46 protein-coding genes are annotated in these 45,489 nt (G+C 47.3%); 19 read left to right on the top strand and 27 right to left on the bottom strand.

The annotated features are described in order from the left end of the window. The first annotated feature begins 332 nt into the window (after positions 1-332). Positions 333-1,169, top strand: coding sequence for a flagellin (locus tag SFW65_10870; protein ID MDX1923616.1), 837 nt, complete (start codon positions 333-335; stop codon positions 1,167-1,169). Here SFW65_10870 and SFW65_10865 read toward each other — a convergent pair. The 17 genes from SFW65_10865 to SFW65_10785 all read right to left on the bottom strand — a co-directional run bounded on the left by SFW65_10865 (position 1,149) and on the right by SFW65_10785 (position 20,211). Next, positions 1,149-2,717: a tetratricopeptide repeat-containing glycosyltransferase family protein gene (locus tag SFW65_10865; GenBank protein MDX1923615.1), complete on the bottom strand. Its 1,569-nt coding sequence runs from the start codon at positions 2,715-2,717 to the stop codon at positions 1,149-1,151. The genes SFW65_10870 and SFW65_10865 overlap by 21 nt on opposite strands. A gap of 33 nt (positions 2,718-2,750) precedes the next feature. Beyond that, complete coding sequence (locus SFW65_10860; GenBank protein MDX1923614.1) at positions 2,751-4,271, bottom strand: methyltransferase domain-containing protein; 1,521 nt, start codon at positions 4,269-4,271, stop codon at positions 2,751-2,753. A gap of 53 nt (positions 4,272-4,324) precedes the next feature. Next, entirely contained in the window at positions 4,325-5,284 is a 960-nt protein-coding gene (locus SFW65_10855; protein MDX1923613.1) for a flagellin, read from the bottom strand. A 12-nt stretch (positions 5,285-5,296) separates the two neighbouring features. Then, on the bottom strand, positions 5,297-6,679 hold the full coding sequence (gene flgK / locus SFW65_10850; GenBank protein MDX1923612.1) for a flagellar hook-associated protein FlgK: 1,383 nt from the start codon (positions 6,677-6,679) through the stop codon (positions 5,297-5,299). Between the two features lie 33 nt (positions 6,680-6,712). Then, a complete protein-coding gene (locus SFW65_10845) occupies positions 6,713-8,071 on the bottom strand; it encodes a flagellar hook protein FlgE (protein MDX1923611.1) in 1,359 nt (452 codons plus the stop codon). 227 nt (positions 8,072-8,298) lie between these two features. Beyond that, complete coding sequence (locus SFW65_10840) at positions 8,299-9,204, bottom strand: DMT family transporter (protein MDX1923610.1); 906 nt, start codon at positions 9,202-9,204, stop codon at positions 8,299-8,301. Between the two features lie 74 nt (positions 9,205-9,278). Beyond that, positions 9,279-9,836: an acyloxyacyl hydrolase gene (locus SFW65_10835; GenBank protein MDX1923609.1), complete on the bottom strand. Its 558-nt coding sequence runs from the start codon at positions 9,834-9,836 to the stop codon at positions 9,279-9,281. 88 nt (positions 9,837-9,924) lie between these two features. Further along, positions 9,925-12,615, bottom strand: coding sequence for an aminopeptidase N (gene pepN, locus SFW65_10830; GenBank protein ID MDX1923608.1), 2,691 nt, complete (start codon positions 12,613-12,615; stop codon positions 9,925-9,927). An 8-nt stretch (positions 12,616-12,623) separates the two neighbouring features. After that, on the bottom strand, positions 12,624-13,595 hold the full coding sequence (locus SFW65_10825) for a glycosyltransferase family 9 protein (GenBank protein MDX1923607.1): 972 nt from the start codon (positions 13,593-13,595) through the stop codon (positions 12,624-12,626). Between the two features lie 74 nt (positions 13,596-13,669). Then, the gene (locus tag SFW65_10820) at positions 13,670-14,023 is read right to left on the bottom strand and encodes an iron-sulfur cluster assembly accessory protein (protein MDX1923606.1); all 354 of its coding nucleotides are present in this window, start codon (positions 14,021-14,023) and stop codon (positions 13,670-13,672) included. 27 nt (positions 14,024-14,050) lie between these two features. Further along, on the bottom strand, positions 14,051-14,407 hold the full coding sequence (locus tag SFW65_10815) for an iron-sulfur cluster assembly protein (GenBank protein ID MDX1923605.1): 357 nt from the start codon (positions 14,405-14,407) through the stop codon (positions 14,051-14,053). Further along, positions 14,404-14,907, bottom strand: a complete 504-nt coding sequence (locus SFW65_10810) for an SUF system NifU family Fe-S cluster assembly protein (protein ID MDX1923604.1) — start codon at positions 14,905-14,907, stop codon at positions 14,404-14,406. Before SFW65_10810 ends, SFW65_10815 begins: the two co-directional genes overlap by 4 nt. Continuing rightward, positions 14,904-16,145, bottom strand: coding sequence for a cysteine desulfurase (locus SFW65_10805; GenBank protein ID MDX1923603.1), 1,242 nt, complete (start codon positions 16,143-16,145; stop codon positions 14,904-14,906). The genes SFW65_10810 and SFW65_10805 overlap by 4 nt, the downstream gene beginning before the upstream one ends. Next, positions 16,145-17,452, bottom strand: coding sequence for a Fe-S cluster assembly protein SufD (gene sufD, locus SFW65_10800; GenBank protein MDX1923602.1), 1,308 nt, complete (start codon positions 17,450-17,452; stop codon positions 16,145-16,147). The genes SFW65_10805 and sufD overlap by 1 nt, the downstream gene beginning before the upstream one ends. Positions 17,453-17,460: 8 nt before the next feature. After that, positions 17,461-18,219, bottom strand: a complete 759-nt coding sequence (gene sufC, locus SFW65_10795; GenBank protein ID MDX1923601.1) for a Fe-S cluster assembly ATPase SufC — start codon at positions 18,217-18,219, stop codon at positions 17,461-17,463. Between the two features lie 8 nt (positions 18,220-18,227). Next, positions 18,228-19,727 (bottom strand): Fe-S cluster assembly protein SufB, encoded by a 1,500-nt coding sequence (gene sufB, locus SFW65_10790; protein ID MDX1923600.1) that lies wholly within the window; start codon positions 19,725-19,727, stop codon positions 18,228-18,230. 7 nt (positions 19,728-19,734) lie between these two features. Then, positions 19,735-20,211, bottom strand: a complete 477-nt coding sequence (locus SFW65_10785) for an SUF system Fe-S cluster assembly regulator (protein ID MDX1923599.1) — start codon at positions 20,209-20,211, stop codon at positions 19,735-19,737. Between the two features lie 248 nt (positions 20,212-20,459). Here SFW65_10785 and SFW65_10780 point away from each other — a divergent pair, with 248 nt between their 5' ends. The 3 genes from SFW65_10780 to SFW65_10770 all read left to right on the top strand — a co-directional run bounded on the left by SFW65_10780 (position 20,460) and on the right by SFW65_10770 (position 22,487). Then, positions 20,460-20,723, top strand: a complete 264-nt coding sequence (locus SFW65_10780) for an exodeoxyribonuclease VII small subunit (protein ID MDX1923598.1) — start codon at positions 20,460-20,462, stop codon at positions 20,721-20,723. Between the two features lie 67 nt (positions 20,724-20,790). Then, entirely contained in the window at positions 20,791-21,657 is an 867-nt protein-coding gene (locus tag SFW65_10775) for a polyprenyl synthetase family protein (GenBank protein MDX1923597.1), read from the top strand. A gap of 83 nt (positions 21,658-21,740) precedes the next feature. Beyond that, a complete protein-coding gene (locus SFW65_10770) occupies positions 21,741-22,487 on the top strand; it encodes a TlyA family RNA methyltransferase (GenBank protein ID MDX1923596.1) in 747 nt (248 codons plus the stop codon). On the opposite strand, the gene SFW65_10765 is transcribed toward SFW65_10770, so the two are convergent. Beyond that, the gene (locus SFW65_10765) at positions 22,484-23,737 is read right to left on the bottom strand and encodes a D-alanyl-D-alanine carboxypeptidase family protein (GenBank protein MDX1923595.1); all 1,254 of its coding nucleotides are present in this window, start codon (positions 23,735-23,737) and stop codon (positions 22,484-22,486) included. The two genes, SFW65_10770 and SFW65_10765, sit on opposite strands and share 4 nt — an antisense overlap. A gap of 430 nt (positions 23,738-24,167) precedes the next feature. Between SFW65_10765 and SFW65_10760 the strand changes: the two genes are divergently transcribed. The 4 genes from SFW65_10760 (at position 24,168) to SFW65_10745 (ending at position 27,847) form a co-directional block, all read left to right on the top strand. Further along, a complete protein-coding gene (locus SFW65_10760; protein MDX1923594.1) occupies positions 24,168-24,572 on the top strand; it encodes a phasin family protein in 405 nt (134 codons plus the stop codon). Between the two features lie 122 nt (positions 24,573-24,694). Next, positions 24,695-25,045 (top strand): ATP-dependent Clp protease adapter ClpS, encoded by a 351-nt coding sequence (gene clpS, locus SFW65_10755; GenBank protein MDX1923593.1) that lies wholly within the window; start codon positions 24,695-24,697, stop codon positions 25,043-25,045. Positions 25,046-25,058: 13 nt separating this feature from the next. After that, entirely contained in the window at positions 25,059-27,362 is a 2,304-nt protein-coding gene (gene clpA / locus SFW65_10750; GenBank protein MDX1923592.1) for an ATP-dependent Clp protease ATP-binding subunit ClpA, read from the top strand. A 20-nt stretch (positions 27,363-27,382) separates the two neighbouring features. After that, complete coding sequence (locus SFW65_10745) at positions 27,383-27,847, top strand: hypothetical protein (protein MDX1923591.1); 465 nt, start codon at positions 27,383-27,385, stop codon at positions 27,845-27,847. Here SFW65_10745 and SFW65_10740 read toward each other — a convergent pair whose 3' ends face one another. The 3 genes from SFW65_10740 to SFW65_10730 are packed head-to-tail and all read right to left on the bottom strand — an operon-like array spanning position 27,848 to position 31,528. Beyond that, positions 27,848-28,600: a YebC/PmpR family DNA-binding transcriptional regulator gene (locus SFW65_10740; GenBank protein MDX1923590.1), complete on the bottom strand. Its 753-nt coding sequence runs from the start codon at positions 28,598-28,600 to the stop codon at positions 27,848-27,850. Between the two features lie 12 nt (positions 28,601-28,612). Further along, positions 28,613-29,998 carry a phosphomannomutase/phosphoglucomutase gene (locus tag SFW65_10735; GenBank protein MDX1923589.1) on the bottom strand — a complete coding sequence of 462 codons (1,386 nt, stop codon included), beginning with the start codon at positions 29,996-29,998 and terminating at the stop codon, positions 28,613-28,615. An 18-nt stretch (positions 29,999-30,016) separates the two neighbouring features. Beyond that, positions 30,017-31,528, bottom strand: coding sequence for a helicase HerA-like domain-containing protein (locus tag SFW65_10730; GenBank protein ID MDX1923588.1), 1,512 nt, complete (start codon positions 31,526-31,528; stop codon positions 30,017-30,019). A 101-nt stretch (positions 31,529-31,629) separates the two neighbouring features. On the opposite strand from SFW65_10730, the gene SFW65_10725 reads away from it, so the two are divergent. The 3 genes from SFW65_10725 to trpS are packed head-to-tail and all read left to right on the top strand — an operon-like array spanning position 31,630 to position 35,141. After that, positions 31,630-32,586: a D-2-hydroxyacid dehydrogenase gene (locus SFW65_10725; protein MDX1923587.1), complete on the top strand. Its 957-nt coding sequence runs from the start codon at positions 31,630-31,632 to the stop codon at positions 32,584-32,586. A 2-nt stretch (positions 32,587-32,588) separates the two neighbouring features. Continuing rightward, complete coding sequence (murJ, locus tag SFW65_10720) at positions 32,589-34,139, top strand: murein biosynthesis integral membrane protein MurJ (GenBank protein MDX1923586.1); 1,551 nt, start codon at positions 32,589-32,591, stop codon at positions 34,137-34,139. After that, on the top strand, positions 34,140-35,141 hold the full coding sequence (trpS, locus tag SFW65_10715) for a tryptophan--tRNA ligase (GenBank protein ID MDX1923585.1): 1,002 nt from the start codon (positions 34,140-34,142) through the stop codon (positions 35,139-35,141). Here trpS and pgeF read toward each other — a convergent pair. From pgeF to lgt, 3 genes are read right to left on the bottom strand one after another with little or no spacing between them, the layout of a single operon-like run. Next, entirely contained in the window at positions 35,138-35,911 is a 774-nt protein-coding gene (gene pgeF / locus SFW65_10710; GenBank protein MDX1923584.1) for a peptidoglycan editing factor PgeF, read from the bottom strand. The genes trpS and pgeF overlap by 4 nt on opposite strands. Then, the gene (locus tag SFW65_10705; GenBank protein MDX1923583.1) at positions 35,908-36,981 is read right to left on the bottom strand and encodes an SAM-dependent methyltransferase; all 1,074 of its coding nucleotides are present in this window, start codon (positions 36,979-36,981) and stop codon (positions 35,908-35,910) included. The genes pgeF and SFW65_10705 overlap by 4 nt, the downstream gene beginning before the upstream one ends. A gap of 1 nt (position 36,982) precedes the next feature. Next, positions 36,983-37,771 (bottom strand): prolipoprotein diacylglyceryl transferase, encoded by a 789-nt coding sequence (gene lgt / locus SFW65_10700; GenBank protein MDX1923582.1) that lies wholly within the window; start codon positions 37,769-37,771, stop codon positions 36,983-36,985. An 89-nt stretch (positions 37,772-37,860) separates the two neighbouring features. Here lgt and SFW65_10695 point away from each other — a divergent pair, with 89 nt between their 5' ends. The 6 genes from SFW65_10695 (at position 37,861) to SFW65_10670 (ending at position 41,409) form a co-directional block, all read left to right on the top strand. Further along, on the top strand, positions 37,861-38,229 hold the full coding sequence (locus SFW65_10695) for a hypothetical protein (GenBank protein ID MDX1923581.1): 369 nt from the start codon (positions 37,861-37,863) through the stop codon (positions 38,227-38,229). Positions 38,230-38,466: 237 nt separating this feature from the next. Further along, positions 38,467-38,970: a YbjN domain-containing protein gene (locus SFW65_10690; GenBank protein ID MDX1923580.1), complete on the top strand. Its 504-nt coding sequence runs from the start codon at positions 38,467-38,469 to the stop codon at positions 38,968-38,970. Between the two features lie 71 nt (positions 38,971-39,041). Next, complete coding sequence (gene proC, locus SFW65_10685) at positions 39,042-39,848, top strand: pyrroline-5-carboxylate reductase (GenBank protein MDX1923579.1); 807 nt, start codon at positions 39,042-39,044, stop codon at positions 39,846-39,848. A gap of 2 nt (positions 39,849-39,850) precedes the next feature. Next, the gene (locus SFW65_10680; GenBank protein ID MDX1923578.1) at positions 39,851-40,441 is read left to right on the top strand and encodes a hypothetical protein; all 591 of its coding nucleotides are present in this window, start codon (positions 39,851-39,853) and stop codon (positions 40,439-40,441) included. A 96-nt stretch (positions 40,442-40,537) separates the two neighbouring features. Next, positions 40,538-41,002: a phasin family protein gene (locus tag SFW65_10675; GenBank protein ID MDX1923577.1), complete on the top strand. Its 465-nt coding sequence runs from the start codon at positions 40,538-40,540 to the stop codon at positions 41,000-41,002. A 65-nt stretch (positions 41,003-41,067) separates the two neighbouring features. Continuing rightward, on the top strand, positions 41,068-41,409 hold the full coding sequence (locus SFW65_10670; GenBank protein ID MDX1923576.1) for a tRNA-binding protein: 342 nt from the start codon (positions 41,068-41,070) through the stop codon (positions 41,407-41,409). Positions 41,410-41,420: 11 nt separating this feature from the next. Here the strand turns inward: SFW65_10670 and SFW65_10665 are convergent, their stop codons facing one another. Genes SFW65_10665 through SFW65_10655 form a run of 3 tightly spaced genes read right to left on the bottom strand, consistent with a single transcriptional unit; the run spans position 41,421 to position 43,865 of the window. Further along, a complete protein-coding gene (locus SFW65_10665) occupies positions 41,421-41,789 on the bottom strand; it encodes a dihydroneopterin aldolase (protein MDX1923575.1) in 369 nt (122 codons plus the stop codon). Positions 41,790-41,796: 7 nt separating this feature from the next. Further along, complete coding sequence (locus SFW65_10660) at positions 41,797-43,161, bottom strand: ATP-binding protein (GenBank protein MDX1923574.1); 1,365 nt, start codon at positions 43,159-43,161, stop codon at positions 41,797-41,799. A gap of 2 nt (positions 43,162-43,163) precedes the next feature. Further along, a complete protein-coding gene (locus tag SFW65_10655; GenBank protein MDX1923573.1) occupies positions 43,164-43,865 on the bottom strand; it encodes a response regulator in 702 nt (233 codons plus the stop codon). Positions 43,866-44,015: 150 nt separating this feature from the next. Between SFW65_10655 and SFW65_10650 the strand changes: the two genes are divergently transcribed. Both SFW65_10650 and SFW65_10645 read left to right on the top strand, forming a co-directional pair. Next, a complete protein-coding gene (locus tag SFW65_10650; GenBank protein ID MDX1923572.1) occupies positions 44,016-45,056 on the top strand; it encodes a rod shape-determining protein in 1,041 nt (346 codons plus the stop codon). Between the two features lie 248 nt (positions 45,057-45,304). Then, a partial coding sequence (locus tag SFW65_10645; protein MDX1923571.1) for a hypothetical protein occupies positions 45,305-45,489 on the top strand: 185 nt, incomplete at its 3' end.

Here is a 45,489-nt window from a genome sequence, read left to right as displayed (position 1 = left end):
GGCTCTGCAAGCACGTAACTCCTTGGGTATCACCTCGCTGGGCATCTCGGGTCAGCTCCAACAGGCAATTCTCAAATTGTTCTAATTGTTGGATACTTAATAAGATCAGGGGCGCTAGAAATAGCGCCCCTTTTTTATTGGGTTTTTTTGAGTAGAGCGATCTTATTGCAAGAATATTTTTACATTATTGAAACGAATTAACATTCAATTAATACCGTATAATAAAGCCTTTGTTAAACATACGGTGGTACTACTCGAAAATATTCAATTTTAATTCTTTCAATATTAGCGGGTGAAAACCTGCGCAAAAAGTTTTTTAAAAGGTATTTATCATGGCTATTTCAAGCGTGTCGCTGACTGCGGCAACTCGTGTAAATTTATACTCGTTGCAACAGATTTCGAGCCAAATCGCTACAACCCAAGCACGGCTTGCTACTGGCCTGAAGGTTGCATCTTCTCTTGATAATTCAAACGCGTATTTTACAAGCGTTGGTTTTTTAAACCGTGCTAATGATTTATCAAACATCAAAGATAGCCTGTCCACTTCCTTACAGACAGTAAAAGCAGCTTCCGGTGCGATTGACAGTATCACCAAAATTATTCAACAAGCCCAGGGTCTCACGACTTCTGCTTTGCAGACAGCCGATAGTGATACCCGTTCCGGTCTTGCTGTTCAGTTCAATGACTTGCTCGTACAAGTTAACTCGCTCGTAAACGATGCGACGTTCAACGGTACGAACTTGATTGGTCAAACATCCGTCAGTCTGGTTGTATACTTCAACGAAAAAAATACCTCCAAGTTGACGATTACCAATACAAATCTCTCAATCAATACCGGCGGGGGGTTAAGCGTTGCTGTTGCATCGGCAGGGTTTGTTTCCGATAGTAATATAAATACCGCTGTATCTCAATTAACCACCGCGCTAACTAAATTACGAGTAACTTCCTCCAGCTTTGGTAATAATACCTCGATTATTACAACCCGTCAGGATTTTACCAATAATTTGATTACGACACTGCAAGAAGGGTCAGATGCACTTGTTCTTGCCGATACAAATGAAGAAAGCGCGAAATTGCTTGCCCTTCAAACGCGCAACGAGCTTGCTATTACTACACTAAATATTTCAGGAGAAATTCAGAAATCCATTTTAAATCTGTTCGGAGGATAAAAACGATTTTAGTGCTCCGCGCAATTCTTTGACAACATCTGGCCAGTTGCCATAACTCTGCTGGCGGAACAACCGCATGCTGGCATACCATGGCGTATCTCGACGTTCTAGTAGCCAGCGCCAATCAGGGTCGTATTGGAATAATCCCCATACTGGTACGCCCAATGCGCCAGCAAGATGCAATACACTGGTATCTACGCAAATCAGTAAATCCAGATTCATTAATAATCCGGCAGTATCGGTGAAATCATTCAGCTGATCGCCAAGGGCTTTTACAGGAATGGTTTTGGGAAGTTCTGCAAGTTGAGCTGCTGCGGCATCACCTTTTTGCAGGGAGTAAAACTGGAATTCATTCATTGATAAAATTGGTTCAAGCAGCTTTAAGGGAATGGAACGAATATGGTCATTCAAATGATCGGGGTTTCCTGCCCATACAAGCCCAATTTTTTTCTTGTGGCTGTTACCAAGCTTTTCTTTCCATTCGGATATGCTGGCTTCCGGCGCCTTTATGTATCCTGAGGCTAATGGCACATTATCAATCCGTGTTTTAAAGACGTAAGGAAGGCTCATCAACGGGCATTGGTAATCATGTGCAGGTAGTTCATCTTCTGGTGCAATTGTTTCAAGCCATGGCCAGTTGATTGATACCAGTTTTTTTAATGCTGGCTGGATTTGCAAAATAACGCGGCCCACGCGCTCTTGCACGTGTGCGATGTAACGCATGAATTGAATGCTGTCGCCAAGACCCTGTTCGTTATAGATGATAATGGTGGCAGCATTATCGGTTTGCCCTTGCCAGCGCTTGCCGGAATTAAAACGATCGCCCTCAGGTGGCCTATTACCGGGCTTTCTATCCTCGAAGTTTTCCCAGCCAGCTTCCCATTCACCCAGAACCAAATGTGAAATGGCTTTATTGGCCTTGCCCATAAAAATATTTGGATCGATGGCTAACGCTTTATCATAAAACTCAATCGCATCCTTATATCGTGCCATCGCTTTAAGAACATTGGCCTTGTTGTTATAGCCTTCAGCGGCAGTAGGGCGCATCGTGATGAAGGCATCAAAGTAACAAATTGCTTCCTCATTACGACCCATACGGCCAAGCACAATCCCCAGATTATTATAGAATTTCGGATTTCCTGTTTCGATACGTATGGCCGTTTCAAGGCATGTGACGGATTCAGCATAGCGGCGCATATCCCGCAAGATGGATGCGCGTGTATCATAAAAATCAGCGTTTTTTTCAAGCCTTAATGCGGTATCAATCGCTTCCAATGCTTGTTCCTTCAACCCCATGCGGCGCAAGGCAGTTGCTCGGTCTTGATGCAACACAGCGAATTTGGGTTCAACGCGCAGGCCTTGTTCCGATAACCCCAAAACCATTTGTGCGTTATCAAACTGCATGGCAACCAAGCACAACAGATGAATAACCATCACGTTATTCGGGTCAGCCATTAAAATATCACGATAAATAGCAGCTGCTTCGCCTATCTTTCCGGCTTGATGCAGTGCGACGGCCTTGTCGAATTTTTCCTGCGCAGTTTCCAAGGTATGGCTTTAATTTACTGGGACTTTAAATTTTTAAGCAATTTTTTGTGTATCGATAACGCCAAGGCTGAACCAACGTACCATAGATTGCTGGAACATAATCTCGATCTGATTATACGCCTCTTCGGCTGCACGCTGCGGATTATTCAGGTTAAGCGGCTGCAAAAATGGATGTTGCGAAAGACGCATCAAATCATCACTCATGAAACCGGCAATGCCTTCCATGCCGCCTTTATCAAGGTTTTGCAGAACCAGCGTTCCGATGCCCGAAAAGAATACAGGGCGACCTGTAACAACAGAAGCAAACGCATAGTCCTGCATATCGGCGCGCATTTTGCGTAAAGACTGGTTATAGCTGCCCACCAATTTTGGATTGCTTAAATCAATACCGCCTTCAAAAGATGCCCGCATCGGCGATAAAATGCCGCATGCAACCAACAGTTGAACGGTGTTTAGTATGGTAACGGCATCAACTTCCGACAGACGCTCATTATGCACCAAATCACCCATTGTGATGGGCATAATGCTGGCCATTGAAATAACGCCATCATAAAGCGGTCCATCGAAGGAGATGGTCTTGCCTTGGAATGTAGCCGTACGCGCCACTTGTTCTGCCGGCTCTGTGACACCAAATGTAAAGCTGCTGAACAGAGGGACAAGGTTATCAATCCGTTGCAACTTTTCGCGGCCCCATAAATCAATACGTTGTGTAGTGCCAGTTGCTAAATCCTTAAGCGATTCGTAAAGCGGGTGCAGGCGCTTTGCTTCCAGCGCTTTATGTGATGCTTCTGGGGCTGATAGTTCCATATAGTTGGCAGAGAGATTGGCGCTGCCCAAATAGGTCAAATCGCGACCGGAAAATATCTGCGAAACCTGCAAGGTCTTGCTTGTTGATGTTTCGCCGTCAGATGAATTGCGCAGCCATTGGAAACCTTTGCCTTCAGCCAATGCCTTGTCGAATTCCTGTGCTTTGGCAGGGTGCTTGGCAAAATAACTTTCACATAACGCTCGCCATTCTTTTGCAAGCGTTTCTCCTTTATCCGGTTGTTCGGCAATAATATGGCGGGTTAGGCTCTTGAATAACAATTCATCCGCATTCGCAGCGTTATACGTTGCATATCGATAGGCAAAAACGCCGTTTTCCTGCAAAAGGGCTTTGGCTAGCTCACCTAATGTTGCAATCGACTCTTGCTGCGGATTGTCGGGCTCATTATACACAAGATAATTGAAGCTCTTATTGGCTATAACTCCATTATCAATTGCTTCCTTTAACTCGGCGGCACTGGCCTGGCTAAAGGTGATGTTCTCAACCCCAAGCTCTTCGGCTTTTTGTGCGGCGACATTAAGTTTGTCGAGATTTGAATCAAAACCAAAAAACACACCTTCAGGGTTGCATGCCGCCAATAATACGATGCGTTCTCCTGTACCACAGCCTAGCTCGGCATAAGTGAACCCTTCTTTAGGAAGCCTGGGCTTAACACCCCGCAATGCCATAACATAGCTAAGCGTGACGGGGTCAAATGGTAAACGCAACAATGAACTCGCCGCAAACATGGCGAACCTCTTTCTTAATTAAGGTGGTTTAGAAAAATAGGTATCAAGCGGTCCTATAGGTACTTTGTTATCGATAGCTGCGCAATTTTAGCAGTTACCGAATAACTTGCCTCTAATTTAGACTGGGTAAAAGAGATTTTTGCTGCCACCTCTGCCGAGTCGATGCCTTGAATATCAGCAGCCCGATTGGTCAGGTCATTTATCAGAGTTTTGTGGGTGGTTGTTACGTCGGAAAGACGGTTTTGGTTCGATGCGATCTGTGCCTGTATATCACGCAGTTGTGGAACTGCATTGGTCAAAAGCGTACGTGCCGTTGCCATATAAGTTGTGAAGTTGGCAGAGCTTTGGGTGGCTGCATAGGCCCAGCGCAGCCCAAGAATAAGGTTCTGCATACCAGTGTCGGTGCTCGTTACACCGTAAGTGATGTTATATCCATCATCAATATTTGTTGAATCATGGGTATAGGCCTGAACGTCGGAACCAGGCGCCGCCGTATCGGATGTTGGCAGGGTCGGTGATGTAACAGGGGCTGTGTCGGGCGCAACTGGCGGTACAGGGAGCGTTGTCAAATCAACTACGGGCGCTGTTGTAAGGCGTGTACCGGTTCCAGCGAAAATGAATCGTTCGCCAACTTTCTGGTTTAAATAATACCCGACATCACTGAGATAGCTTGATAGCTGCTGGCCGAGCGCTGCATTGGTGGCAGAGTTGAAATCGTTTGTGTTTACACTTGCAAGGGCGTCACTTGCGATGCTGCTGAGCTTGGTCAGCGATGTTTCATACAGCTTTAAGCGTGGCGATATGACATTGATAACATTTAAATAGGAATTGCTTTTGTCAACGCTGGTGTTGACATCTAGCAGTGTACTAGTTTCCGTCAGGGTGAAGTCAGTAAAATCGATGGATTTTTTTCCGGTAGATAACTGGTTCGATAGGTCGCTCAATGTTGCTTGTGCGTCGCGTATTTGCAATATGCTTTGCGCTATTAAACCGGATGTGCTGATACTAACCATAAAATCCTCAAACTATCCGAATAATGAGTTGATGATATCAAACATTTGCTTGACCGTGCTGATAACGCGGGCGCTGGCAGCATAGTTATTCTGTAATTGGGTCAGTCTTACGATTTCTTCATCTACATTGACGCCTGTATCATCCTTAAGACGCTTATCATAATTGTCCTTAAGTGATGAGAAGATATCTGCCTGATCTCCAACCTGCTTTGCATTCTGGTTTTGGGCAGAAATCATTGCATTGGCAAATGTTTCATAGCTGACATTCGTTGTTGAAAGATTGCCTGCGCTGATGCTGCGGTTAGCTAGGTTAAGGTCATCCGCTACTGGCGTTGCGGCTGCAATTTTTATTGCGCTGGTGCCATTCGCGAGCGCAGTATTAAGCGCAAAATTATATCGCGTAGTGCCAGTGAAGAATGATGATGCTAGCTCGCCCGCACCAGTGGTTGCTGAGTCATATGCGGTTGCAAAGGAATTCGCCGCATTCGCAAGCAGATCAACGATCATGTCCAACTGCTCGTTAATTTTATAAACCGTAGCCTTCCCAGGATCGTTCAGCACTGCCGCTGAGGATCCTTGATCAAGCACACCTACCAGTCCTTCAATCTTGCCGCCTTTTAATACGGCTGTTACGTCAACGCCGTTCGATAGAATGGCTGTACCATTCCATGTGTAAGTGTTGGGTGAATTGTCCAGTAACGAAGAACCACCAGGTGTAAAAATAGCCACCTGATTATTGGGGCGCACAACCACAGTGATCTTGAGAAGCGCGGAGATCTTCTGAATTTCCTCGTCGCGTTCATCCTGCATATTGCCCGAGTTCTGATTGGCAGCATCAGCGGCACTAATTTCGTTATTCAGTTCTTGGATGCGAGCAAGCGATACGTTTAAATCATTTACTGATGCCGTCATATCAATCTTTGCATCGGCGATGATTTTATCAAGACCGTTGGCAAGCCGGGCAACTTCGCGGGTCAGATTCTGCGCCTTGTATATTACTTCCTGCTTCGCGGTCGTATCTTCAGGGGAAGCAGCGAGACTTTTCCATGCAGCTGAGAAGTCGCTCAATGTCTGGCTAAGGCCTGGGCTGCTTTGAGTGGAGCCGAGCAAATTTTGTATGCTGCTCAGATAATCTTTTTGGGTGTTATATAATCCATCGTTTGAAAGCGCTTCGCTTAGCAGTTTGCTAACTGCGTCAGACGTCGATCGCTGATACCCGATAATACGTACGCCTGCGCCGCCGTCCAAGCCGTTGACATCCGGACTTAGATTCAACTTTTTACGTGTATAGCCTTCAACCCCAGCATTACTGACATTGCCGGAGATAACTTGCATGTCGGTTTGAATTGTCCGCATGCTGGACGTTGCATTGTTCATCGCAGAAATAAGTGACATACTATTTCTCTACCTGTCGTTTGTAACCATGCTTTAACGGATGATGTTAATCACTTCCTGTAACATGCTATCTGACGTAGTGATGGTTTTGGCATTCGCGGAATATATGCGCTGTGCCTGAATCATCTTCGTGAATTCATCTGCAATATCCACGTTGGAGCCTTCAAGCGAGTTCGCTACGATTTTACCTGCGCCGTTATTGTTGGGCAGATGTCTGCTTGCGGTGCCGCTTTCAGTCGTACTGCCAAACACGCCACCATCCTTGCGTTCCAGGTTATTTGGGCTATTAAAGGTGGTGATAGGAATTTGATAGAGGGTACGTGAACGACCGTTATCGTAGTTCAGTGACAAGAACCCATTATTATCAATCGATAAGTCACGGAAGGCACCTTGTGGTACACCGTTTTGTTCAATCGAACTTACGTTCAAGTCGGTTGCGTCAAACTGGGTTACGCCATCTGCTGTCTGGTATGAACCAAAGTTCAGCGTTACGTTTTGGCTGCCTGCACCGGCGAATGTTACAGGGAATGTTACCGTTGCAGGGTTGCCCGCAGTTGTTGGTGTGTTTACCGTAAAGAAAGTACCAGGACCACTATTAGCAATCGTAGCAATCGTACCAGCTGGAGTTGTGGTCTGGAATGTGAAATCCAGCGTCTGGGTTGCCACGCTTGCACCTGCTGCAACTGCGGCACCTGAGTTATCCGTAAAGCCAGCGGTTGCTGTACCACCGGAGGGCGTAACGCTTAAACGCCATGAGTTAGTTGCCAGTTTTACCCAGTCAAACGTAACCGTATGTTTGGTTCCCAAAGCATCATAAATCTGGATATCAGATGGCGAAAATGTCGTTGTGGTTGTGGCGCTGGCTGGTAAGTTGGCCGAATACGTCACCGTCGTCGTTGCAACAGGGTTGTCTTGCGCTGCTGAAATCAGTACGGGTGTAACCTGCGATGTATCAACAACATTAGTGGTTGAGTTAATCGGATGTGCTTCAAGCACATAGCCTGCGCCATTGGTCATATAGCCTGATTTATCCAGAGAAAAGTCACCGCGGCGGGTATATAATTCTTGTCCTGTGAACGCTACCGAACCATTGGTCTGTGCAACAGGTTGTTTAACAACAAAAAAGCCGTTCCCGGAGATTGCCAAATCCAGCGGGCTTTGGGATTGAATGAGGTTACCCGCAATATTGTTTTGATAGGATGGCGTTGCACGTACACCGCCTGGATCGCTAAGGCTAGCGGATGATTGTGTAACCAGTGTTTGAAATTGCGTATCAATACGCTTGTAGCCGGTGGTAGAGGCGTTCGCAATGTTATCTGAAATGTGACCGATTGAGCGCGATTGGGCATTAAGACCACCGACGGCTACAGTAAGGGCGCTGAACAATGACATGTGAGACTCCTCAAAATAAAAACAACAAACCTTGAAGCTGTAAAAGCAAGGCGCATGCCAAAAACATAAAATGCTGATTTTATTGGATTTTTATAAAAAACACACTGTCTGTGTGGATAGTTCAGCAATCAGATGCTGCGTGAATGCGCGAGTTTTTCCCACCGGCGGTCGGAAATTGCCTCATCAACGAATGCATATCATCTGCGTGCGCATAAATCGCTAGTATATTACAATGGTTGGATAGGCTGGTCTTTTTTGATAACGGTGTTCTGTTGCAAAATATAGACACCCGTCGCGATCACTATCGTTGCACCTATCCATACATGCAAAGCCGGGATCTGACCCCATACGATAAATCCGATAACAACCGCCCAAAGGATGGAGCTGTAATTAAACGGGCTGATGACTGATGGCGGCGCATTCTGATACGCGCTGGTCAGAAATAGCTGCCCGATTCCGGCCAACAATCCGCAGATGATGAATATCATCAAATCCAGGAAGGGCGGCGCTGTCCAGCTGAAGGCAGCAGGAAGCGCGAGCATCAAACTGGCAAGTACGGTGAAATAACTGGTGGTGGTAAGCACTTTTTCTGTACCGCCAAGGGTACGAAGGCTAATCATGGCAAGAGCATAAAACAGCGAGCTAGCAAGGCCAAAAAACACTCCGATGTTCAGGTTTAATCCATCGGGTTTGGCAATTATGATAACCCCGACAAAGCCCAGCACAATTGCTATCCAGCGGTTGCGGCCAACCTTTTCTTTCAAAAGCACCATCGAAAGTAACGTAATGAAAATCGGGTTGGTAAATGAAACCGCAACGGCATCGGCAAGTGGTAAATGCTGCAATGAATAAAAATAGGTAATGAGAGATGCGGTGCCAACCAGCGAACGCCATACATGCCCAAAGAACCGTTTCGTCTTAAATACCTCAACTCCGCCAGAACTGACAATCAACGGGAAGAGTGGGAACAGCGCAAAGAAGAAACGAAAAAATGCAATTTGAAATGCGGAATAATGATCTGCAAAATGTTTGGCGATAGCTGCCATGCAGGAGAACAGCATCATCGCAATCAACGCAAATAGAATACCTCTGCGTTTTGCGTCTTTTGGAATGTACTTATCGATTAATAACAAGAGATTAACCTTAAAAAAAATTATGCCCGCCAGTTAGGCGGGCATAATAAACCGATAATATGTTTATTTAAGCGTTATTTGCTGAATATTTTATCAACTGGCACATGCACATAGGCATTGAGAATTTCAACGCCGCTGTTGATGTCACCAATCCCTGCATTCGAAATGTGACCGAACGAGGTGGTGATGCGGGTGCCGTTGTCAAACTTGTAACCGAGCTCGACGGTTGAACGGAATTCAATAACGGAGCCAAGGCGCTTGCCATCGCCATCAAAATACAAACCAGTTGCAAGGCTAGGCGAGAATACAAAATGCTTTCCGATTGGCATGTCAAAAATGAACCCGCCAAGACCGTAAAGTGCGCCGTCGCTGGTGGTTTCAAGACCGCCAAATGGACGAATTGCGATTACGCTGTTATGTGCGTTTGCAAAACCCAGCATGTCGAACGCCGAACGGTATTCCAAGCGGAAATCAGCGGCTTCTTTGCGAGGGCTGTTTTCTAGTACATCGTAATATCCAACACCAAAGCCCAAGGTTGCGGGTTCGTTCAACACAGGGGTGCTTGCAGCAAACGCAGGAGCGGAAAGGGTAGCCAGCGATACAGCAAGGGCGGCAATTTTGGTAAAGCGCATGTAAGGATTCTTTCAAAAGAAGGTTAGGATAGAACTTGTATCAATTGTGGCGGCCTCGTGTCTAAGACTATTTACGAGTGCTCATTTTTTAGGCAGCCTTTGTTGTATTTATGCCCGCTTCTGCGACTTCCCGCACGTTTTTGGAAAGATCTGGCTTAGCCAAAATGCGGGTGATTTCGTTCTTCATAAGACCGCCGCGGACAGAATCATAATCGTTAAACCGGATAAGCGGGGGAAGGATACGCCCAGCAATCTGCGCATTAAGACCATCCAGCTTCAGAACCGCATCTGCCAGCAGCCGGTAGCCAGACCCATCTTTAGCATGAAAATGAACAAGATTAGCTGCAAATGTGCGGATTACCGCATAGACCATATTTGGGTTAGTAATCACAAAAGCCGGATGTTCCATCAATCCCTTCACTTGCTGCAAAATGTCTTTGCGATCTGCGCTTGCTTGCAATGCAAACCACTTATCAAGCACCAGCTTGTGATCTTTCCATTTAGTATAAAATGCTTCGAAGGCTTGCGTGCGCAGCGGCGTATCACGGTGGGTAAGTACGCCCAGCGCTGCGGTTGCGTCGGTCATATTTTTGGCATTGGTTGCTTGTGCAAATGCCATGTCATCAAAACCGCTATCATTCAAGATGCCAAGATAAGCAAGGCAGATATTTTTTAGCTGACGCTCACCCATTGTCTTGCCATCAAACGCGGTAGGGCTGATTTTCATACCCTCTAGATAAAGTTGCATGATCGGTTCGCGGTATTCGTTGGCTATTGCGATGCGTAATGCCTCGCGCGCGGCATGAATAGCATCAACATCAATCTTTTTACCATTACGCAACAAATGCTGGCCCATTTCCGTTTCGCCCGGCAATTGTAGGCAAAGCGCAGCAAATTCCGCATCTTCATGCGCTGCGTAAATCACTTTGCCAATAGCCGCAAGGAACGGTTTAGAACCTTGAAGTGGTTTGCCTGCTTGTGCATCTACAACCAGTTTGGCTAATTCATTGGTGGCAAATTTTTGCAACGCATCCCAGCGGTTAAACTGGTTGGTATCATTTGCTGCCAGAAATGCTAATTCTGCATCGGTATAATTGTAATCAAGTATAACGGGTGCCGAGAAATCACGAAGGATGGATGGTACAGGACGCTCCGGAATATTTTCAAATACAAAGCTTTGTTCGGCATGTTTCAACAAGCATATTTTTTGTTTGCTTGCCGGGGTGCTGCTCCCCGCAAATTTGACGGGAATATCTGCCCCGTTTTTATCAAGCAAGCCGACCAGCACCGGAATCATCATTGGTTTTTTTTCTGCCTGGCGCGGTGTGGGCGGCATGGTTTGCTTGAACGTGATCCGATAGGTTTTTTCCTTTTCATTGTAATCAGTGGTGGCCGTTACACGCGGTGTTCCGGCTTGCGAATACCACAGTTTGAAATGATTGATATCAACTGATTTCGCACGCTCCGGATTGGCATCGAAAATGGCTGCCGCAAAATCATCGCATGTTACAGCTTGCCCGTCATGACGTGAAAAATACAAATCACACCCTTTGCGGAACCCTTCGCGCCCGAAAATGGTTTGCAGCATACGCACCACTTCGCTGCCTTTTTCATAAACTGTCATGGTGTAGAAATTATCGATGGTAATATAACTATCCGGGCGCACAGGATGCGCCATGGGTCCTGCATCTTCGCTGAACTGACTGCTGCGCAATGCACGCACATTGCTGATGCGTTCAGTTGCCGGTGAATGCATATCGGATGAAAATTCCTGATCGCGAAAGACAGTGAAACCTTCCTTCAGGCTTAACTGGAACCAGTCGCGACACGTAACGCGATCACCGCTCCAGTTATGGAAATATTCATGTGCGACAACCGATTCAATATTATAAAGATCACGGTCGGTTGCGGTTTCGGGTTTGCCTAGCACATACGCGTCATTGAAAATGTTCAGGCCTTTGTTTTCCATCGCGCCTGCATTGAAATACGGCGTAGCAACAATCATAAACCGGTCAAGATCGTATTCGCGGCCAAATCGAACTTCATCCCACTTCATGGATTTTTTTAGGCTTTCCATGGCGTGGCCTAATTGGTCTTCCTTACCTGCTTCGCAATAGATTTCCAGCAATACGTTGCGGCCAGATGCCGTTACAAATTTATCGGATATTTTTACAAGGTTTCCTGCAACAAGCGCAAACAGGTAACATGGTTTCGGAAACGGGTCTTGCCAGGTCAAGCGGTGGCGTCCGCCTTCCACTTGTTCGGTCAGCATCAAATTGCCGTTGGATAATAGCACAGGGTATTTTGCTTTATCGGCCTCAATTGTGGTTGTGAATTTTGCCATGACATCAGGGCGGTCAGGGTAATAGGTAATGCGGCGGAAACCTTCTGCTTCGCATTGCGTGCACAGCATAGGGCCGGATGCATAAAGTCCTTCCAGATGGGTGTTAGTGGCAGGATTAATTTCTGTTTCAATGGATACCATGAATTCATCTGGCACAGCTGGAATAGTAAGAAGTCCGTTGGCTACTGAATATTCCTTATCGCTAAGCTGGCGACTATCCAGCGATACGCTTACCAGCTTTAAATCTTCGCCATTAAGGATTAGCGGCTTCTTTAATTTGCCAGCAGGATTGCGGCGATAGGTGGATGTTGCAATGACGATGGTTTTTTCATCCTGAATATCAAAAAACAGGTTGATGCTATCCACTAAATAGTCAGGTACCTGATAATCTTTCAGGAAAATGCGGGGTGGGTTTTGTGTTGCGGCTTCAGTCATTTGTTATCCTAAAAATGATTCATACTTAAGAGTTCGCAAATATCGCGGAATAGAAACGGGTTGATTTTTTTTGGCTCCAGTAACGCATGGGCGCGGTAATCGGTCAGGCGCGGGCCATATTCTGTCATAGCCGTTTCAAATCTGGAAGGTTGATAAAGCGCCAAAAGCGGCTTTTGAAGTGCGCACGCAATATGCACTGCTGCGCAATCGGGCGTTAAAACGAGTCTGCTTTGGTCAAATAATGCCACCCATTCCCCGAAACTTAATCCTTTTAATACAAGAATGTCTTTTTCTAGTGCGGATGAAAGGATTTTATCGGCAGGGCCAGCGCTTGCCACGATATCCACCTTCAGTTTATCACGCAGCATGAATAGGAGGTTTTTAACGTCTTGCGCGGTCCAGTTTTCTTCAACCCATTTATCAACCAGATGCACGACGATATATGGTTTAGTAATGCCTTTATCCTTCAACATGATTTTTATTTTATCTGCCGCCGCTTTATCGCGGGGGATAAGATATGGAAATTGTCCTTGCGCGGCTAACCCCATACGCTGTGCTAAATTCATAATATGTTCACTGTGATGCAGGCTGCGCTGTGTACGCGGTATCATCTCGCGATTTTTTTTGGGAATAATAAGCGCGCCAAGTAACCTCACCCATGGACGGTATTCCATGATGATCCAGCCCTGTTCGTTTGCGCCACTCTTGCGCGAAAGGGTGTAACAGGCATCCTTGGGGCTCATGACAATAGTGTGCGTGGGTTTGAAGGCGCGGATTTTTTCCAAGACCACAGCTTCGCGTTCTTTTTCATATAAAACCAATTCATCGACGCCCGGCAGACCCTTTGCCGCTACGGCATTATATGGCGCGACCACCAACATGATTTGTGCAGATGGATGCTTTGCCTTAATCGCCGCAATCACGGGGGAAGAGACAATTAGATCACCAATTTTATCAATACGGAAAAGGACGATGCGCATGAGCCGGAAGTGCAGAAAGGACAGAAGACGAGATAATCTCACCCCTTGCACTTAAGCTCAATACTGATTTGGGATTAGTGTTCTTTAACGGTAAAGCTTTCGCCGCAACCGCAACGCCCTGTTTCATTGGGGTTGATGAATTCAAAGCCGGATTTGAGTGGTGTTTCGGTGTAATCCATCGTCGTGCCGAAGAGGAACATGGCTGCCTGCGGGTCAACCGCAACGCTGACCCCGTGCTGGCTGACCGTTTCAGCAAGCATTGGAATTTCTGATTTATCCGCAAAACGCATATCGTAGCTAAGGCCAGAGCAACCCTTGGTCTTCACGCCTACCAGCAATGTTTTTCCAGTGGCCTGATTTTGCTCAAGCAACGCTTTGATCCGTGCCGCTGCCGTTTCGGTAATTGTGAATGCTTGTTTGCTCATCATATCCTCAACTATTGAAATAGCGCAGTTTTAGAAAAAGCCAAGGCTTAACCTTGCATCTTCGCTCATTCTTTCGCGGTCCCATGCGGGTTCCCATACCAGCTCAACGCTGGCTTCCTTTACGCCTTCAACCGTATCAGTCACATGTTGCACGGCTGCGGGCAATTCGGCGGCGGATGGGCAATTCGGCGTTGTTAGTGTCATTCGGATATGGGCTTTGAACTGGCCATCATCCTGCGGTTCCAAATCAATCCCGTAAATCAAACCAAGCTCGTAAATATCAACGGGAATTTCTGGGTCGAACACGGTTTTAATCACGCGCACAATGTCTGCGCGGATTTCATCTTCTTTGGTTTGCGGTGCTTCCACTTTTGCTGCTTCACTCATTTGCGTTCATCGCTTTCCGAATTCACTTCATTCTGGCGCATGCCTGCGGGGCACAGTGCGGCTTGCATGGCATGCCACGCCAAAGTCGCACATTTTACGCGGATAGGAAATTGGCGCACGCCTGATAACGCATCCAATCTATCCAAATCATCATCGTTCAAATGTTTTGGCGGCGTTGCATTATCGGTGGTGCAAAGGGTATGGAAATAATCAAAAATCTCCTGTGCCTGAGCTGCCGTCTTGTCTTTTAAAATTTCGGTCATCATGGAAGCTGATGCAGTTGAAATGGCGCAGCCCTGGCCTTCAAACGCCACATCTTCTATTAGCCCGTCATGCTCGCCCAATTTTAAGTAAATGGTCATCTTATCGCCGCACATCGGGTTGTGGCCCAATGCTTCGCGATTTGCGTCATCAGGTTTGCGGCGGTTGCGTGGTGTGCGTCCATGATCAAGGATGAGTTCCTGATATAAGTCGCGGAGCTCAGCTGCGTTGCTACTCATCCGAAAATCTCCTGAACTTTTTTGATGCCAATAACCAGCGCATCTACTTCCGCAAACGTATTATAAAATGCAAAGGATGCGCGGGTGGTTGCCGGAATACCAAGGCGTTCCATAACCGGTTGTGCGCAATGATGCCCTACTCGAACAGCAATGCCGCTGCCATCTAAAATGGTTCCAATATCATGCGGATGTGCGTTCTGCATCACAAATGAAATGATGGATGCTTTATTTGGCGCTGTTCCGATAATACGCAGCGAATTAATTTTGGATAATTGTGATGTTGCATATTCCAGCAATTCGTTCTCGTATTCTGCAATACGCGATAAGCCAATCGTTGACACATATTCAATCGCGGAACCTAACCCTACCACTTCTGCAATCGCAGGGGTTCCAGCTTCAAAGCGATGCGGTGTGTTTCTGAAGGTAGTGCCCTTAAAACTGACCACGTCAATCATATCACCACCTGTTTGATAGGGCGGCATTTTATTCAAAATATCTTTCTTGCCCCACAATACGCCAACGCCCGTTGGCCCATATAACTTGTGGCTAGAGAATACATAAAAATCACATCCCAACGCCTGAACATCCACGGGCATATGCGAAATTGCTTGGCAACCATCCAGCAATACAGGGATGTTTTTTGACTTGGCTTCAGCGATAATAGCTTCCACAGGTAAAATTGTGCCGAGCGCATTTGAAACATGCGCAACGCTAATCAACTTTGTGCGCGGCGAAATAGCGGCTTTCACATTTTCAATTTTAACGTCGCCATTGTCCTCAATACGCACTGGCTTTAATACAATACCGACTTCTTTTTCTAGTATTTGCCAGGGTACAATATTGGCGTGATGTTCAAGCTCGGTTACTAATACTTCATCACCGCTTTTCAGAAATGTGCGGCCCCATGAATGAGCAACAAGATTGATGCTTTCGGTTGCGCCGCGCGTAAATACAATTTCATCACTGCTTTTGGCGTTAATAAACCGGCGTACCGTTTCACGCGCATGTTCAAACGCATCGGTTGCGCGTTGGCTGAGCGTATAAACACCGCGATGGATATTAGCGTAATTATTCGAATATAACCGCGTCAGGCTTTCCAGAACCTGTGTTGGCTTTTGCGCGCTGGCAGCATTATCAAGGAATACCAATGGTACACCGTTGATATTCTGGTGCAGCGCGGGGAAATCGGCGCGGTATTTTTCAGCATCAAAGCTTTTCGGTTTAGTGCAAGCAAACATTAGCCACCAGCCTGCAAGGTTTGGGCGATACGTGTTATCAAAGTTTCGCGCAACGGTTCATCGCATTCTTCAAATAATTCTGCGATGAACGCTTGTTGCAGTAATTGGGCTGCTTCTGTGCGGGGTATGCCACGGGATTGCAGATAGAACAACGCATCCTCATCCAGTGCACCGCACGTATTGCCATGGCTGCATTTCACATCATCTGCATAAATTTCAAGTGATGGCTTTGCGTTGATTTCCGCGGTTTCAGAAAGCAACATGCCCTGATGGTTTTGCGCCGCATCGGTCTTTTGCGCGATTTGCGCGACGGTGATTTTCCCTTGGAATACTGCGCGTCCTTTATCCTTAGCAAGGGAGCGGATAAGCTGCTTGCTTTGGGTATGGGGCACGTTATGGCGCATATCCACCATAACATCGGTGGTACCTTCACCGGATACGTGGGTAAGGGCGCCAACCGATGCGAATGCGTTTTCACCATCAATGCAGAGTGTCGTTTTTTGCCGCGTAATTTTGCCACCAAGATTGATGGCGGTTTTTTTGAATACAGCACCTTCGTGCAAGGTCACATCGTCATGTGTAAAGGCAATGCCTTTGGGGGCGTGCTGGCTTAGCACGACACGTTCAAAAGTAGCATTCTTTTCAAGTATAATGCTGGTCATATGTGTCGCGAAATTGATGGTTGTCGCATATGCTGCTTTTGATTTGTAGATTTTGAGCGATGCTCCTTCGTGCAGGTGGATGATATTGCGTGCATGGTATGCAGTTGCTTGTTCCTGCGCGGTAGCAAGACAAATCACTTCCAGCGGCTGTTCAATCACTGTGCCTTCGGCCACTTCAATACAGGCGCCATCATCGAACAGCGCCATATTCAAATCATGCCATGCATCGCTGCCTTTCACCTCTGGAAAGAAGTCGTGCAGGATGGCATGCTTGTCTTCAAGCTTTTGTCGCATCGATACAACTGACAAGCCTTTAGGTAGATGACCCAGTTCGGATAATTCAGTATTTAAAATGCCGTTCACAAATACAACGCGGCCACATGAGGTATCGCTCAAGTTTATTTTAGATTGAACAGGTGTCGTGCCATCTGCACGCTGAATAGGTTGGGTATCAAAAATAGCAAGGTTGGTGTGTCGCCAGTCTTCATCGTTCTGGGTGGGCATGCCTGCTTTTAAAAAGCGTTTCAGTGCTGCGCCACGTTTTTGCAACAGCCATGGGTGATGGAGCCCAGGCAAATCCTGCGGCAAAATACCGTTCGGTGTCCGATTAGATAAAAACACAGGTATTTTTTGAACTGCGAGCATCGGATATCCTATGCGGCCTTGATATATTCGGCATAACCGGTGGTTTCCAGTTTTTGCGCCAGTTCTTTGCCACCGGATTCTTGAATTTTTCCTGCTGCCATTACATGCACTACATCCGGAACAATATGGTTCAGCAAACGCTGGTAATGGGTGATGACCAGCATCGCGCGGTCAGGCGCACGAAGTGCATTAACGCCGTCCGATACAACTTTGAGTGCGTCGATATCTAAACCGCTATCTGTTTCATCAAGAACCGCAAGACTTGGCTCAAACAATGCCATCTGCAAAATTTCTGCGCGCTTCTTTTCGCCGCCGGAGAAGCCAACATTCACGCTGCGCTTTAGCATCGCCTCATCCATGTTCAGTGTTTTTGCTTTTTCACGAACGATGCGCAAAAATTTAATCGCATCATACTCATCAAGGCCGCGCGCTTTACGCACCGAGTTAACACAGGTTTTTAAGAATACAATGTTCGATACGCCCGGAATTTCCACAGGATATTGAAAGCCAAGGAATACACCGGCTGCTGCACGTTCCTCAGGTTCTAGGTTCAATAAATCCTTACCTTTGAATGAAACCTCGCCTTGGGTAATTTCATATCCGTCACGTCCTGCAAGGATATATGAAAGTGTGCTTTTCCCTGAACCATTAGGGCCCATAATCGCGTGCACCTCACCGGCATTAATGGTCAGGTTGATGCCTTTCAAAATTTCTTTCTTCACGCCGTTGTTGTCAACGCATGCATGCAAATTTTTAATTTCTAATATAGCAGTACTCATCCAACGCTTCCTTCTAAACTGATACTCAATAATTTTTGTGCTTCTACGGCAAATTCCATCGGCAGTTCGTTTAATACTTCCTTGCAAAATCCGTTCACAATCATGCCCACCGCATCTTCCTGAGATAGACCGCGTTGACGACAATAAAAGAGCTGATCTTCGGATATTTTTGATGTTGTTGCTTCATGTTCCAGTCGCGCAGAACGGTTCTTGCTTTCGATATACGGAATAGTGTGTGCGCCGCATGTATTGCCAATCAGCAAACTATCGCATTGTGTGTGGTTGCGTGCGCCATTTGCCTTTGGCATGATTTTAACAAGCCCACGATAGGTATTTTGGCCTTTGCCAGCCGAAATGCCTTTTGACACGATGGTGGAGCGTGTATTTTTACCAATATGAATCATTTTTGTGCCGGTATCGGCCTGCTGATAATGATTAGTCATCGCAACCGAGTAAAACTCACCAACGGAGTGGTCGCCTTGCAATATGCAGCTTGGGTATTTCCATGTGATAGCACTTCCGGTTTCCACCTGCGTCCATGAAATTTTGGAATGGTGGCCGCGGCAAGCGCCGCGTTTGGTCACGAAATTGTAAATGCCGCCCTTGCCGTTTTCATCGCCGGGGTACCAGTTCTGTACGGTGGAATATTTGATCTGTGCATTATCGTGTGCAACGAGTTCAACTACAGCAGCATGCAATTGATTTTCATCGCGTTTTGGCGCGGTGCATCCTTCCAGATACGATACATATGAACCTTCATCTGCGATAATCAATGTTCGTTCAAACTGTCCGGTGTTTTCGGCGTTGATGCGGAAATAGGTGGAAAGTTCCATCGGGCAACGCACGCCCTTTGGGATATAGACAAAGGAACCATCGGTAAATACCGCGCAATTCAATGTAGCAAAATAATTATCGGAATAAGGAACAACACTGCCCAGATATTCTTTTACCAGATCAGGATACTTTTGAACTGCTTCGCTAATTGCGCAGAATATAACGCCGATATCTTCCAGCTTTTTCTTGAAGGTAGTTGCAACTGATACCGAGTCAAACACCGCATCAACGGCAATAGTGGGTTCCACGCCCGCGAGCAATTCCTGTTCATGTAATGGGATGCCCAGTTTTTTATAGGTTTCCAAAAGCTGCGGGTCTACCTCATCAAGGCTTTTCAACTTATCTTTCTTCTTGGGCGCGGCGTAATAATATGCAGCCTGATAATCAATCGGCGGGTGGTTCAACTTCGCCCAATCAGGCTCTTCCATGGTAAGCCAATGGCGATAGGCCTTTAAGCGCCATTCCAACAACCATTCAGGTTCTTCTTTTTTCGCGGAAATAAAGCGCACCGTATCTTCGCTGAGACCTTTTGGCGAGAATTCTTGTTCAATATCCGTGACAAAGCCTTGGCTGTAACCCTTATCGGTCAGTGGCTTTAATTCGGACAAGGTTCGGGCTTTGCCCGATAATTCTTCTGCTCCAGATTCTTTTAACATGGTCATGCTGTTCTCATTGATACTTCGTTTGTGCGGAATTTAATTTTTCTGCCGGACGCTTTTCATAGGTCTTCACAAAAGGGCGGATGTCATTTGCCATCTCCGCCAAGCTTACGCTTTGCAATGCATTACGTATTGCCAAATTTACGCGGTTCCAATTCCCGTTGATGGGACAATTTTTTTCCATTTGGCACGAATGGTGCGAACCTTCTGCGCAATCGGTCATCGCAATAGGGCCATCCAGTGCTGTAACAACGTCTGCGATTGAAATATGCTCTGCTGCCCTTGCAAGTGAATAACCGCCTGTTGCACCGCGTTGCGCAGTCAGCAAACCTGTTTTGGTCAAACGCTTCAAAACTTTTGAGACCGTCGGGTGGGGCAGCCCGGTGCTCGCAGACAAGTTTGCAGTAGTTGCAATTTTCCCATCCCTGCGCACTATCTGGGTAAGCAGGACTACAGCGTAATCAGTGAGTTTGCTGAGACGAACCATGGCTTAATGTGTACCAAATTAGTACACTTCATACAAGCAACTAATGGCGGGTACCTATATATAATGTCCTTCTAAAATCAAAGCTTTTTGGTCATTTTGAGCCAAAATAGGTGTTTATTGGGTTTAAACTACTGGAATCACATAAGAAATAGCACCCATTTAGCCACTGCCATGCTTTAAAAAATTGCGGCAAGCAGAAGTTTTAGTTTATGTTCGCTGCTCAACAAAAACCTAAAGTCCGCAACTTCATGACTGCTTCCGCCAAACAACCTGCCAACGCCGATGGAATTTCAGAGCTAAGCTTTGAAGATGCCATGCTGGAGTTGGAAAAAATCGTCCGCAATCTGGAAGATGGAAAAACCAAACTGGATGAATCTGTCGCTGCATATGAACGCGGCGCAGCGCTTCGCCGCCACTGCGAAAACAAATTGAAAGAGGCACAACTGACCGTTGAAAAAATCAGTATCGCTGATGATGGCAGTCTGAAGCGTGAACCCGCCAAACTCGATTAAACCTTTTGAAAATCAACACAAACAGGAAACCTTCATGCCTTCGTTAAGCCAAGATTTAAAAAACGCCATGGCCGATGCAGCCAGCGAAACAGAAAAAATGATGGCGTTTTTGCTGCCGGAGGCAGGCATAGCTGAACGCAAATTATTCGATGCCATGCGTTATGGCTCATTAAACGGGGGTAAGCGCTTACGCCCGTTTTTATTGACTTGTTCGGCTTATCTGTTTGGCGTGAATGACCGTTCTGCACTGCGTGCAGCATCCGCCGTTGAATTCGTTCACTGCTATTCGCTTATCCATGATGATTTGCCAGCGATGGATAATTCCGATTTGCGCCGTGGCTATCCTACCGTGCACAAAAAGTTTGATGATGCGACGGCCATTTTGGCTGGCGACGCATTGTTGACCTACGCATTCGAAATTTTATCTAATCCTGAAACGCACGAAGATCCAAATGTGCGTTGTTCATTGGTGACGGCATTAGCTAAGGCTTCTGGCGCAAACGGTATGGTGGGCGGGCAGATGCTGGATCTGATCGCTGAAACCACATCGCTGGATATCGGCGCGATTACACGTTTGCAACGTATGAAAACTGGCGAACTGATTGCCGTGTCATGCGAAATGGGCGCGATTTTGGGGAAGGCATCACCGCCACAACGCAATGCGCTACGTGCTTATGCGCATGATTTGGGGCTTGCGTTCCAGATTATCGATGATTTGCTTGATGCCGAAGGCAATGAAGCCAAAACAGGCAAGCCTGTTCAGCGCGATGAAAAGGCTGGCAAGGCAACCTTTGTGTCCATCTTGGGCGCAGAACGCGCACGCGCACAAGCCAATTTGTTGTCCGATCAAGCTGCCCGTCACCTTGGCATTTTTGAAGGCCGAGCAAAGCATCTCGAACAAGTGGCACGCTTCGTTGTTGAGCGCGAATTCTAGTTTTTATTTAACGCGCGCATAAGCTCGCGGTGCGCCCATTAAAAATTATGGGCACACTTATCGCTCTAAAGAAGTCGTGCTCCATGAAAAAACGCATCGACCAGTTGCTTGTTGAAAGGGGATTGGCGGAAACACGCAGCAAGGCGCAGGCCTTTGTGATGGCGGGACTTGTTTACGTTGGAACCAAACGTATCGATAAATCCAGTGCGGCCTTTGATGATGATGCGGTTATCGAAGTGAAAGGCAAAGATCATCCCTATGTATCACGTGGCGGGGTAAAGCTTGCTGCGGCACTAACGCATTTCAATATCAATCCTGCAGGGTGGATATGCGTGGATGTGGGTGCATCCACAGGCGGCTTTACCGATGTGTTGTTGCGCAATGGTGCAGCAAAAATTTATGCGGTAGATGTTGGGCATAATCAGCTGGCATACAGCTTGCGCGAAAATCCATCCGTTATTGTCATGGAGAAAACAAATGCACGCACGCTTAATGCAGAGCACATTCCCGATGCTCCTGATTTCATCGTATGTGACGCCAGTTTTATCAGTTTGAAAACCGTTTTGCCTGCGGCGCTTAATCTTGCAAAACCACATGCACTATTGGTTGCACTGATTAAGCCGCAGTTTGAAGTTGGTAAGGAACGTGTAGGCAAGGGGGGGATTGTGCGTGACCCGCTACTACACGAAGAAGTCTGCGCAGATATTCAAAACTGGCTAAGTACAGAAATGAAATGGAACGTGCGGGGCGTGATTGAAAGCCCTATCACGGGTGCAGAAGGCAATAAAGAATTTTTGGTCTGTGCCAAGAAAAATGATAAGCAGATTTAACTGCGTGGCGGCAATGCGATGCAGGTTTTGCCAAGCGTGGCGCATGCTGACCGCGCGGCTTGTTCTGATAAACCCGTTAGACGTGCGCGGTAAATGGTTTTGCGCCCGTTTTTCGCGCTAACAATTAAAGGTTTTGATTGTTTAAGGGAGCTAGGCGCTTTGCTTTTTGCAGCGCTAAGGGCTGCCGAGCCTTTTTTTTTGCTATCATATGCACCGACCTGAATGGCCCATGTCTTTTGTGCAATCACGGTTTGTGTTTGTTTAATTAGTGCGGATGTGGATGGCGCCGCTGTATCTGTTGCACCATCATCGCTTTCATCATCGCCTTGTGCGATGGGTGTTGCGGAACCTGAGCCATCGGTGCTCACATCCGCTGCATCCGCATCATTTTGAATAACAGGAATGGCCGCCATACGGGTGTTCACACGGCCTTCGGCAAGGACTCGTTGAAATCCATTATCCAGTAATTGTGCCATACGGTTATCGCGTAGCTTCGCGGTTTTGCCGCCAAACACAACACCGATCAGGCGCTTGCCATAGCGACGGGCGGAAGCCACAAGATTAAATCCGGACTGACGTATGAAGCCGGTTTTAATGCCATCCATGCCTTCATAACGACCCATCAAATGGTTATGGTTCTTATGCGTTACACCTTCCCATGTGTAGGCGCGTGTTTTGAAAAAACTGTAATATTTTGGAAAGTGGTACAGCATCGCGCGCGCTAAAATCGCTTGATCAAACGCGGTGGTAACTTGTTCATCATCATGCAGGCCTGATGCATTGCGATATATCGTGCGCTTCATACCTAATGCACGCGCTTGCTGTGTCATCATTTCACCAAAACGCCATTCGCTTCCACCAATTGCTTCACCAAGCACAACAGCAACATCATTTGCAGATTGCGTAACCAATCCCAAAATGGCATCGCGCACACGAATGCGTTCACCAGGCTTTAAACCCAATTTGGATGGCGGCATGGTGCTTGCGTAATCCGAAACAGGAAGCGTATCGCTTAAACTCAACCGTCCTTGATCAAGCGCGGCAAATACCATGTACAACGTCATGATTTTTGTCAGCGATGCAGGATGACGAAGGCTATAAATATTATCGCCGTACAAAATTCTGCCGGTATCTGCTTCAGCAATTAAGTCTGCGCCGGGTGCTGCGATTGATTGGTGGCTGAATAAAAGTGCGAATGCAAATAAGCAAACTGATAGAATGTTATGTTTCTGAAATGGACGATTCCGCACTTCGTATACTCGCTTGCGTTGGTTTTTGTGCTTTTTTCTATCGTTAAAATACGGAGCAAATCAGCGGCCTTGCAAATGATTTGTTTCCTGAAACCGCCTTAAGTATCTGGTGATTATGGTTAATTTTGCTTTAACCTTTGATTGCGGCTAAATGCTCATTAAACCATATTTCAGTTGACTTAGTATGGTTAAGGGGACTAAATATGTTGCAGTGCAAAAAACTGGTAAATGCCTGTTATTTGCACATATTTGATGATTTGCCGTTTTATTGAGGATTAATTGAATGTCATCCAAAACATCTACAAAGAAAACGATTAAATCAGTGCTGCCAGCAAGTAATGCAGCAACATTTGATAAAGTTAGACGTAACGTTGCCAATAATATGACCGATACCATGGTCACAACAATGGCCAGAACAATGGAGACTAAAATGCAGAACGCAGCCGAACATATTGAAAAAGCCAACCGTGAACTTTCTACCCGCCTTGAAGAAGCGGCTCATTTCAACCGCAACAACCTTGATGCAACCGTGCAGGCTGTCAGCGTTATTGCTGAAGGTATCAAGGATGTAAACGAAACTGTTATCAACTCGATCCAGCAATCCCTACAAACCGCAATGAGCACCGGTAAGGCCATGATGGGCGTTAAAAACCTTCGCGACCTGATGGAATTGCAAACCCAGTTCATGCGTACCTCTTTCGATAGCATTATGGCGGATACCACCAAGATCTCCGAAATCGCAGTGCGTTGCAGCAGTCAAGCTGCTGAGCCAATCAGCGCCCGCGTTTCAGAAGTTGTGGAAAAAGTAAGCAGCCGTGCAAACCGCGCCGCATAATTTGCTTATTTCCTAATTATTTACCAAAAACTACATTGAAAACCCCGGTAGAAATACTGGGGTTTTTTATTAGTGCATTATCGGTTAGCTTTTATTTAGGTTTACCCTATATCACTAATAAGATGACAGTAGCTCGTATTACAGCAAATGACGAAAAAGAAGGCGGCGGTGATGCCGGCTTTCAGACCGGTATTGCCGTCAAAACAAAGCCAAAAACCAAAAAGCCAGCTCTTTACAAAGTAATGCTGCTCAATGACGACTACACGCCCATGGAATTCGTGGTGCAGGTACTCGAACAGTTTTTCAATAAATCGCAAGAAGAGGCGACGCGAATCATGCTGCATGTTCACCGCCGTGGTGTGGGACTATGTGGTGTGTTTACCTTTGAAATTGCCGAAACCAAAGTGATGCTGGTGATGGATTACGCAAAGCGTAACCAGTACCCGCTGCAATGTATTATGGAAAAGGAGTAACCGCCGTATGGGAATGTTATCGCCGCGCCTTGAACAGACATTGCATCGTGCCATCGCTTTGGCAAACCAGAACCATCATGAATTTGCAACCCTTGAACATTTACTTCTGGCGCTTACCGAAGATCAGGATGCTGTTGCCGTAATGCGTGCATGCGGTGTGAACCTTGATAAAATCCGCCAGGATTTAAATTTATATATGGAAGAAGAATTATCAGGGTTGATTAACCCCGGTGTTTCTGAAGCCAAACCAACGGCAGGCTTTCAGCGCGTATTGCAGCGCGCTGCCATTCATGTTCAGTCGGCAGGCCGTGAAGAAGTAACTGGTGCAAATGTGCTCGTTTCGCTTTTTTCCGAGCGTGAAAGCCATTCGGTTTTCTTCCTGCAAAGTCAGGATATGACACGCTTTGATGCAGTGAATTATATCTCGCACGGCATCACCAAATCGGGCCAAGGCTCTGCAAAAGCTGGCGCAACGCCGTCTGGCACGGATGAAGATGCAAGCGCTGACCAGAAGGTCAAAACGGGTAAGGATGCGCTATCGGCTTATTGCATCAACCTCAATGAAAAAGCCAATCAAGGTAAGATTGATCCGCTCATTGGCCGGGAAAAAGAAGTGGATAGAACCATTCAAATCCTTTGCCGTCGTTCCAAAAACAATCCGCTATACGTGGGTGATCCGGGTGTTGGTAAAACTGCAATTGCCGAAGGATTGGCGCGCCGCATCATTAAAAACGAAGTGCCTGAAGTTTTGAATGGCGCGGTTATTTTTGCACTTGATATGGGTGCGTTGCTTGCGGGAACCCGTTACCGCGGGGATTTTGAAGAACGCCTCAAAAATGTTCTGCATGAAATCAAGGAAATGCCCGGTGCGATTTTATTTATTGATGAGATCCATACGGTGATTGGTGCTGGCGCTACATCTGGCGGGTCGATGGATGCGTCGAATTTGCTGAAGCCTGCGTTGTCGAGCGGCGAGTTGCGCTGCATTGGTTCAACGACTTACAAGGAATACCGCAGCTATTTTGAAAAAGACCGAGCGCTCGTGCGCCGTTTCCAGAAAATTGATGTAACCGAACCAAGCGTGGAGGATTCGGTTAAAATCCTCATGGGTCTAAAGCCTTATTATGAAAAACATCATGATGTGAAGTATTCTGAACAAGCGATACGCAGCGCGGTTGAGCTCTCCGCACGCTACATTGGTGATCGTAAATTGCCGGATAAGGCAATTGATGTCCTTGATGAAGTGGGGGCTGCACAGAAACTTTTGCCAGCGGCCAAACGCAAAAAGAACATTCAGGTGAAAGATATTGAAGGCGTGGTTGCGACTATGGCGCGTATCCCGCCCAAGAATGTTACGCAAGATGACCGCGAAGTCCTTCGCAATCTCGACCGCGATTTGAAAACCATGGTCTATGGCCAAGATCAGGCGATTGATGGTCTGGTTACCGCGATTAAATTATCACGCGCTGGTCTTCGTGATGCTGAGAAACCGATTGGCTCCTATTTATTTGCTGGTCCAACAGGGGTTGGCAAAACCGAAGTTGCACGCCAGTTATCACGTTCCCTTGGTATCGAGCTGAAGCGTTTTGATATGTCCGAATACATGGAACGCCATAGCGTATCACGCTTGATCGGCGCTCCTCCCGGATATGTTGGGTTTGATCAAGGCGGTTTGCTAACCGATGCAGTAGAACAGCATCCGCACTGCGTCCTGCTGCTTGATGAAGTTGAAAAAGCGCATCCTGATTTATTCAATATCCTTTTACAGGTGATGGATTATGGAAAGCTGACCGATAACAACGGCAAGGCCGTTGATTTCCGTAATGTTATTCTGATTATGACCACCAATGCAGGCGCGGCAGATATGGTCAAACATACCATCGGCTTTAACCGCGAGGTGAGAGAAGGCGAGGATATGGAAGCGATTAATCGCCTGTTCACGCCGGAATTCCGCAATCGCCTTGATGCTATTGTGCCGTTTAAAGCATTGGGCAAGGAAACGATAGGCCGTGTGGTCGAGAAGTTTGTGCTGCAACTCGAAGCCCAGCTTTCCGATCGTCAGGTTACCATCAGCCTTTCTGATGCTGCACGTAACTGGCTCGGCGATAAGGGCTATGACCCGTTATACGGTGCGCGTCCATTAGCGCGTGTCATTCAGGAAAATATCAAGAAGCCGCTGGCTGATGAATTGCTGTTTGGCAAATTGGCCAAAGGCGGCGCAGTATTGGTGGATGTCGCGGGCGATAAGCTGACATTTACCTATCCCGATAAAAAAGAAGAAAGTAAGAAGGCTGCACCTGAAAAAGAGACAGTTTAGCCATGGCTGGACGACGGTTCATGGCCGGTTCTGTTCCGCGCAGCTTGCGCCAGTCCCGCCTTGGTCATATCCCATTTAGCTGCGTCATCGGCAGCAAGCATCAGCGCGGTAAGGATGGTGGCAATCTGGTGTTTGATATCATCATGTTGCCGGAACCCGAATTTAACCGCATGAAAGGTACAGTTGGTGTGCGGCAGGTGGTCGGTCCGGCGTTTAAGGCCGATGCATCATTCCAGCCCGGCTTTGTTATTCAAGATCAGCGGTTTATTGTTGTGCCTGAAGATGCCGTCAGTCCTGAAGCCTATGCCCGCGCGCATTTCATCAAGGAGTTCGGATTGGAGGAGTGGGCGGAAAGTGCGCCGGTTCCTAAATCAAACCCGCCGGAATACGTAAAACAACCGATAACTGATGTGGAATATAAGGTTGTAGATTATGATCCGGCCAAGGACAAACAACGAATAAAAGACGAAATTACCAAAAAGTGACTAGCTGGCCATTTTTTGCAGGACAGATTCATCAATATCATAATTGCCGATGACGTTCTGCACGTCATCATGCTCTTCCAACGCATCCAGCATTTTAATCAGACTTTCCGCTGCTTCACCACCAACGGGGATAAGCGTTTGCGGAACCCATGTTAAACGTGCTGCCTGCGGTGTGCCAAATTTTTCTTCTAATATGGTGCGCACTGCACCCAATTCATCGGTTTCGGTGGTGATATTGTGCGTTTCATCATTACTTTCCACATCATTACCACCTGCTTCAATCACTGCTTCGAGCATCGCATCAATCGTTGCAGTGGCCGCTGGATATTGAATAAGACCATAACGGTTGAACATGAAACTCACAGAGTTAGTGTCACCAAGCGTGCCGCCATTTTTTGAAAAAATCATGCGCATATCTGGCGCGGTGCGCTGCCGGTTATCGGTGAGTGCTTCAACAATAATGGCAACACCGCCCGGACCATATCCTTCATAACGCATTTCTTCGTAATTGGCTGAATCAGCTGCGCCGGGTTGCGCGGATTTAATCGCACGGTCAATTCGGTCGCGCGGCATGTTTACTGCGCGTGCCGCTTGCATCGCAGCGCGCAGGCGCGGGTTTGCCGCTGGGTCAGGCAAGCCGGATTTTGCAGCCACGGTAATTTCCCGTGCAATCTTGTTGAATTGCTTGGCGCGCACCGCATCTTGACGGCCTTTACGGTGCATGATGTTTTTAAACTGTGAATGTCCTGCCATATTCGTCTTGCCTTATAGTGTTTCGGTAATACCGCTTAGTTTTAATTGTTCTATAAGCTCGGCCTTCAGGTTATCAAGCCCTTTTTGGGTTAACGCTTCTGCACGTGCCACCAGCACATCTTGGGTATTGGATGCGCGTAATAACCACCAGCCATCTTTGGTTTTAACGCGTACGCCATCGATATCATTCACATTGGCACCTGCTTGCTTCAACCGCGCTTTGACTTCCTCAACAACCTTGAACTTGCGTTCTTCGCTGCTGTTCACACGGATTTCAGGGGTATTGAACACGGCTGGTAAACGGTCACGCATTTTACCCAGCGAACCGCCTTCGCGGCTGACAAGTCCTGCCAAACGAATACCTGCATACAACGCATCATCATATCCATAATATTTATCGGCAAAGAAAATATGCCCGCTCATTTCGCCAGCAAGTGGCGATTTGGTTTCCGCCATCTTTGCTTTCAATAATGAATGGCCTGTCTTCCACATCAATGCATTGCCGCCATTCGCACGGATATCATCGAAAATGGTTTCGCTGGCTTTTACGTCTGCAATAATCGTTGCACCGGGATGTTTTCTAAGTACATCACCTGCATAAAGGGCCAGCAATTGGTCGCCAGCAACCACACGTCCATGTTCATCAATCGCGCCGATGCGGTCGCCATCGCCATCAAAACCAATACCGATATGCGCTTTGTGTTTTGCGACATGCTTGCGCAAATCGTGCAGGTTTTCTTCAACCGTCGGGTCGGGGTGATGATTGGGGAAGGTGCCATCAATATCATCGAATAATAAAATATGTTCACCCGGCATCTTCGCAGTCATCATACGCAAGATTTCACCAGCCGAACCATTGCCGGCATCCCACACAATTTTTAAATGCTTTATACCGTCATAATCTTTCAAGAGGCGCGCAACGAATAATTCACGGACATCCTTGGTTTCCTGCGTACCAGCGCCTGATATGTATTCGCCTTTTTCAGCGATTGCACCAATATCCTTAATCATGGCCCCGTAAATCGGCCCGATTTTGGTGAGCATTTTAAAACCATTATAATCTGGCGGATTATGCGAACCCGTAATCATTATTCCTGCATCAAGGCCAAAATGTTTTACCGCAAAATACAGCATGGGCGTTGGGCCAAGACCTACGCGCGTCACTTTTGCGCCTGCTGATAACAATCCTTCCAGCAATGCTGCTTCCAGTGTTGTTGAGCTTAAGCGGCCATCATAGCCAATGGCGATGCTTGGTGTTTTGGTATTAAATAATTTACCGATATAGGTTGCGTAAGCGGCGCCCAGCGCTTTTGCATCTGCCGGGAAAAGAGTTTTACCAACAACGCCGCGCACATCATATTCGCGCAGCAGTGTTTTATCGAATTGGTGTGCTTGCATTTAATTTCCTTGATTTGGTTAGCGACTACGAATGGAACCCATAATGCCGCGCATAATCTCGCGGCCAACTTGGCTGCCAACGGAACGCACCACGCTTTTAACAAGCGCTTCGCCAACACCTTGGCGCCGACTGTTTCCGCCACCAGTAAATAGGCCACCTGCTGCGCCAAGTAAACCGCCTAAAATGCCGCCATCTGTACCCGTAGCTTGCTGTGGCATTTGTTGCTGCTGTTGTACGTTTTGTTGAGCTTGTCCAACGCGGCCTGTTAGCCGTTCATAAGCACTTTCACGGTCAACTACTTGGTCATAAGTTCCGGCAAAAGGTGAGGCTGCAATTACCGTGCTGCGATCTGCTGTACTGATGGGACCAAGTTTGCTTAGAGGTAGTTTGACCTTGGCTTTTTCAACGACGCTTGGCGTTCCTTTTTCATCCAAGAATGAAATCAACGCTTCACCAACACCTAACTGTGTAATCACTTCTTCGGTATTAAACGCAGGATTAGCACGGAAGGTTTCAGCAGCTGCGCGAACCGATTTCTGATCCTTTGGTGTAAATGCGCGAAGCGCGTGTTGAATGCGGTGACCCAGTTGACCCAAAATCGTTTCCGGTAAATCCAGCGGGTTTTGTGTGATGAAATAAATACCAACGCCTTTGGAACGGATAAGACGAATGACCTGTTCCAGTTTTTCAACCAGCACCTGCGGCGCATCGTTAAACAACAAATGCGCCTCATCAATAAACAGGGCAAGTTTTGGCTTTGGTTGATCGCCTACTTCTGGCAGTTTTTCAAATAATTCAGCCAACAACCACAACATAATTGTTGCGTATAAGCGCGGCTGGCGCATGAGTTGATTTGCCATTAATACATGCAAGCATCCATTGCCACCTGAATCATTCATCAATAATTCAGTAACATCAAGGGCGGGCTCACCAAAGAACAGCGCGCCGCTTTCATTTTCAAATGTCAAAATTTCACGCTGAATACCCGAAATGGATGTCGGGCTGACCAACCCATAGTGCTTGCCGATTTCTGCAGTATGCTCACTCATATAAGAAAGCATTGCTTTCAAATCTTTCAAATCAAGCAACAGTAACTGCTGATCATCAGCAATCTTGAATGCAATTTGCAGAACACCTGCCTGCGCATCGCTTAAATTCAACAAGCGGCAAAACAGCATTGGGCCAAACTCGCTCACGGTTGTGCGAACCGGGTGGCCTTCCTTGCCATATACGTCCCAGAATACGGGCGCGGGTCCAGTACCTGAATTCGGGGCAACGATGCCGGATAAGTCGCCCTTAACATCTACGCATAAAACAGGAACGCCCGCGCGCGCCATTTGTTCGGCGACGCGTTGTAAGCTCACCGTTTTCCCAGTGCCGGTTGCACCTGCGATTAACCCGTGGCGGTTCGCCATTTTAAGGGGTAGGGAGATGGCACCCGAAGCGCCATCGGCAATCAGCACAGCGCTCCCCGTTACTGTTGCGTTTGGCGCGGCAGTAGAACCACTTGTTGAATCAAAAACACCCATGTTTATAACCCCTGTGACCGAATGTGTAATAAGGACTGGATAATTCTGGCTGCATCATAGAAAATCAGTCCCATTCCCACAAGTGACGACAAACGAGTTTTATGCCCAAAATTCTCATCCCTGATAGTTTTATTGCCCCAATTCCGCCATTACCATTCGATGTCGTGCGCTTTCAGGCGCGCGGTCCAGTAACAGATGGGTTGGATGCCGAAGCATTAGTTGTATGGCGTATTGGCACCACCGTACTACATCCGCTAATTGCACAAATGCCAAAGCTGCGCTGGATACAAACCATGACTGCAGGTGTTGATACGGTATTGTCCGCTCCGCACTTACCAAACGATTTTTTATTGTCAAACGGAAGCAATTTGCATTCCACGCCAACGGCTGAACTTGGCGTAACCTTACTTTTGTCTGCAGTTCGCCAATTACATCGCTGGCGTGATTTACAGCATGAGCATGTGTGGGACAAGGCTGCCTATAATATGCAATTGGAAGGAAAGTCGCTTAATACGCTGGAAGACAGCCGCGTAGTTATTTTGGGAATGGGAACGATTGGCTTGGAAATGGCGCATCGCCTCAAATCATTTGGTGCGATTGTGGAAGGTGTCGCAAGCACTGCAGGTGTGCGTGATGGCTTTACAACCCATGCCGTAACAGATCTTTTGAAAATTGTACCAACCGCAGATGCGATCATTTCCGTGCTTCCCGAAACACCTGAAACACAGGGTATTCTATCGCGTGAATTGATTTATAAAATGCAACCTCATGCGTGGCTCGTGAATATTGGTCGCGGCAGTGCGCTTGATGAAGCGGCGTTGGTTCTGGCATTGAATGAAAAGCGTATTGCTGGCGCAGCTTTAGATGTAACCATGCAAGAACCGTTGCCGAAAGAATCCCCGTTATGGGATTGCAAGAATTTGATTATTTCACCGCACATCGCTGGTGGTGGGCAACGCTTTTATGCAAAGGCTGCTAAACTGTTACAGCAGAATGCAGAAGCATTTGTAGCTGGCAAACCCCTTGCTAACCCGATTGATCCAAAAAAAGGATATTAGGGATGAGCTTTATTAAATCCATTCTCACCGTTAGCGGCATGACCATGCTAAGTCGCTTAACGGGTTTCATTCGTGATACGATGGCAGCTAACATCATCGGCGCTGGCCCGGTGTCAGATGCATTTTTTGTTGCGTTGCGCATCCCGAACCTGTTCCGTTCCCTTTTTGCTGAAGGCGCATTTAGCGCAGCTTTTGTACCCCTCTATTCTAAAGCAAAAGCCGAAGGCGGGCAGGCTGAAGCCAATTTATTCGCGGGCCAAGCCTTATCGGTGCTCATGGCGGTACTGTTACCGTTCACTGTGCTGATGATTATATTGATGCCATGGGCAATGCTTGTGCTCGCTCCCGGGTTTCATTCTCGGCCAGAGGTGTATGATTTGGCTGTAAATTATGCGCGTATCACATTTCCTTACCTGATGCTCGTGTCGGTTGTTGCATTGCTTGCCAGCGTTTTAAATTCCAATCACAAATTTGGCCCCGGCGCTGCTGCTCCAATTGCGTTTAATGTGTTGATGATTGCCGCGCTAATATTAAGTCCGATTATTCATATGGAACCAGGTCTTGCCATGGCCTATGCCGTGCCATTATCCGCGCTTGTGCAATGGGTGTGGCTAGCGGGGCATTGTAAGAAAATGGGCATATCACCAAGCAATCTGATGCCCAAACTAACCACGCGCGTGAAGGAATTATTTGTGCGTATTGGTCCTGGTGCAATTGGCGCAGGTGCTGCGCAAATCAATCTTGCCATGTCCACCATACTTGCATCGCTGTTGCCAACGGGTAGCGTTTCATGGCTGTTTTATGCTGACCGTCTTAATCAATTACCGCTAGGTATCATCGGTATTGCGATTGCAACGACGTTGTTGCCCATTTTGTCATCACGCGTGCAGTCAAAAGACAGTGATGGTGCGCGCCATTACACGACGCGCGCATTGGAATTTGGAATGATATTGGGTTTGCCGGCTGCTATCGGGCTTGGTTTGGCTGCCAAGGAAATTGTGCAGGTGTTGTTCCAACATGGTGCTTTTACGGGCCAAGACACACTCAATACATCTGCTGCGCTTAGCGCTTATGTATTTGGTATTTTGCCATTCATTCTTATTAAAATTCTGAGTACGATTTTCTTTGCGCATCACGATACAAAAACGCCGGTCAAGACCGCAATTATTTCTGTGGTTTTGAATATTCTTTTCGCAATGGGCCTGTTAAAAATTATGGGGCATGTGGGTGTTGCGCTGGCAACATCCATTGCATCATGGGCAAATGTGCTGATGCTGGTTTTTGCCTTGCAGCGCTCTAAACTGTTGCGGCTGGATGCCAGTTTCATGCCGCATATGCTAAAAATCGCGCTATGCGCGGGCTGTATGGCGCTGTTCCTATGGGGCGCTGGACCCATGCTTGATACGCATTTAATGACTGGCGGCAAATGGCTGGATGTCACGCTATTAGGGGCTTATCTGACGAGCGCTTGCCTTGTCTATGTTGTGGCATTACAGCTAACAGGCGCAATGACGTTAAAAGACGTTATGAAGATGATTAAAAGAGAGAATTAAATGAAGCGTATTTTTTCTGGCATGCAATCCACCGGACAATTGCACCTCGGCAATTACCTTGGAGCCCTGCGTAATTGGGTAAAGTTGCAGCAGGATTATGAATGCTTTTATGGCGTGATGGATTTGCATGCGATTACCGTTCCGCAAGATCCCCAAAAGCTTGCACAAAATACGCGTGAAGTTGCGGCGGCTTTTTATGCAGCTGGCATTGACCCTAAGAAATGCGCTGTTTATCCGCAAAGCGCTGTGCCCGAACACACCTATTTGAACTGGATTTTGGCGAACCATACGCCTCTTGGTTGGTTGAACCGCATGACGCAGTTCAAGGAAAAGGCATCGAAGAATAAAGACCAGGAAGTATTGGGGCTATATGCATATCCTGTTCTCATGGCGGCAGATATTCTGATTTACAAGGCAACCCATGTTCCAGTGGGCGAAGACCAAAAGCAACATCTGGAATTGTCACGTGATATCGCTGGTGCGTTTAATCGCCATTACGGTGTTGAGTATTTTCCATTGCCCGAACCCCAAATCATGGGCGAAGCAACGCGTGTGATGAGCCTGCGTGATGGCACCAAGAAAATGAGCAAATCGGATGAAAGCGATTATTCACGCATCAATTTGGTTGATAATGCCGATGCCATCGCAACCAAAATCAAAAAGGCAAAAACAGATACTTTGCCTTTCCCGGCAACACTGGATGAATTAAAGACCCGTGCGGAAGCGGATAACCTTGTGACCATCTATGCAACGCTCAATAACGAAACCAAGGAAGTAGTGGTCAACCGTTTTGCAGGTAAGACGTTCTCTGAATTTAAAACCAGCCTGATTGAAGTGGCAGTTGCGAATTTGGCGCCAATTACCAAGCGTATGGCGGATTATATGGCGGATCCTGCAGAAATCGACCGGATGATTTTGAAATCATTGTTCCGCGCGCGCGAAGTTGCTGAAAAGAATTTAAAAGAAATTAAGCAAATTGTTGGGCTGTGGGCAGCCGATTAGCTTAAGCAAATCGCGCTCATCTGCACGCCGTTTTGCAAATCATCAAGTAGCGTTCTGCGACGATAGCTGAAGAAGCGTTTTTCATCGCTCACCGTATCCAGCGCGATCGAGTGATTATAGGTAATGCCCGCTAATGCCAGACGTTTAGCAGCATAACCTGGTAAGTTGAACATATAATGCCCTTCCCGTGCGGCGGGCTTGAACAATGAACGATTTGTTTGGTCTTGCGTCAAGAATGGTTCGATAAATTCTGGGCCAACCTCGTATGAACCTTGCTGAATACATGGGCCGATGCAGCTATTAATTGCATCGCGGTTACCCCCTAATGCTTCTATGGCCTCTATCGTTGCTTCTAAAACGCCGCTGATTGCACCTTTCCAGCCGCAATGCGCCGCGCCAATAATGTGTTTTTCCGGTTCATAAAATAAAACCGGAGCGCAATCGGCAGACATTACTGCCAGAATAATCCCTTTTTGCGCAGTTACCATCGCATCTGCTTCGGGCCGCGCATGGCGCTGCCAGATTTCTGTAACGGTGATAACTTTATTGGAATGGATTTGTTTGCAGAATAAAAGTTTTTCTAATGGCTGGGAAAACTCATCTGCAATCCGGCGTTGGTTTTCATATACATTATCCAGTAAGTCGCCACTACCTATTCCGCAATTCAATCCTTCAAAATAGCCATGGCTTATGCCACCTACGCGCGTAAAGAAGCCATAGCTCGCAGCCGCAGGAGAAAAAGCAGGGGTTGTTAGAAAGGGAGTACTCATGCTTCGCATCCAATTGGCGGGGCCATGGTTTTATGATAATGACACATCACTTTAAATAAATGCCCCATTTGCTCCGATGCGGTAAGGCGGTGCAGGGCAGCATCAATCTGTTCCTGCTGTACCTGCGTTGCGTTGGCTTTTAAACGCTCTGCCCTTGTCTGTATGCCAAGCGTTTGCAAAAAATCCCCCATGGGTTGCAGCGCAGAACAATGAATACCCGTGCGCAATGCAATTGTTTCGAACGGTGTGAAATCCACATGCGCTGTAATATCAGTATCGCCAATATGCTTAAAGACCGGTGACATTTTTTTATCAAAAATTGCCTGCACGGTATTGGCAAGTTCAGGCCCTGCATACCCATAATCAATAATCAGCGCAGCACCACCTTGTATATTCAATTGGCTGTCAAATGCTTCAATCCATTCATTCGCGCAAGTATTGATTTCTGCAATGGCGCCCACAGGTGCTTCTTGGAATACAGTATCGCTAAATAATGATTGGTGTTCTTTTTTGGCTGGAAGCACCGCATAGGCAAAATTGTTTTCCACCAATCCAACTGCACGCATGCCCCAGCCATTCACGGTCTTTACAAAAGGCTGCACCGCAAACGCATCAAAGAATTCATTGCAAAACATAATCACGGGGCCGTTCGGAAAATCACGTAAATCGGCTACCCAGTTGGCATTTTGCCCATACAGCGTTGCCTGTTGCTTTGCCTTTAAATACGGGCTTTTTTCAAGCATATAGCATTGCGCCGCGCTTAAAAATTCTGGCGCGACTCTTGCCGTGCGCAACACATCGGCCATCAATGTCCCGCGTCCCGGGCCACATTCCAATAAGGTAAAACGATCAGGTGAGCCAAGCTTTAGCCACACATCAATGCACCACAGCGTGATCATCTCTCCGAATAGCTGGCTGATTTCCGGTGCGGTTGCAAAATCTTGCAATGGGTCATGGGTATTGTAATAGCCAAGCGTAGGGTGGAATAAGCATGTTTCCATAAAACGGGCAAACGGCATCGCGCCATGGGTGTTGATGTCATCACGAAGCAGCGATTCAAGATCATTCATGTTATGCAGCTTTTAATCGGCTTTTCCATACCAGCCATATGCCAAAGGCAATCATGGGAATGCATAGCAATTGTCCCATGGTCGTGCCGCCCGCTAAAAAGCCGATTTGCACATCCGGTTCGCGGAAGCATTCAACAAAGGAGCGGAAAATGCCGTATAAAATTAAAAACATACCGGACAGAAACCCTTCCCGTTCGCGTAATGTCTTGTTTTGCGTGAGGATGCCCAGAATAACTAGTAATACAATGCCTTCTAATGCCGCTTCGTATAATTGGCTGGGGTGGCGCGGCAAATCACCGCCACGCGGGAATACCATTCCCCATTCCACATCAGTAGTGCGCCCATACAGCTCACCATTAATAAAATTCGCAATTCGTCCGAAGAACAATCCAATCGGCGTAACGCATGCCATGATATCGGTCATGGCAAAGAACCGTAGCTTATTCACACGGCAGAATAAAAGCGTTGCGATAATCACGCCAAGCAATCCGCCGTGGAATGACATGCCGCCATGCCAAATCATCAGCGCGTCGAGCGGATGGGTTAAATAAAAATCGGAATTATAAAACAGCACATAGCCAGCGCGCCCGCCCAGCAAAATGCCCAGCACAAGCCAACTGATAAAATCGGTGAAATGCGCAGGAGTGGGGCCAGTTTGCGCTTGCGCTGCCAATTTCTGGGCATAGCGCCAGCCAAAAACAACCCCCGCGATATAGGCAAGGGCGTACCAACGAATAGCCAAAGGGCCGATTTGCAGGGCAACAGGATCGATGTTAGGAAATGTAAGCATTGTGTATTATATACAGCATTTTCCGGAAAAGTGGATACCGGTTTTCCTGAGAAAATGCGATAATACAAAGAGCGATTCAAAAAGGAGTGATGACCAGCATGAAAGAACGACTATTAGGCCGCATAGCCCCCCTTAGCGCAAAACTGGGAAAAATGGGTAGTCAGGTTTTTACATCGGCAACAGCATTGCGTCAGGAAATTGAATCGCTCAGCATCGAACGTCTCGAGCGCCTGGCGCGCAATTTAAATCTCGCGAAACGCAATGAATTTGAATCGCTACAAGCCATGGTCAAGGAGATGCGCAATGTGCAGGAAGAAATCCGCACACGGCTCGATGTATTGGAGCGCGCCGCAGGTATTAACAGTTCATTAAGAAACAAATCAACATCTAAAAAATCATCAGGCAAATCGCCGGTCAAATCGCGTGCCAACTCAGGCAAAAATCGCGTCGCCAAATGAATCTTTTGCGAAATTAGTGAGCATACGAGTCAAAAGAGTCACAGCGGCTCGGCGAAGTGTGATTCAATAGACACGCTTCGCGAATACCGTGAAAAAATATTGTTCACATCCCTTGCGGCGCAGATTCAGCTTATGTCACCTTGGCTCTCAGTTTGGTGCGTCGCGTCGCGGTGACCCGAACAAAAAATCAAAATAAATCGCCGATGTTCAGGGCTGGTTTTTAGGAGCAGTAAATTAATGTCCATGCAGTTGCAGGAAAAACAGCCGCATCACCCCAACCCACTCGATATGGTGGAGGAAATCGTTCTTGCCAATCAATGGCACTTCGAACGTGCCCATGATGACGAGCTAGTCGTCGAAATGAATGGCGCATGGTGCAATTACCGTTTGTATTTTCATTGGCAACGCGACATCTCGGCGCTGCAATTCACCTGCCAGTTTGATATGAAGGTGCAAGATCCACGCGTTCAGTCCACCTATGAACTCGTTGGCCTTATCAACAATCGCTTATGGTTTGGCCATTTCGATTTATGCGCCGAAGAAAAAACCCCGTTATTCCGCTATACCAGCCTTTACCGTGGCTCGCACGGTCCGGCGCTGGAACAGCTTGAAGATATGGTGGAAATCGCCATTACCGAAAGCGAACGCTTCTACCCCGCATTCCAATATGTGATTTGGGGCGGTAAAAACCCTGAAGAAGCGATGACCGCCGCAATGCTCGATCCCGTTGGTAGGGCATAAGGGGCTCACCTTAATCCTCCTGATTTCCTAATCCTCTTCCCTTCAGTGGGTTAGTGCGCCTATAAATAGGCATGATAAAGAATCTTGTACTTGTCGGTTGTGGTCACATGGGCTTTGCAATGCTACAGCCCTGGGTCAATAAACATGCCGCTGAAAATATCTGGGTTGTTACCCCTGATGCTGCATCGCTGCGTGGCATGCAGGAAAAAGAAGGGGTGCGCCATGTGGCCTATCCCAATACGCTGCCATCCGATGTAAATCCAGATGTAATTGTGTTTGCGGTAAAACCGCAGATTCTTGAAGAGGTGATTGCTGAATATACCGCTTACCGGCATAGCCTTTTCCTTTCAGTTGCTGCTGGTAAAAAGCTTGATGTCTATGAACGCAAACTAAGCCCAGCGGCGCGGATTGTTCGCGTCATGCCCAACTTGCCTGCCAAAGTGGGGGAGGCTGCAACCCTTCTGGTTGCCAATTCGCAAGTCACGATGGTCGATATCAAAAACACCGAAAAATTATTGGGTATGCTTGGCACCACTGCATGGCTGAAAGACGAAAGCCTGATGGATGTCGCAACGGCATTATCCGGGTGTGGCCCTGCCTATTTTTATTTACTCAGCGATATTTTAGGTGAGCTCGGGGCAGAAATGGGACTGCCCAAGGAATTGTCAACCGCGCTTGCAAAGCAAACCATGATTGGCAGTGCGGGATTGTGGAAACAGGAAATGCTTCCAGCGCATACGATGCATCAGAATATCGCGGTAAAAGGCGGATTGACCGAAGCAGCTTTGCAGGAACTGATGCAACAAGATGAGCTAAAATCACTGATGCGCAAGGCATTGATCGCAGCCAGCGAACGCGGCAAAAAACTATCGGATTAAGCATGGCTACCAAAAAAACCAAAACAGCAAAAAAAAATGCGCCGGATTTTTATGCGCGCTTTTTTGCATTGGTAGAAAAGCGTGGTTGGTTTGCTCTAACGCTTCCAGAAATCGCAAAAGCAACCGGCGTTAGTCTTTCGCAGCTTTTGGAAACGTATGGCGATAAATCCGAAATCCTCACGCAGTTCGGCAAAAAACTTGATGTGCAGCTTGCGCACACTGCCGTCAGCAGTGACGAGCCATTGAAAGACAAATTATTCGATGTGGTGATGCAACGGTTTGATGCGCTTGCGCCATACCGCGCAGGTTTGATTCGACTAGTTGAAGATATGCAATCGCACCCGATTAGTGCGGTGGTGCTATGTCTTGAAACAGTATGTGGCTTTACCCGTTCTATGGCCTTGATGTTTGAAATAGCGGGTATATCAACAACAAATCCGCGTGCGGTTTTTGGGGTTGTAGGGCTGAAAATCGTATATTTATCAACATTACGCACATGGAAGTATGATGATAGCGCCGACCTTTCGGCGACTATGGCAACGCTTGATCGCGGTCTTACCCGCCTGGTATCCATGTTGCGTTTTGATAGATAGCTTGCGTTATTGTGCATCCCCAGAAAGACCGTGACTTTTTATGTGTTTTCGGGCATAAAATGGGTCAGCTAACACACCTTAAGGAGCACTATTCCTATGGCAAAGCCAAACGCAACTAATTCGAACAACGAACAACCTTCAGCAAATGGGTTTACAAACATCATGGATTTTTCAAAGTTTATGCCGAATATGACAGCCATTCCCGGGTTTGACATGGAAGCCCTCATGCAGGCACAACGCCGTAACGCGGAAGCATTTACACAAGCTGGTCAGCGCGCGTTACAAAACATTCAGGCTATCATGCAACGTAGCAATGAAATGGCACGTGAAGGCTGGCAGGAAACATCGACTGCCGCTGCACAAATCATGTCTTCAGGCACACCTGAAGAAAAACTCGCCAAGCAAACCGAAGTGACCAAGGCATCCATCGAAAAAGCTGTTTCAAACAGCCGTGAGCTGACCGAAATGCTTACCAAATCCAACATGGAAACCGCTGAAGCCTTAACCAGCTGCTTTACTGAAGCAATGGATACTGTACGTACCGCTTGCTCACGCAAGTAATGCAAGCGAAAACCAATTTAAAAAGCGCGGTGTAATACCCGCGCTTTTTTTATGGAGATATCTAAATGACCGGCGTAATTAGCTATGATGATTTCATGAAGGTGGATATCCGCGCCGCGACCATTATCGCCGTTGAACCGTTTCCCGAAGCGCGAAAGCCTGCCTATAAACTCACCCTCGATTTTGGTGAAGCGATTGGCATTAAAAAATCATCTGCGCAAATCACCGCTCATTATAAAATGGAAGAGTTGATTGGGCGGCAGGTTATGGCGGTTGTCAATTTTTCCAAGAAACAAATAGGCCCGTTCATGTCGGAAGCGCTTACGCTTGGTGCGCCCGATGAAAAAGGCGAAGTTGTATTACTTGGAATCGATAAAAAAGTCCCCAATGGCGGCCGAATGTTTTAAATGTTTATGTTTTAGTAATCGCCGGTTTTGCGCTCGATAATCACGCCGCAGCTTTCTGTGCCTGGTAAAATGCCCAGCTTTTCCAATTCAACAATCACGCGGGTTACTTTCTTATCCTGCAAGCAATTCTGTGCAATACGGTCTGCCAGCGTTTCGATTAATGCTTCATGCTTGATATCAATCAGCGCCTGAAGGTTATTCTTATGTGCTTCGTAATCCACGACATCCGCCACCTTCTTGGATGAAAAGCCAATCGTATCATGTTGATACAATGTGATGTTCAGGCGGATTTTTTGCTTCTTGTTTTGCTCATGCGGGTGAATGCCAATAGCGGCATCGACAACCCAGTTCTTGATATAAATCGTACGCTCGCGTGACATGACTTTCCTATAAGGGTAAACGAAGAATGGCACGAAGGCCACCGTGTGGGCTGTCATCCAGCATCACGTCACCGCCATGGTGATGCGCGATATCCCGCGCAATGGTCAGGCCAAGCCCGACGCCACCGGTTTCAGGATTACGCGATGTTTCAAGGCGGGTGAATGGTTTGAATACTTCTTCGCGCTGGTCTTTCGGGATGCCGGGGCCGTTATCATCAATCATGATGTTAACGAATTTCTTGCCTTTTTCCGTTTCTATCCATACTTCCTTGCCATAACGCGCTGCATTGCCAATCAGGTTATTTATCGCACGTTTAATCGCAGTGGTACGCACAAATACAGTGACGTCATCGGGCGCATCCAAATGGATTTCAACATTGGCACGACGCGCGGAACTAACGACATCGGTTAGTAATTGTTCAAGTAAAATAGGTGTTGTCTCTTCGGTGTCATCCCCACGGGCAAAGGATAAATAGGCTTCAATCATCTGCGACATTTCTTCAACATCGGTCTTCAATTCATCAATATCGGGGCTATTAGGCATCAATTCCAATTGCAGTTTCATACGGGTAAGGGGGGTGCGCAAATCATGCGATACGCCATTAAGCATCGCGGTGCGCTGTGCCACTTGCCTGCGTAAACGGTCACGCATAATCATCAGGTTAATCGCCGCTTGGCGCACTTCAGTCGCGCCTTCTGGCCTGAAATCCGGCGTTTCTTCGCTTTTACCCATTTTTTCAGCAGCTACAGCAAGGCGCGTAATTGGACGGATTTGATTGCGTAAAAACAATATGGCGATAACCGAAAGCAATAACGATGTGCCAATCATCCATAGCACAAAAAATGATGTGGTCGGGGTATAAACTCGGCGTTCAGGAAAAACAACCGATAGCACGCCCTCATCCAATTGTACGTAAATCGAAATTTTCTCTTGCGCATAGCGTAAATCAAGCGCAAATCGGTAACCGATTTTTTCGCGCAAGGCTTTGAGCAACATTTGGCTCAGGATTGTCGAATAATCCCCGCGCATAGGGTAATCTCTAATCGTTTTACCCGGCAAATAATCCAGCGTGAGATAAAGATTATTTTCAACGCTTTGCTGTACACGTTCAATAACCTCATGCGGGTCTTCTTGCTGCATACGTTCAGCTATAACGGCAATTTCTCCAGCCAATGCAAACGCAAGGCGGTTGGCAACGGTTTGCCAATGGCGGTCATAAAATACATAAATCGCCAATGCCTGTGAAAGTACAACCGGCACCACCAAAATCAGCAACGCGCGCCCATAAAGACCACGTGGCAATATCCGCTTAATCATGCGCAAGAATGCCAAATCAAGTCGCAGGCGGCTGAAAAAAGATGTTTTGGGCATGCTTATTTGTCCCGTTCTGGTAATAGCATATAGCCCTCTCCACGCACGGTGACAAGATAGCGTGGTTGTTTGGGGTCTGGCTCGATTTTACGGCGAAGACGTGTAACCTGCACATCAATTGTCCGGTCGTTTATGGGCAATGTGCTGCGCAGAGCCATGTCCTCGCGGCTGATGGTTTCGCCGGGCGTACGGGCCAATACTTTCAAAAGGCTGGCTTCCACATCTGTCAGACGTTGGGTGCCGCTATCGCCGCGCAGTTCACCACGTTCCACATCAAACTGCCATTTACCAATCCAGATTTCTTTTTGTCCGTCTTTTTCCTTGGGAACACGGCGTAAAATAGCATCAACCCGCAATACCAATTCGCGCGGTTCAAATGGTTTAACCAGATAATCATCACTGCCAGCTTCCAGTCCTGAAATGCGGTCTTCCTTTTCACCGCGCGCAGTTAAAAGGAGAATAGGCAAGTGCTTCAAAAATTTGTGCTGGCGGATTTTACGCGTGAAACTGAACCCATCTTCGCCCGGCATCATCACATCAACGACCATCAAATTGACTTCAACCGTTTCCAGTTTTTGCGCAGCATCCATAGCGTCATGTGCCGTGGTAACCAGATAGCCATGATCGATAAGGTATTTGCGCAATAGCTCGCGCAATCGTTTGTCATCATCCACGACCAGAATATGGGGTTGCCAACTAAGCAATCAAAACTCGCTAAAAACGAGGGGTAAAAAAGGCGTCTTTTTCATACTGAAATTTTCCTGAACTCGGGCTAGATTAGAGGGAATCAGAAGGCTTGCCTATCCCCTCTAACCTTTTGATTTTATACCACCTCTCTCAGGATATCGCGTTCTATGTTCGGCAACTTGTTCGGTTATTTTTCTTCCGATATGGCCATTGATCTTGGTACAGCCAATACCCTTGTATACGTCAAAGGTAAGGGTATTGTTTTGAATGAGCCATCAGTTGTCGCGCTGCAAACGCTGCGCGGAAAAAAACATGTTCTGGCGGTGGGGAATGCCGCCAAGCAAATGCTGGGCAGAACGCCAGGAAATATTCAGGCCATTCGCCCGATGCGCGATGGCGTAATTGCTGATTTCGAAGTTGCCGAAGAAATGATCAAGCATTTTATTCGCAAGGTTCATAACCGGAATGCTTTCAGCAGTCCCGAGATTATTATCTGTGTGCCATCCGGTGCAACCGCGGTGGAACGTCGTGCCATCGGTGAATCTGCCGAAGCCGCAGGCGCGCGACAAGTATACCTGATTGAAGAGCCGATTGCCGCTGCCATTGGCGCAGGCTTGCCGGTGACTGAACCAACCGGTTCGATGATTGTCGATATTGGTGGTGGCACTACCGAAGTTGCGGTGCTGTCACTTGGTGGCATTGTATATGCGCGTTCGGTGCGCGTGGGTGGCGATAAAATGGATGAGGCGATTATTTCTTACATTCGCCGTTACCATAATTTGCTGATCGGTGAATCGACCGCTGAACTCATCAAGAAAACCATTGGCGCGGCATGCCCACCCGAAAAAGGTGAAGGCGAAAAGATGGAAATTAAAGGCCGCGATTTGATTAACGGCGTGCCAAAAGAAATCATCCTTTCGGAGCAGCAAATTGCAGAAAGCCTGCAAGAACCAGTAAGCCAGATTGTGGAAGCGGTGAAAGTGGCGCTCGAATGCACCCCACCAGAACTTTCAAGCGACATCGTCGATAAAGGCATTGTGCTCACCGGTGGTGGTGCGCTGCTGCGCCGCCTTGATTTGGTGCTGCGCAATGCAACGGGCCTTCCTGTATTTGTGGGTGAAGATCCACTCACCTGTGTGGCGCGCGGAACTGGCCGTGTGCTCGAAGACCCACGCCGCTTCAAGCATGTGCTCTTCAAACAAGACTAAAAACAGCTGCACACATTCTTTTCTTTTGGCGATAAACGCGTGAAGCAAAACTTTCGCGGGACGCACATACGCATATGTACGCTTGCGTTTCCACGATTTTTGCTTCACGCGTTTATCGCCAAAGCCGCTACGCTTAAAAGCTGTGTGCAATTGTTTCATATTTTAAGAAGTTTCTGTGAAAGCGCGCTTGCAGTCAGCCGACTACCTGCTAAAAGTACTAGAGGTCTGTTTTTAAAGAGGAATAATTCATGCCCGTTACGCATAGCAGAGGATTCTCATGGCTTGCGTTGCTCGGTATCTTCCGGCGCTTGTCGCTGTTGGTACTACTTGGTATTGCGTTTGTCATCCTGGCGCTGCAAATGGCGCGCCGCGATCGCTTAGAGGCACTGCGCGATAATGCGGTAAATGTGCTGACCCCGGTGCTTGAGGTGCT

The sequence above is a fragment of the Alphaproteobacteria bacterium genome, assembly GCA_033762625.1.
Taxonomy (GTDB): Bacteria; Pseudomonadota; Alphaproteobacteria; order UBA9219; family RGZA01; genus RGZA01.
The sequence above is the reverse complement of the archived record's forward strand: the minus strand, read 5'-3'. Positions and strand labels throughout refer to the sequence as shown.

Coding starts and splice junctions, on each gene's coding strand:
- SFW65_10730 (MDX1923588.1), bottom strand. CDS start 31,528: ATGGGTGTTTTTGATTCAACAAGTGGTTCTACTGCCGCGCCAAACGCA.
- SFW65_10740 (MDX1923590.1), bottom strand. CDS start 28,600: ATGGCAGGACATTCACAGTTTAAAAACATCATGCACCGTAAAGGCCGT.
- SFW65_10665 (MDX1923575.1), bottom strand. CDS start 41,789: ATGTCACGCGAGCGTACGATTTATATCAAGAACTGGGTTGTCGATGCC.
- SFW65_10815 (MDX1923605.1), bottom strand. CDS start 14,407: ATGAGTGAAGCAGCAAAAGTGGAAGCACCGCAAACCAAAGAAGATGAA.
- SFW65_10680 (MDX1923578.1), top strand. CDS start 39,851: ATGGCTACCAAAAAAACCAAAACAGCAAAAAAAAATGCGCCGGATTTT.
- proC (MDX1923579.1), top strand. CDS start 39,042: ATGATAAAGAATCTTGTACTTGTCGGTTGTGGTCACATGGGCTTTGCA.
- SFW65_10870 (MDX1923616.1), top strand. CDS start 333: ATGGCTATTTCAAGCGTGTCGCTGACTGCGGCAACTCGTGTAAATTTA.
- SFW65_10860 (MDX1923614.1), bottom strand. CDS start 4,271: ATGTTTGCGGCGAGTTCATTGTTGCGTTTACCATTTGACCCCGTCACG.
- SFW65_10785 (MDX1923599.1), bottom strand. CDS start 20,211: ATGGTTCGTCTCAGCAAACTCACTGATTACGCTGTAGTCCTGCTTACC.
- SFW65_10660 (MDX1923574.1), bottom strand. CDS start 43,161: ATGCCCAAAACATCTTTTTTCAGCCGCCTGCGACTTGATTTGGCATTC.
- SFW65_10695 (MDX1923581.1), top strand. CDS start 37,861: ATGACCAGCATGAAAGAACGACTATTAGGCCGCATAGCCCCCCTTAGC.
- SFW65_10845 (MDX1923611.1), bottom strand. CDS start 8,071: ATGTCATTGTTCAGCGCCCTTACTGTAGCCGTCGGTGGTCTTAATGCC.
- SFW65_10780 (MDX1923598.1), top strand. CDS start 20,460: ATGACTGCTTCCGCCAAACAACCTGCCAACGCCGATGGAATTTCAGAG.
- SFW65_10675 (MDX1923577.1), top strand. CDS start 40,538: ATGGCAAAGCCAAACGCAACTAATTCGAACAACGAACAACCTTCAGCA.
- SFW65_10745 (MDX1923591.1), top strand. CDS start 27,383: ATGGCCGGTTCTGTTCCGCGCAGCTTGCGCCAGTCCCGCCTTGGTCAT.
- clpS (MDX1923593.1), top strand. CDS start 24,695: ATGACAGTAGCTCGTATTACAGCAAATGACGAAAAAGAAGGCGGCGGT.
- SFW65_10690 (MDX1923580.1), top strand. CDS start 38,467: ATGTCCATGCAGTTGCAGGAAAAACAGCCGCATCACCCCAACCCACTC.
- murJ (MDX1923586.1), top strand. CDS start 32,589: ATGAGCTTTATTAAATCCATTCTCACCGTTAGCGGCATGACCATGCTA.
- SFW65_10725 (MDX1923587.1), top strand. CDS start 31,630: ATGCCCAAAATTCTCATCCCTGATAGTTTTATTGCCCCAATTCCGCCA.
- pepN (MDX1923608.1), bottom strand. CDS start 12,615: ATGACTGAAGCCGCAACACAAAACCCACCCCGCATTTTCCTGAAAGAT.
- clpA (MDX1923592.1), top strand. CDS start 25,059: ATGTTATCGCCGCGCCTTGAACAGACATTGCATCGTGCCATCGCTTTG.
- SFW65_10705 (MDX1923583.1), bottom strand. CDS start 36,981: ATGAATGATCTTGAATCGCTGCTTCGTGATGACATCAACACCCATGGC.
- SFW65_10825 (MDX1923607.1), bottom strand. CDS start 13,595: ATGCGCATCGTCCTTTTCCGTATTGATAAAATTGGTGATCTAATTGTC.
- lgt (MDX1923582.1), bottom strand. CDS start 37,771: ATGCTTACATTTCCTAACATCGATCCTGTTGCCCTGCAAATCGGCCCT.
- SFW65_10855 (MDX1923613.1), bottom strand. CDS start 5,284: ATGGTTAGTATCAGCACATCCGGTTTAATAGCGCAAAGCATATTGCAA.
- SFW65_10835 (MDX1923609.1), bottom strand. CDS start 9,836: ATGCGCTTTACCAAAATTGCCGCCCTTGCTGTATCGCTGGCTACCCTT.
- SFW65_10810 (MDX1923604.1), bottom strand. CDS start 14,907: ATGAGTAGCAACGCAGCTGAGCTCCGCGACTTATATCAGGAACTCATC.
- trpS (MDX1923585.1), top strand. CDS start 34,140: ATGAAGCGTATTTTTTCTGGCATGCAATCCACCGGACAATTGCACCTC.
- SFW65_10735 (MDX1923589.1), bottom strand. CDS start 29,998: ATGCAAGCACACCAATTCGATAAAACACTGCTGCGCGAATATGATGTG.
- SFW65_10760 (MDX1923594.1), top strand. CDS start 24,168: ATGCAGAACGCAGCCGAACATATTGAAAAAGCCAACCGTGAACTTTCT.
- SFW65_10805 (MDX1923603.1), bottom strand. CDS start 16,145: ATGTTTGCTTGCACTAAACCGAAAAGCTTTGATGCTGAAAAATACCGC.
- sufB (MDX1923600.1), bottom strand. CDS start 19,727: ATGACCATGTTAAAAGAATCTGGAGCAGAAGAATTATCGGGCAAAGCC.
- SFW65_10670 (MDX1923576.1), top strand. CDS start 41,068: ATGACCGGCGTAATTAGCTATGATGATTTCATGAAGGTGGATATCCGC.
- SFW65_10820 (MDX1923606.1), bottom strand. CDS start 14,023: ATGATGAGCAAACAAGCATTCACAATTACCGAAACGGCAGCGGCACGG.
- SFW65_10770 (MDX1923596.1), top strand. CDS start 21,741: ATGAAAAAACGCATCGACCAGTTGCTTGTTGAAAGGGGATTGGCGGAA.
- flgK (MDX1923612.1), bottom strand. CDS start 6,679: ATGTCACTTATTTCTGCGATGAACAATGCAACGTCCAGCATGCGGACA.
- pgeF (MDX1923584.1), bottom strand. CDS start 35,911: ATGAGTACTCCCTTTCTAACAACCCCTGCTTTTTCTCCTGCGGCTGCG.
- SFW65_10650 (MDX1923572.1), top strand. CDS start 44,016: ATGTTCGGCAACTTGTTCGGTTATTTTTCTTCCGATATGGCCATTGAT.
- SFW65_10775 (MDX1923597.1), top strand. CDS start 20,791: ATGGCCGATGCAGCCAGCGAAACAGAAAAAATGATGGCGTTTTTGCTG.
- sufD (MDX1923602.1), bottom strand. CDS start 17,452: ATGCTCGCAGTTCAAAAAATACCTGTGTTTTTATCTAATCGGACACCG.